Annotated in this window: 53 protein-coding genes (1 of these 53 running past the window's edge); 21 read left to right on the plus strand and 32 right to left on the minus strand. The window is 55.2% G+C overall.

Features of this window, described 5'->3' with window-relative positions:
* The 7 genes from A6R74_RS07780 to A6R74_RS07810 all read right to left on the minus strand — a co-directional run.
* The coding region (locus A6R74_RS07780) for an aldehyde dehydrogenase family protein (RefSeq protein WP_121499367.1) at positions 1 to 183 on the minus strand (183 nt) is incomplete at its 3' end.
* 44 nt (positions 184 to 227) lie between these two features.
* Positions 228 to 1,058 carry a p-hydroxycinnamoyl CoA hydratase/lyase gene (locus tag A6R74_RS07785; RefSeq protein ID WP_064233966.1) on the minus strand — a complete coding sequence of 277 codons (831 nt, stop codon included), beginning with the start codon at positions 1,056 to 1,058 and terminating at the stop codon, positions 228 to 230.
* Positions 1,059 to 1,155: 97 nt separating this feature from the next.
* Positions 1,156 to 2,223: a TRAP transporter substrate-binding protein gene (locus tag A6R74_RS07790; protein WP_064233967.1), complete on the minus strand. Its 1,068-nt coding sequence runs from the start codon at positions 2,221 to 2,223 to the stop codon at positions 1,156 to 1,158.
* A 66-nt stretch (positions 2,224 to 2,289) separates the two neighbouring features.
* The gene (locus A6R74_RS07795; RefSeq protein ID WP_064233968.1) at positions 2,290 to 2,766 is read right to left on the minus strand and encodes a DUF3237 domain-containing protein; all 477 of its coding nucleotides are present in this window, start codon (positions 2,764 to 2,766) and stop codon (positions 2,290 to 2,292) included.
* 15 nt (positions 2,767 to 2,781) lie between these two features.
* Positions 2,782 to 4,101, minus strand: a complete 1,320-nt coding sequence (locus tag A6R74_RS07800) for a TRAP transporter large permease (RefSeq protein WP_064233969.1) — start codon at positions 4,099 to 4,101, stop codon at positions 2,782 to 2,784.
* Positions 4,101 to 4,712, minus strand: coding sequence for a TRAP transporter small permease (locus A6R74_RS07805; RefSeq protein WP_082906620.1), 612 nt, complete (start codon positions 4,710 to 4,712; stop codon positions 4,101 to 4,103). The genes A6R74_RS07800 and A6R74_RS07805 overlap by 1 nt, the downstream gene beginning before the upstream one ends.
* 153 nt (positions 4,713 to 4,865) lie before the next feature.
* Positions 4,866 to 5,369, minus strand: a complete 504-nt coding sequence (locus A6R74_RS07810; protein WP_064233970.1) for a MarR family winged helix-turn-helix transcriptional regulator — start codon at positions 5,367 to 5,369, stop codon at positions 4,866 to 4,868.
* Between the two features lie 143 nt (positions 5,370 to 5,512).
* Here A6R74_RS07810 and A6R74_RS07815 point away from each other — a divergent pair, with 143 nt between their 5' ends.
* A complete protein-coding gene (locus A6R74_RS07815; protein WP_064233971.1) occupies positions 5,513 to 7,312 on the plus strand; it encodes a feruloyl-CoA synthase in 1,800 nt (599 codons plus the stop codon).
* Between the two features lie 183 nt (positions 7,313 to 7,495).
* On the opposite strand, the gene A6R74_RS07820 is transcribed toward A6R74_RS07815, so the two are convergent.
* Positions 7,496 to 8,689, minus strand: coding sequence for a DcaP family trimeric outer membrane transporter (locus A6R74_RS07820; protein WP_064233972.1), 1,194 nt, complete (start codon positions 8,687 to 8,689; stop codon positions 7,496 to 7,498).
* Between the two features lie 216 nt (positions 8,690 to 8,905).
* On the minus strand, positions 8,906 to 9,583 hold the full coding sequence (locus A6R74_RS07825) for a GntR family transcriptional regulator (RefSeq protein WP_064233973.1): 678 nt from the start codon (positions 9,581 to 9,583) through the stop codon (positions 8,906 to 8,908).
* Between the two features lie 149 nt (positions 9,584 to 9,732).
* Here A6R74_RS07825 and A6R74_RS07830 point away from each other — a divergent pair, with 149 nt between their 5' ends.
* The 3 genes from A6R74_RS07830 to A6R74_RS07840 all read left to right on the plus strand — a co-directional run bounded on the left by A6R74_RS07830 (position 9,733) and on the right by A6R74_RS07840 (position 12,883).
* Positions 9,733 to 10,800: an aromatic ring-hydroxylating dioxygenase subunit alpha gene (locus A6R74_RS07830; protein ID WP_064233974.1), complete on the plus strand. Its 1,068-nt coding sequence runs from the start codon at positions 9,733 to 9,735 to the stop codon at positions 10,798 to 10,800.
* Positions 10,797 to 11,765, plus strand: coding sequence for a PDR/VanB family oxidoreductase (locus A6R74_RS07835; protein ID WP_064233975.1), 969 nt, complete (start codon positions 10,797 to 10,799; stop codon positions 11,763 to 11,765). The genes A6R74_RS07830 and A6R74_RS07835 overlap by 4 nt, the downstream gene beginning before the upstream one ends.
* A gap of 95 nt (positions 11,766 to 11,860) precedes the next feature.
* Entirely contained in the window at positions 11,861 to 12,883 is a 1,023-nt protein-coding gene (locus tag A6R74_RS07840; protein ID WP_082906622.1) for a TRAP transporter substrate-binding protein, read from the plus strand.
* Between the two features lie 270 nt (positions 12,884 to 13,153).
* On the opposite strand, the gene A6R74_RS07845 is transcribed toward A6R74_RS07840, so the two are convergent.
* From A6R74_RS07845 to A6R74_RS07915, 15 genes are all read right to left on the minus strand, one after another.
* The gene (locus A6R74_RS07845; protein ID WP_064233976.1) at positions 13,154 to 13,969 is read right to left on the minus strand and encodes a hypothetical protein; all 816 of its coding nucleotides are present in this window, start codon (positions 13,967 to 13,969) and stop codon (positions 13,154 to 13,156) included.
* Between the two features lie 186 nt (positions 13,970 to 14,155).
* A complete protein-coding gene (locus A6R74_RS07850) occupies positions 14,156 to 14,665 on the minus strand; it encodes a DUF3592 domain-containing protein (protein WP_064233977.1) in 510 nt (169 codons plus the stop codon).
* A 131-nt stretch (positions 14,666 to 14,796) separates the two neighbouring features.
* Positions 14,797 to 15,060 carry a PAAR domain-containing protein gene (locus A6R74_RS07855; RefSeq protein WP_064233978.1) on the minus strand — a complete coding sequence of 88 codons (264 nt, stop codon included), beginning with the start codon at positions 15,058 to 15,060 and terminating at the stop codon, positions 14,797 to 14,799.
* A complete protein-coding gene (locus A6R74_RS07860; RefSeq protein ID WP_064233979.1) occupies positions 15,057 to 15,905 on the minus strand; it encodes a hypothetical protein in 849 nt (282 codons plus the stop codon). The genes A6R74_RS07855 and A6R74_RS07860 overlap by 4 nt, the downstream gene beginning before the upstream one ends.
* A gap of 66 nt (positions 15,906 to 15,971) precedes the next feature.
* The gene (locus A6R74_RS07865; protein WP_064233980.1) at positions 15,972 to 17,945 is read right to left on the minus strand and encodes a hypothetical protein; all 1,974 of its coding nucleotides are present in this window, start codon (positions 17,943 to 17,945) and stop codon (positions 15,972 to 15,974) included.
* Positions 17,942 to 19,300, minus strand: coding sequence for a DUF4123 domain-containing protein (locus tag A6R74_RS07870; protein ID WP_064233981.1), 1,359 nt, complete (start codon positions 19,298 to 19,300; stop codon positions 17,942 to 17,944). Before A6R74_RS07870 ends, A6R74_RS07865 begins: the two co-directional genes overlap by 4 nt.
* 3 nt (positions 19,301 to 19,303) lie before the next feature.
* Entirely contained in the window at positions 19,304 to 21,268 is a 1,965-nt protein-coding gene (gene tssI / locus A6R74_RS07875) for a type VI secretion system Vgr family protein (RefSeq protein WP_064233982.1), read from the minus strand.
* 413 nt (positions 21,269 to 21,681) lie between these two features.
* Complete coding sequence (pcaG, locus tag A6R74_RS07880) at positions 21,682 to 22,314, minus strand: protocatechuate 3,4-dioxygenase subunit alpha (protein ID WP_205634164.1); 633 nt, start codon at positions 22,312 to 22,314, stop codon at positions 21,682 to 21,684.
* Between the two features lie 29 nt (positions 22,315 to 22,343).
* Complete coding sequence (gene pcaH / locus A6R74_RS07885; protein ID WP_064233983.1) at positions 22,344 to 23,075, minus strand: protocatechuate 3,4-dioxygenase subunit beta; 732 nt, start codon at positions 23,073 to 23,075, stop codon at positions 22,344 to 22,346.
* Positions 23,076 to 23,107: 32 nt separating this feature from the next.
* A complete protein-coding gene (locus tag A6R74_RS07890) occupies positions 23,108 to 24,277 on the minus strand; it encodes an alpha/beta fold hydrolase (RefSeq protein ID WP_064233984.1) in 1,170 nt (389 codons plus the stop codon).
* 11 nt (positions 24,278 to 24,288) lie between these two features.
* Positions 24,289 to 25,491, minus strand: coding sequence for a 3-oxoadipyl-CoA thiolase (pcaF, locus tag A6R74_RS07895; protein WP_064233985.1), 1,203 nt, complete (start codon positions 25,489 to 25,491; stop codon positions 24,289 to 24,291).
* A 10-nt stretch (positions 25,492 to 25,501) separates the two neighbouring features.
* Positions 25,502 to 26,275: a CoA-transferase subunit beta gene (locus A6R74_RS07900; RefSeq protein WP_064233986.1), complete on the minus strand. Its 774-nt coding sequence runs from the start codon at positions 26,273 to 26,275 to the stop codon at positions 25,502 to 25,504.
* Entirely contained in the window at positions 26,275 to 27,093 is an 819-nt protein-coding gene (locus A6R74_RS07905; protein ID WP_064233987.1) for a CoA transferase subunit A, read from the minus strand. The genes A6R74_RS07900 and A6R74_RS07905 overlap by 1 nt, the downstream gene beginning before the upstream one ends.
* 200 nt (positions 27,094 to 27,293) lie before the next feature.
* Positions 27,294 to 28,622, minus strand: coding sequence for a class-II fumarase/aspartase family protein (locus tag A6R74_RS07910; RefSeq protein WP_064233988.1), 1,329 nt, complete (start codon positions 28,620 to 28,622; stop codon positions 27,294 to 27,296).
* A 119-nt stretch (positions 28,623 to 28,741) separates the two neighbouring features.
* On the minus strand, positions 28,742 to 29,425 hold the full coding sequence (locus A6R74_RS07915) for a TetR/AcrR family transcriptional regulator (RefSeq protein ID WP_064233989.1): 684 nt from the start codon (positions 29,423 to 29,425) through the stop codon (positions 28,742 to 28,744).
* A gap of 168 nt (positions 29,426 to 29,593) precedes the next feature.
* Here A6R74_RS07915 and A6R74_RS07920 point away from each other — a divergent pair, with 168 nt between their 5' ends.
* The 7 genes from A6R74_RS07920 to A6R74_RS07950 all read left to right on the plus strand — a co-directional run bounded on the left by A6R74_RS07920 (position 29,594) and on the right by A6R74_RS07950 (position 37,180).
* A complete protein-coding gene (locus A6R74_RS07920; protein ID WP_064233990.1) occupies positions 29,594 to 30,640 on the plus strand; it encodes a DctP family TRAP transporter solute-binding subunit in 1,047 nt (348 codons plus the stop codon).
* A gap of 88 nt (positions 30,641 to 30,728) precedes the next feature.
* Entirely contained in the window at positions 30,729 to 31,226 is a 498-nt protein-coding gene (locus A6R74_RS07925) for a TRAP transporter small permease (protein ID WP_064233991.1), read from the plus strand.
* Positions 31,223 to 32,488, plus strand: a complete 1,266-nt coding sequence (locus A6R74_RS07930) for a TRAP transporter large permease (RefSeq protein ID WP_064233992.1) — start codon at positions 31,223 to 31,225, stop codon at positions 32,486 to 32,488. Before A6R74_RS07925 ends, A6R74_RS07930 begins: the two co-directional genes overlap by 4 nt.
* 28 nt (positions 32,489 to 32,516) lie before the next feature.
* On the plus strand, positions 32,517 to 34,403 hold the full coding sequence (locus A6R74_RS07935) for a bifunctional sugar phosphate isomerase/epimerase/4-hydroxyphenylpyruvate dioxygenase family protein (protein ID WP_064233993.1): 1,887 nt from the start codon (positions 32,517 to 32,519) through the stop codon (positions 34,401 to 34,403).
* A complete protein-coding gene (locus A6R74_RS07940) occupies positions 34,400 to 35,278 on the plus strand; it encodes a shikimate dehydrogenase family protein (RefSeq protein ID WP_082906624.1) in 879 nt (292 codons plus the stop codon). The genes A6R74_RS07935 and A6R74_RS07940 overlap by 4 nt, the downstream gene beginning before the upstream one ends.
* Positions 35,279 to 35,434: 156 nt before the next feature.
* Entirely contained in the window at positions 35,435 to 36,385 is a 951-nt protein-coding gene (locus A6R74_RS07945; RefSeq protein ID WP_064233994.1) for an AEC family transporter, read from the plus strand.
* Between the two features lie 51 nt (positions 36,386 to 36,436).
* Positions 36,437 to 37,180, plus strand: coding sequence for an SDR family NAD(P)-dependent oxidoreductase (locus tag A6R74_RS07950; RefSeq protein WP_064233995.1), 744 nt, complete (start codon positions 36,437 to 36,439; stop codon positions 37,178 to 37,180).
* Between the two features lie 10 nt (positions 37,181 to 37,190).
* Here A6R74_RS07950 and A6R74_RS07955 read toward each other — a convergent pair whose 3' ends face one another.
* The 5 genes from A6R74_RS07955 to A6R74_RS07975 all read right to left on the minus strand — a co-directional run bounded on the left by A6R74_RS07955 (position 37,191) and on the right by A6R74_RS07975 (position 43,019).
* Positions 37,191 to 38,696, minus strand: coding sequence for a tripartite tricarboxylate transporter permease (locus A6R74_RS07955; RefSeq protein WP_064233996.1), 1,506 nt, complete (start codon positions 38,694 to 38,696; stop codon positions 37,191 to 37,193).
* A 27-nt stretch (positions 38,697 to 38,723) separates the two neighbouring features.
* On the minus strand, positions 38,724 to 39,230 hold the full coding sequence (locus A6R74_RS07960; RefSeq protein ID WP_064233997.1) for a tripartite tricarboxylate transporter TctB family protein: 507 nt from the start codon (positions 39,228 to 39,230) through the stop codon (positions 38,724 to 38,726).
* A gap of 76 nt (positions 39,231 to 39,306) precedes the next feature.
* Complete coding sequence (locus A6R74_RS07965; RefSeq protein ID WP_064233998.1) at positions 39,307 to 40,293, minus strand: Bug family tripartite tricarboxylate transporter substrate binding protein; 987 nt, start codon at positions 40,291 to 40,293, stop codon at positions 39,307 to 39,309.
* A 276-nt stretch (positions 40,294 to 40,569) separates the two neighbouring features.
* On the minus strand, positions 40,570 to 41,028 hold the full coding sequence (gene aroQ, locus A6R74_RS07970) for a type II 3-dehydroquinate dehydratase (protein WP_064233999.1): 459 nt from the start codon (positions 41,026 to 41,028) through the stop codon (positions 40,570 to 40,572).
* A gap of 146 nt (positions 41,029 to 41,174) precedes the next feature.
* Positions 41,175 to 43,019, minus strand: a complete 1,845-nt coding sequence (locus A6R74_RS07975; protein WP_064234000.1) for a bifunctional sugar phosphate isomerase/epimerase/4-hydroxyphenylpyruvate dioxygenase family protein — start codon at positions 43,017 to 43,019, stop codon at positions 41,175 to 41,177.
* Positions 43,020 to 43,495: 476 nt separating this feature from the next.
* Here A6R74_RS07975 and A6R74_RS07980 point away from each other — a divergent pair, with 476 nt between their 5' ends.
* From A6R74_RS07980 to A6R74_RS08000, 5 genes are all read left to right on the plus strand, one after another.
* Positions 43,496 to 44,497 (plus strand): tripartite tricarboxylate transporter substrate binding protein, encoded by a 1,002-nt coding sequence (locus A6R74_RS07980; RefSeq protein ID WP_064234001.1) that lies wholly within the window; start codon positions 43,496 to 43,498, stop codon positions 44,495 to 44,497.
* Between the two features lie 58 nt (positions 44,498 to 44,555).
* Complete coding sequence (locus A6R74_RS07985; protein ID WP_064234002.1) at positions 44,556 to 45,032, plus strand: tripartite tricarboxylate transporter TctB family protein; 477 nt, start codon at positions 44,556 to 44,558, stop codon at positions 45,030 to 45,032.
* A 21-nt stretch (positions 45,033 to 45,053) separates the two neighbouring features.
* Entirely contained in the window at positions 45,054 to 46,556 is a 1,503-nt protein-coding gene (locus A6R74_RS07990; protein WP_064234003.1) for a tripartite tricarboxylate transporter permease, read from the plus strand.
* Between the two features lie 73 nt (positions 46,557 to 46,629).
* Positions 46,630 to 47,292, plus strand: a complete 663-nt coding sequence (locus A6R74_RS07995; RefSeq protein ID WP_064234004.1) for an HAD family hydrolase — start codon at positions 46,630 to 46,632, stop codon at positions 47,290 to 47,292.
* 84 nt (positions 47,293 to 47,376) lie between these two features.
* Positions 47,377 to 48,171, plus strand: a complete 795-nt coding sequence (locus A6R74_RS08000; protein ID WP_064234005.1) for an IclR family transcriptional regulator domain-containing protein — start codon at positions 47,377 to 47,379, stop codon at positions 48,169 to 48,171.
* On the opposite strand, the gene hglS is transcribed toward A6R74_RS08000, so the two are convergent.
* Positions 48,168 to 49,529, minus strand: coding sequence for a 2-oxoadipate dioxygenase/decarboxylase HglS (hglS, locus tag A6R74_RS08005; protein ID WP_064234006.1), 1,362 nt, complete (start codon positions 49,527 to 49,529; stop codon positions 48,168 to 48,170). The genes A6R74_RS08000 and hglS overlap by 4 nt on opposite strands.
* Before the next feature lie 203 nt (positions 49,530 to 49,732).
* Between hglS and A6R74_RS08010 the strand changes: the two genes are divergently transcribed.
* On the plus strand, positions 49,733 to 50,587 hold the full coding sequence (locus A6R74_RS08010; RefSeq protein ID WP_064234007.1) for a DUF72 domain-containing protein: 855 nt from the start codon (positions 49,733 to 49,735) through the stop codon (positions 50,585 to 50,587).
* A gap of 154 nt (positions 50,588 to 50,741) precedes the next feature.
* A complete protein-coding gene (locus A6R74_RS08015; protein ID WP_064234008.1) occupies positions 50,742 to 52,085 on the plus strand; it encodes a sodium-dependent transporter in 1,344 nt (447 codons plus the stop codon).
* 111 nt (positions 52,086 to 52,196) lie between these two features.
* On the opposite strand, the gene A6R74_RS08020 is transcribed toward A6R74_RS08015, so the two are convergent.
* The gene (locus tag A6R74_RS08020) at positions 52,197 to 52,412 is read right to left on the minus strand and encodes a PA3496 family putative envelope integrity protein (protein WP_022521120.1); all 216 of its coding nucleotides are present in this window, start codon (positions 52,410 to 52,412) and stop codon (positions 52,197 to 52,199) included.
* 251 nt (positions 52,413 to 52,663) lie between these two features.
* On the opposite strand from A6R74_RS08020, the gene hexR reads away from it, so the two are divergent.
* From hexR to A6R74_RS08035, 3 genes are all read left to right on the plus strand, one after another.
* Entirely contained in the window at positions 52,664 to 53,518 is an 855-nt protein-coding gene (gene hexR / locus A6R74_RS08025) for a transcriptional regulator HexR (protein ID WP_022521119.1), read from the plus strand.
* Between the two features lie 251 nt (positions 53,519 to 53,769).
* On the plus strand, positions 53,770 to 55,968 hold the full coding sequence (uvrD, locus tag A6R74_RS08030) for a DNA helicase II (protein WP_064234009.1): 2,199 nt from the start codon (positions 53,770 to 53,772) through the stop codon (positions 55,966 to 55,968).
* Between the two features lie 130 nt (positions 55,969 to 56,098).
* Complete coding sequence (locus A6R74_RS08035; RefSeq protein ID WP_064234010.1) at positions 56,099 to 57,193, plus strand: TRAP transporter substrate-binding protein; 1,095 nt, start codon at positions 56,099 to 56,101, stop codon at positions 57,191 to 57,193.
* Between the two features lie 82 nt (positions 57,194 to 57,275).
* Here the strand turns inward: A6R74_RS08035 and A6R74_RS08040 are convergent, their stop codons facing one another.
* Positions 57,276 to 57,671 carry the 3' portion of an acyl-CoA thioesterase gene (locus tag A6R74_RS08040; protein WP_064234011.1) on the minus strand. It continues 21 nt past the right edge of the window, so only the last 396 of its 417 coding nucleotides appear in the window; its start codon lies off the right edge, out of view — the gene reads right to left on this strand; it ends in the stop codon at positions 57,276 to 57,278.

A 57,671-nucleotide genomic window follows, 5' to 3' on the forward strand; every position in this document is an offset into this window, starting at 1 on the left:
GGGGCCAGTTGCAGACCAAGCTGGGAAAGCCTTTGCAGCCGCCTCGACTGCCCGAGCAGCATCACTAGCGGATGCCGCCGCTGCCTGGGTGACGACGTCACCGGTAAGCGGGTTATGGCGAGTAATGGTCGCGTCTTGATGAGCGGCACAGCGCTCCCTGCCAATTAACAGATTAATATCCATGACTGCCTCTCGTTCAAAGGGTGGCAATTATTGTTATGCAGCACTTATCGCTGGTAGCTCTCCAGCCCTGGCTTGATGCTCTTGTCGTCGAGGAACTGTTTGAGCCCCTGGGCACGGCCCTGCTCGGGGTCAAGCTGCTGCGCCTGATCGAGCTTGGCGTAGAGGTACTCTTCGTTCTGCTCCCAGGTCAGTTCGCGGCACATTTTGAAGCCGATCTTGGCAGCACGCAGCACAACAGGGTTCTTGTCGCGCAGCGTAGCGGCCAGCTCGAGAGTGGCTTCGCGTAGCTCGGTCAGCGGTACACTTTTGTTAACCAGCCCCATCTTGGCTGCCTGGGGGCCAGTAAATGTTTCCCCGGTCATGATGTAGTAGAGCGCTTCCCGGTGGCCCACGGTATCGGCCATGGCTTTGCTGACCAGGTTGCCGGGGGGAATACCCCAGTTGATTTCGGAGAGGCCGAAAACCGACTCGTCGGCGGCAATCGCCAAATCGCAGGCCACCAGCGGCGAGAAAGCCCCGCCAAAGCACCAGCCATTGACCATGGCGATGGTAGGCTTGGCGTAGTGGCGCAGTAGCTTCCACTGCCAAGTAGAGGCGTCGCGGCGTACCTTGACCTGAACGATCTCGGGGCTGGCGTCGATCTCGCGGAAGTACTCTTTAAGATCCATACCGGCGGAAAAGGATTCGCCCTCGCCGGTCAAGACCAGTACGTGGGCCTCCTGATCCAGCTCGATAGTTTCCAGCACATCGATCATTTCACGGTTGAGCGTCGGGCTCATGGCGTTGCGCTTTTCAGGGCGATTCAGAGTCACCCAGGCGATGCCCTCTTCAACGTTAACCTTTACGGTTTGCCAGCGATCTTGGTATTTGCTCATCTCTTACTCCTTGGGTTTTATCAAACGACTTATAAAGCTATTTATTCAAAAGCTATTTATTAAAAAACTACTGATTGGAAAGCGGCTGCTTAGCAACTTACTCAGCGGTGAACTTGTCGATTAACTGTCTGGCATCGTTATATAGCGCTTCGCCATCGAGTCCTTTCTCTTCGGCATCGGCGATCCACTCGTCAGCCACTTCCTGGCCCACGGCTTGCCACCGGGCAGTCTCCTCACTATCAAGCTGGGTAATGGTGCCGGGCTGCTCGCCATTTTGGATGGCCTGGATCTGTACCTGGTCGGCGTCATCCATGATCTGACCTATTTTGCGGGCCTCCTGGATGCCGGAGTGAGCGTCGATAATCGCTTGCAGATCGGCGGGCAGCTCGTCGTATTTACGCTGATTCATCGCCACGATCATCATCGTGGTATAGAGCGCATTATCACCGCTGAAGACGGTATGTTCGGTAGTAATATCGGCTAATCCCATGGCGGTAATCGCTTCAAAGGGGATCACCGTTCCATCGAGAACACCCCGTGATAATGCTTCCAGCGCCTGAGCGACCGGCATACCAATGGGCTCAGCGCCCAGCTTGGCAAGGTAACGGTTCACCAGCCGGCTGGGGCCACGCATTTTTAGCCCCTCTATATCGTCGAGTGATTCAATCCGCGTCTCTTTGGTGTGCAGTGCACCAGGGCTGTGAGTATGGACAGCAATCGGGTATACGCCCGCTAACTCATCCTGCATGTAAGTCATTGCATACTCATGAGCTGCCTGGCTGGTCGCAGCGCCTGTGGTCGGTATAAACGGTAAGTCGAAGACCTCTGCCCTAGGGAAGCGACCGGCGTTATAGCCCAATACAGTCCAGATAATATCCACCTGGCCGTCTTTCGCCTGGTCATAGAGCGAGGGAGGCGTGCCGCCCAGCTGCATTGAAGGGTAGAGTTCAACCTCCAAACGCCCGTTGGACTCTTCCTCGATGGCCTCTTTCCAGGGAATAAAGTACTCCTGGTGAACGGGTGCCGAAGACGGGAAGAAATGATGCAGCCTAAGCGTGTACTCGGCCTCCTGGGCGCTGGCCTGCCCAACGCTCAAGACAAGAGGCATGGAGATGGCAAGTGCGAGTAAACGCCGGTGTAGCCTTGGGGTTGCCTGCTGTGTCATAAAAAGTACCTCGTTGTGTTTGTTATGTTGGCTGTGGTCAATGGTTAAGCGACTGAGCACGGCGCTTTAATTCACCGCGAATAAATCAATCAAAACGTTCTCCCGGGTACGCTCGGCAGCGCCGATAAAGATCGTGCGTGTTAGCCAGGCGTAGTCCGAGCTGGAGGTATAAAAGCGCGGCGTGGTCTGAAAGTAATACTCCTCTGGGGCAACGGGCTCCCCGCGCTGAAGGCGCTGCATGACTTCAGTCGAGCCGTGCCGAAACCCGATGTTTTCGACTTCGATGCGCTCGCCACTATCGGTTTCTAGAAAGTAGCGGGCATGCAGTTCGGCCACCCCATCGGTACGCAGGGTCTGCCAGTCCCCGCCACCAGGCAGAACCACGCCGTTCAACCGCTCACCACGCACCTGACCGCCAGTGATCGCAATGAAGCGACGCTTGCCCTGAGGGTTTTCACCGAGCTCCAGCGGGGTAGCGACGTCGACCGTTAAGCGCGCGATAAAAGTTGCTGTCGGTATTCGCTGGGATGCATCACGAGACATGTCGAACTCCCTTGGTCAATTGATTAAGTAGACGAAGCCAAGCGAGATGGCGGGGAAGAGCACCAGCAAAATAATGCGAATAAGGTCGGCCGCTAAAAAAGGCAGAATGCCTTTAAAGGTCTCCGTTAAGGGAATACGCGGGGCCATGGAGTGGATAATGAAGATGTTCAGCCCCACTGGCGGCGTGATCATGCCGACCTCAACGACCACCAGCGCTAAAATGCCGAACCATATCGCCACATCGGTTGCGGGCATACCGAAGTCCATCCCGGTGACGATGGGCAGAAAAATAGGCACGGTGAGCAGGATCATCGAGAGGCTGTCCATAAAGCAGCCAAGTACCAAATAGCAGAACAGAATGCCCGCCAGTACCACCCAGGGACTGATCTCGAGCCCCACAATCCAGCCTGCAGTGATTTGCGGCAGTTGAGTCAGGGCAAGGAAGCTATTAAAGATACTGGCACCGAGCACGATGAAGAAGATCATCGCCGAGGTCACCGCGGTTTCAAGAACGCAGTCCCGCAGGCCGCTCCAACGCAGGCCGCCTCGTGTTATTGCCAAGGCACCGGTGGCGACCGCACCCACGGCGGCAGCCTCGGTCGGCGTAAAGACGCCGGTATAGATGCCCCCAATCACTACGATAAAGATCGCTGCTCCTGGCCACACCTCCAGCAGTGAGCGCCAACGCTCGCCGCGAGAAGCTTTTGCCTTACTCGGCGCACTGTCAGGAAAAAATCGCACGTACAGCGAGATGGCGAGCATATAACTGAACACCGCTAACAACCCCGGCACCAACGCAGCGGCAAACATTTCGTTAATGTTCTGTTCGGCCAGGATCGCGTAGATAACCAGCACCACCGAGGGAGGGATCAGAATCCCCAGGGTACCGCCAGCTGCCAATGCGCCGGTCGCCAAGCTACCGCGATAGCCCTGGCGTTCCATCTCGGGAAGTGCCACCTGGGTCATGGTGGCGGCGGTCGCCAGCGAAGAGCCGCAAATGGCTCCAAACGCACCACAGGCGCCAATCGTGGACATCGCCAGTCCACCACGACGGTGGCCCAGCCAGTCATTGGCCGCCTGGAACATGGCCCGGGAAAGGCCGGCTCTCGCCGCAAACTGCCCCATAAGCAGGAACAGTGGAATGATGGATAGCGTATGACTGGAAAAGTGTTCGTAGGGAAGTGACTTTAAGCCATTTAAAATGCCCATCGGGCCGGTGATCAGCATCATGCCTACGGCACCGACCACCAGCATGGCCAGGCCGATAGGAATACGCGTAGCCATCATCAATAGCAGGACTACAAAACCGCTGGCGCCCAAAGTGAGAGGTGTCATCACAGGTCTCCTTGGGCGGAGTTTTCTTTAACTTGAGCTTGAGTCGAACCGGGCTGTTGCGGGCTGTAAGTAAACGCATCGCAGGTGCGATACAGGCAGACCAGCGTCAACAGCGCGAAACCCACCAGTCCGCCGATATACCCCCACCAGAGCGGTATATCCAGCAGCATGCTGGTTTCCATATAGCGGCGTTTATCGAGCAAGCCGTGATAGAGGCGCCAGGTCATTAACCCAGCTACTACCAAAAAGAGCGTTTCGGCGACAATAGCGAGCAAGCGCTGAAACATGGGCGGCGCATGCATGACCAAGAGATCCACCGTGACATGCCCGCCGCGAAGGTGGCAGTAAGGTAAAAACAGAAAAACGGCAATGGCAGTGCCCATTTCCACCAGCTCGTAATCGCCAGCGATGGGCCCCACCCACGCCAGCATGGTTATATCGCTTAACACTGGTGCACTGGCTACCCACCGGCCAAGAATGCTAACGACGGTGATGATAGCGAGTGCTGTGATTAATAATCCGCCGCTTATCGCGGCAACCCTACAGGGTATCTCAAGGCTACGGCGCATCAATGCAGTGCCGATTGTCGGTACCGTCGCTAAGCTGCTCATCGTTTCGTCTCTTGTTTTTGGAATTCGCTGTATGGTTGAAACCCACCTTGCGCGATACACCGCGAGACCGTCACAACCAAACTAGTTACTTAATATAAGTAATTGTCTTTGAGAGAGCATGCAAGCATTGCCGACAAAAATACGCCTAAAGTTTTATTCTTCGTCCGTATCCGAGGTATATATTTTCACTAACAGTGCCAGCAACTGACGCCTTTCAATTTCACTAAGTGATTGAGTTGCATTGATATCGCTCTGTTCAGCCAGCTCTTTTAGCTGTCCGGTCAAGGCTTCGCCTTTTTTGCTAAGAAAAATCCCGTGGGAGCGCTTATCTCGCTTACAGCGCACCCGCAAAGCCAGCCCTCTTTCCTCCAGGTTGTTAATAAGGCTAACGATTCTGGGAGGATCAATGTCTAGCACCTTGGCTAAATTGGTTTGGGTAATGCCGGGATACCCTTCAATCACCACAAGCGAAGAGAACTGGGCAGGACGTATTTCATGCTCCTGCATGGCCTCATTAAAATGTTTAAAAACAGCAAGCTGGGCCCTTCTCAAGGCGTAACCAAGGCGATTTTCAAGCACTAGACCGACGACAGAAGTGGGCTCTTTTTCGTCGGGCTCAACTTGTTGAATAGAAGCGCTCTTTTTAGTTATGGCCATGCGTTAATTCCTATCTCATTTAAATAATTACAACTATGGTCTTAAATCAGCATCCTAGCTAATCATCTAGTTAACAACTATAACTATATTCGCCAAGATGACAGCACACAACAAATCCAAGATTTTTCGCTATGGAGCTATTCATGTCACTCCCCCCTCCGCTGACTAACACCTTACAAGAGTTCCGACTACACGGAGGCGATGTTCCCTCTTACCCACACAGCATGACCCAGCGGCTTGCCCATTGGGCAAACAAAACACCCCTGAATACCTTTTTGGCAGAGCGCGAAGAGGGTCGGCACACGTGGCGAACGCTAACCTTCGATGAAGCAATGCCACAAGTGATCCGCCTGGCACAAGCACTGATTGATCATGGCCTGTCGACGGAGCGACCGCTAATGGTGCTATCGGGAAATAGCATCGAACACGCTCTGCTTGCCTGTGCTGCCATGCACGTGGGCATTCCCTACGTGCCGGTGTCGCCCTCTTACGCGCTGCTATCCGAAGATTTCGTTAAGCTGCGGCATGTGGTGGAACTGGTGACCCCGGGGATGCTATTTGTCGATGAGGAGGCGCGCTTTAGCCGGGCACTGGCGGCCGTTTGCGATAGTGGCGTCACCTGTGTGGCCAAGGTGCCTGCTCAGCGAGCCCTGGCTTTTGATTCACTCGCCGCAACGCCAGCGACTGTCGCGGTGGAGAGTGCCCATGCCCGCGTAACGCCTGACACTATCGCCAAACTACTGTTTACCTCAGGGTCGACGGGCATGCCCAAAGCGGTGATCAATACCCATCGTATGCTATGTAGCAATCAAGCCATGCTAGCGAAACGGCTGAGCTTTCTAGAGCAGCACACCCCGGTATTAGTAGACTGGCTACCCTGGCACCACACCTTCGGCGGCAATACGATTTTGGGGATGGCGATCCACAATGGGGGCTCTTTATATATTGATGATGGCAACCCCACTCCTCAGGGGGTTCAGCGCACCATCGAGAACCTCCGCGAGGTGTCGCCGACATTTTACTGCAATGTCCCCAAGGGGTTCGAAGCGCTGGTCGAGCATTTGCGCAACGACGACTCCCTGCGTGAGGCCTTTTTCCGCGATCTGGAAATGCTACACTTCGGGGGCGCCGTGCTACCCGCCCATGTGCGCGCCGCTCTGGAAGCGTTAGGCAAACAGACTCGCGGAGCTCCCGTTCCCATGTTGACAGGGCTCGGCTCCACCGAAGCATGTCTGGCCTTTTGCACCGAAGAGCCCAGCGATACACCAGGGTTGATCGGGAAGCCTGTACCGGGCATGGCGCTTAAACTAGTGGCAACGGACGATAAGTGGGAGGCGCGCCTTAAGGGCCTCAACATTACCCCAGGTTACTGGCGCGATTCGCAGCGAACCAGCGAAGCGTTTGACCACGAAGGTTACTACTGCACCGGGGATGCCATGCGCCTCATTGACCCCGACCACCCCGAGCGCGGGCTAATCTTTGACGGCCGGCTAAGCGAGAACTTCAAACTGGTGACCGGCACCTGGGTCAATGTGGGCACCCTGCGCCTACACCTTGTGGAACACTTTGCCCCTCTGGTACAGGACATCGTGGTGGTCGGCGAAGGGCGCGACTACCTGACGGGCATCGTCGTATTGAACCTTCCTGCCTGTGAGCATCAGCTTGGCAAAGTGGGCACTCCTCTTGACGCTCTGGCCACAAACGCCAACCTGCATCAGTGGTTCGCCCAGCGCCTGGCAACCCACTGCCACGGCCAGTCAAGCTCTATGCGGCTGGAGCGCCTGCTACTGCTCAACCAACCGCTCTCCGTTGACCGTGGCGAACTGACCGATAAAGGCTCGGTGAACCAACGGCTAGTGCGCGAGCGCTACTCGGATCTCGTGGCATGCCTCTACGCTGAGCCACCCCAGGATCCACGCATTATCCTGCCAGCACCTTCATAAGCCTGAATCAATGCCAGGATGGCTAAGTGACACCTCTAAGAACCTGCTTTACAGACAGGCATCCTAGAAGAGCCTTTATTAAACGATTCCGCTATACCCGCATCAAAAAGGCTGGCGAAATGCCAGCCTAAAGCTTGGTCGAAACAGTCGTCAGTCACCTACATCACCAATACCGCTATCTCGCTAGAATTGGAAGGTAGCACTTGCCTGAAGGCGACTCGCATCATTGGAGACCCCATTCCCCTGCTCGATATCAGCATGCTGGTACTCAAGACCTACTGACATGCGGTCGGTAACATCCCAAATCACATTGGCAAACCCGTAGTCGAGCGTTTCGAAATGATTGCCATAGGCTGCGGGTAAATCTTGTTCAAGCCGCGAAACACCCACAGAGCTGAACCAGCTATCCGTCCAGTAATGGTTAAGAGAGAGACCAAACGCCCGGGTTTCAATCGTTTCTAGGTTGTTACCCTGCACATAGACGTCAGGTGCGTTGCGGTGCCCTACATTGCCAGGGTTGCCCATATAGTTACCAATCCCCTCACCGTAGGTGGCACTGCCGCGCAAGCTGGTTGACGCATTAAAGGGCAAATTGAACTGCGCCTGCACCCCGTAGCCAGTGACTTCATCATCAATGGTATTGGTGATGTTATTGGTCGAAAGTTGACGCGCTATCCCGGAGAGCGCAAATAAACGCTTATATTCATAGCGCAGCGTCAAATCGGGAAGCTGGCTCTCCCCATCGGCCACTGAAGCATCATTGCGGGCAATGACCGTGGTGGGATTCTCCAAGGCAACAGAGAAACTGCCTTCCCCGACAGGCTGGGTATAGCGCAGCTGTGCCTGCCGCTCAAAGGCGTAGCCCTTAGGATCCCCGAGAGCCAAGGTGCGTGTCCCGCCCACGAAACTCATGAAATTTGACCATGTTTGCCCGGCGAGAAAACCGTTCAGCTCACCATACGCATGGCGCAACCCAAATTTACCATCGGGCACAAAATGCCCTTCGAAGTAAGTGGTTAAACGCCCATAGTCAGTCGCGGTGTGGGTACGGAAATTCAGGCGGGACTCATAGGCCGTAAAGCTGGTTCGACCATCGGTTCGATTGCCAGGGTTCATAACGGCGTAAGGATCCGTTGATGTGCCCAGGTCGTAGTCGAAGTCGTAAAACGCATCGAGCTTAACGTACCCCCCAAAGGCGATATCGGTTTTGGTGCCTGGAATATTAATCGTTGATCGATGATTCCAGGGTGGGCCTACACGGCTTGGCTCACCGGTCACGATAGGCTGTCCGGCTTCTACCACATCAAACGCATGGGCCTGGACAGCAAGCGCACAGGGAGCGAGAAGGGCGCATGCAACAAAGTGGTTAATTTTCATTGTCTGTCTCTGCTTTTGGTCGTAATGGTTAGTTGTAATTATTCTCAATGCGAACGCTGATCCGCATTACGTACCAAAGCTGCGAAAAAAACCTCCATCTGTCAATTAAAATGGAGGCTATGCATCTTAAAATTTATATAAGATATTGAATATAAATAATTTTGTATTATTAATACTTTGGTTTAATTATATAGTGTAACTAAATAAGTCGCCTTTTTATTCAGAATCGGCCAGTAGCTCAGGGTAACGCAGCCCGATCAGCGCATGCTCGCGCATTAGCATTTCTGCCCTAGCCCCCTCTCCCCGCTTAAGTGACTGAAATATAAGCTCATGATGAAACTGTGCTAACTGCAGCTTTTTAAACTCTCGCTCCAGGTCATCGCTATCAATGATGATCGAGTCGGCCGCAGCGAAAGGTAAGTGATTATTTCGTGCAATGGCATCTGCCACGACACCGCTACCGATAGAGTGAATGATAATGCCGTGGAAATGAGCATTAAGCTCACTCCATTGATTGATATCGGATTCTACAAGGTATCCTTTGGCGATTAGCTTTTTTCCTTTTTGGATCCAAAAACTCAACTCTTTATCGACGTCAGGTGGCAGCCCCTGCTCAGCCAAATGCCGAGCGGCCAGGCCCTCCAGCACCCCGCGAACTTCAACGGCACAGTGCACATCGGCTTGGGTAAACTCGCGCACCATAAACCCGCGCTTGCCCGCCTGCTGGAGCAACCCCTCTTGCTCTAATGTGCGAAAAGCCAGACGAACAGGGGTTCTTGAGACCCCAAGCTGCTCCGCTACAGCGACTTCACCCAGGCGATCCCCCGGAGAATAGCGCCCCTCACCGATTAGTTTTCGAAGTCGACCGACGACATTTTTATCGTTGTTACTCATTTAATTTTCTCTCATATCAACAATAATTTTGCTATTAGCTAGCATGCTCTACAAAAGTATAGGTTGACTGCAAAAACCTTCCCGGCATTTAATTTGGATCCAATAAAGCAATACGGCACTAAATAAACAATACTAAAAAGGAGCTTCCCGTGACGCAACAAACCTCGTTTCCTTTAAATACCTGGTACGTCGCCTGCACCCCAGAAGAGCTTACAGAGAAACCGCTTGGTCGTACTATTTGCAATAAACAACTAGTTTTCTTCCGCGGTGACGAGAATCGCGTGGCCGCCGTAGAGGACTTTTGCCCCCACCGTGGCGCGCCGCTCTCCTTGGGCTTCGTGCGTGATGGCAAGCTGGTGTGCGGCTACCACGGCCTTGAAATGAACTGCAGCGGCAAATGCGACAGCATGCCCGGCCAGCGGGTTCGAGGCTTTCCAAGCAATCGCGCCTACCCCGTTGAAGAGCGCCACGGCTTCATCTGGATTTGGCCGGGGGATCCGGATAAGGCCGACGCCGCTTTGATCCCCGAGCTGCACTGGGCCAACAACCCCGACTGGGCGTATGGCGGCGGCCTCTACCATATTCAGTGTGAATATCGCCTGATGATCGACAATCTTATGGATCTTACCCATGAGACCTATGTGCACGCTTCCAGCATCGGCCAGCCGGAGATAGAGGAAGCCGCCCCAGAAACGACGGTTAACGGCAGCGAAGTGATCACCAGCCGCGAGATGAAGAATATCCCCGCGCCGCCTTTCTGGCAGGCCGCTCTGCGTGGCAACGGACTTGCTGATGACGTCCCCGTAGACCGCTGGCAAATTTGCCGCTTTACGCCTCCCAGCCACGTATTAATCGAAGTCGGCGTGGCCCACGCGGGCAATGGCGGCGCTAAAGCACCGGCAGATGTGAGAGCGTCCAGTATCGTGGTCGACTTTATCACTCCTGAGAGCGATACCTCTATCTGGTACTTCTGGGGCATGGCCCGCAACTTCAAGCCGGAAGATCAAGAACTCACCGACAAGATCCGCGAGGGCCAGGGCAAGATCTTCGAAGAAGATCTTGAGATGCTCGAAGCCCAACAGCGCAACCTGCTGCGCTACCCCGAGCGCCAACTGCTGAAACTCAATATTGACGGCGGGGGCGTACAGGCGCGCCGCATTATTGATCGAATCTTAAAAGAGGAGCAGGCCGAGCAACCCCAGGAGGCAACGGCATGAGCCACCCCTCTCTATCGCTTATTGTTGAGGTAAAAGCTCGCCATGAGGAGGCGCTAGGCATTGCCACCTTTGAGCTTGCCGACCCGCACGGCCGACCGCTCCCCCCCTTCAGCGCAGGCGCCCATATTGACGTGCAGGTGAAAGAGGGGGTGATCCGGCAATACTCGCTGTGCAATCACTCTGAGGAGAGGGATCGCTACTTGATCGGCGTATTGCGAGATGAAGCCTCCAGAGGAGGCTCCATCGCCATGCACGATGAGATTAAAGTGGGCAGCCTGCTACTCATCAGCGCCCCTAAAAATCACTTCCCGCTTAAGCCAGCTAAACGCACTTATCTGCTGGCGGGCGGGATCGGCATCACGCCATTGCTGTGTATGGCAGAGCGTTTAGCGCGCACCGATGCAGATTTCGAACTGCACTACTGCGCCCGCTCCGCCGAGCGCATGGCCTTCCGCGAACGAATCAAAACGTCAAGCTTCGCCGATAGAGCATACTTCTACCTGGACGATGACACCGCGTCCTCAACCCTAGACCTGGAAAAGCTGCTGAGTGAGCCGGAGGCTGATGCCCAGGTCTACGTCTGCGGCCCTAGCGGATTTATTAACGCCGTCCTATCAACAGGTAAACAGTGCGGCTGGCCAGCCGACCAACTGCACACCGAGTACTTTGCCGGTGCTGATACAGTCACCGAAGACGATGGCAGCTTCGAGGTACGCATCGCCAGCAGCGGCGCGGCCTTTACCGTGCCTGCCGATAAAACCGTCTACCAAGTGCTGGCTGAAAATGGCATCGACATCATGGTCTCCTGCGAGCAGGGAGTATGCGGCACCTGCCTCACCCGGGTGCTCGAAGGCGAACCCGACCACCGGGATTTATACCTGGATGACGATGAGCACGCGGCCAACGATCAATTCACGCCCTGCTGCTCCAGAGCCAAGAGCAAAACCCTTGTATTGGATCTTTAAACCGTCTCAAACAAAGTTTCAAAAACAGCTTCAAAAACAGTTTCAAAAACAATCATAAAAACGTGCCCCATCGACTAGCAATCAGGATAACGACAATGAAAAAACTACCCACCCACCTAGCCAAGGCAACCCTGTTTGGCGTGTTCGCCGTTTCATTCGTGGCCCCCGCCGTGGAAGCCAGTACCACACTTCGCGTGGCGCACGTCTGGCCGGGCGGCTCCATGATAGACCGTGAGTTGTTTCAGGCCTGGGCTGAAAGCGTCGAAGAGGCGTCGAATGGGGAGCTGAAAGTAGAAGTATTCCCCAGCCAAACGCTGGCGAAATCGGCTCAAACCTACGAAAGCGCAGTGATGGGCATCGCCGACATAGGCGCTTCTGCCCAGGGCTATACCGCCGGCCGCTTTCCGCTCACACAAGTCGTCGAACTGCCGGGCGTGTCATCAAGCGCCCGTCAAGGGGCCTGCATTCTCCAGTCGCTTTACGATCAGGGGCATTTTGAACAGGAGTACGCCGACACACGCCCGCTGTTCTTGTTTACCACCGGCCCAGGTTACCTCCACACCAAAGATCAGCTTATTGAAACACCCGCTGATCTCGAGGGGCTTCGCCTGCGCCGCCCTACGCCAGTGGTGGGTGATATGTTCGAGCGACTCGGTGCCCAGGCGGTGGGCATGCCAGCACCGGATGTGTTTACCTCCATGCAGCGCGGCGTCGTCGACGGCCTAAGTTTTAACTGGGAAGGCATGAAGACTTTCCGGCTGAACGAACTGGCGCAGTACCACACCGAAGTGCCCCTGTATGACCTTTCCCTGTTCGCCACCATGAGTCAGCGCAGTTACGACAGCCTGCCAGCTGATTTGCAGCAAGTAATTGATGACCATAGCGGCTTAGAGTGGTCGCTTCGTGCGGCGGAGGTTTACGACGAGATGATACGCCAAGGCCGTGAAGAGGCCGTTGAAGCGGGGCATGAGTTTGTCGTCATCGAAGACGCCCTCGAAGATCCTGAATGGGGCCCAGTGTTACAGCAGACCATTGATGATTACTTGAAGGAAATTGGCGGCGCTGCCAATGAAATCTACGAAGCCGCGATGGATTTACAGCAAAGCTGCCCGGCCTAGGTTTGAAGCTATAATAAAAGGGCAGCCAGCGCAGGCTGCCCATTGTTCTTACACCCAGAATTTTTACCTACTCAATTGATAAGCACCACATTCCCCAAATGATGCGCCTATTACTAACTGCCCAACGGCCCCTTTCAAGACATCTCTCCTGGTATATCCATCGTTTCGAATAAGCGCTACGGCTGCACCTTGGTTCTACTCGAGGCGCTAAGAATCACGCTGCTGTGATCCGTTTTCTCAAACAAAATCACGGTCTTTACTTGATGATAATCACTCACTCAATAACTGATTAACTTCCTGAACTTTACTTTCAAGATCTTCTTTCTGAGCATCCAGGTACTCTGCGTCAGCCATACCAAAATATGGAATTGATGGCCCAAACATCCCGCTACCAGGCTCTAAAGTTGCAAGACGCTCGCTCACATTTTCAATCTGCGAACTTACTCGTTGTGTAAAGTTATTCTTACAAACACTGGGAGTAGTCCACCTCAAATGGCTAGGCACCGTAATATCCTGGTCGAATGCCGACTGACGCGATTCCATAAACTCAGCGCATAATTGTGCAAACTCCTCCAGGCGATCATCCAGCGAGGATTGAAGAGTCGCTATTTTCTCTTGTGCCTCATCAATTTTAGCCTGTTGCTCTGCTTCTCTCACTTCGGCATCAGCTTTCTGCTTAGCTTCTCTTGCCTCATTTCTAGCCTGCTGAGCTGCATCGCGGGATGGTTGTGCAAGTTCGCTGACTCTCTCTCCCAGTTCCCTGTTTTCAAAGTGTGAAAGCTCTATGCCCATTGGGTTTAGCTCGCTGTCTTGAAGCCTGTCACGTAGATCCGTGCGACAGTCAGCTTTGATCCTTCCAAGATACTCATCCGGGATATCTTGGACGATTTCATCTTCCAGCCCTGCAAGCAGGCGCACGCAATCTTCTGTATTGCTCAAAATGCGGGGAGGCAACGGCTGCCCATAGGCCTCGTCATGCTCGCCCAGCAATGAAACCAGCTGTTCATCAGTTGCTTCAGGAACACTATCACCACATGCAGCAAGTAACAGGACAGACGAGAAAGCAAGACAGCGTGATATATTCAAAATTCACTCCTTCGAATCAAGTAAAAGAAAAGCAGCAGTAACGCGACTTTTCCTGCAACAACAATTCTCACGATACTAACCGACAAAAGCTAATTATACCTTTTAAAAATCGCCATGACCATATTAATTAGGCATTTATTGACAACCGCTCCACTGGCAATATTATTAACAAACAAAAAGCTATATTTAATTAGCCTTCAATAAAGACATGCGCACTAACACTAGACCCACAAAAGCGAACACTACGCCCATCAATGTGCCTAAAAACGTAGTGCCCTTCCAAATACTCCTCACAAGATAGGACTCGCTTGGGTTTGAAGGATTAACCCAAGCAACGAATGTATTCACACCTTGCCTAGAATGCTCAAGTTCGCGATCAAGCCAGTTGGGATCTTTAGCTAAAACATTGTCATAGTTACTGACATTATTACTAACATACCGACTTCCTTCATATGTATACGTATAGCTGACTTCAGGCATATAACTCGGAGATGAATACCGTCTTCCCCCTGACACTTTCACCATATCCTTTTCTAAAATAACAGTGGGCACTTTATCCCAGAACATACTGCGCCCGTAATCATAAAAAGGAATCATCACCAAACCAAAAAATAAGAATAGACCGATGAAAAAACCACAGGTACCAAATATAAAGAAAAGGCCGTATCCTTTCTTAACATTTAAAAGGCTAACCATTAACTGCCCCTGCTTTGAATATTGATATTAAAATGGCAAGACGAACAGCGCCCTGTTTTCCAAATAAAGTGCCTGCCACTAATCGGCCAATGACTCCTTTCAAAACTTCTCTCCTCGTATTCCCAATAAAACTAGGACTGCACCTTGGCACTGCTCGACGCAGTAATAATCTCGCCACCATGATCGGTTTTGCAGCCCAAATAGGCGGTGGGCTTACCATCGTGGTTGGAGTGGCTGGAACCTTCAATAATAGTAGCGCCGCAGCCGGTTTTATCACCCACCCGCGCCACGGGCTGACCCTCTACCTGAGAGGGCGAACCGGAGACTATTTCCGTTGTGCCGTGGCCGGGAATCGGGCAGCGGTGTAGGTCGCCTTTGCGGGCAACGGGTTTCATCGGCAGATTTCCCACTGGCCATCACGGCGGATGAAGTAGAGGCTGACATAACTTAAACGCCCCTCTTGTAAAACATTATTAAAACGGATGGGCTCACTTACTCCTTTTGTGGTCAGCCATGCCACGCGATTATCTGCACCCAAGTTTAACGTCATGGGCTCTTCTGGGAAGTCGTCTAACTGGTAGAGATCCGGGTTATCGAAGTACAGATTGTAGCTAAACCTATCCCGCACGTAGTCTTCTGGGGTGCTTGAGGCCAGAGCAAGCTCTTGTGTCCTTGTCGATGCGGCCGCTAACAGGGCATCGTTATCGCCTGCGGCAAACAACGCATGCAGTCGGCGGTATTCACGAGTCAGGCTATCCCGGGTGGCATCATTGTCGTTTAGTACATCGCCTTCTTCCCAGCACCAAGTAGGCATCGGTTGGCGGTTGTTGAAGTTAACTTCTAGCGTATCGTTGTCTTCATCACGACTAAAGCGAATGTCATTTTGTAGTGGCTGCAAAGGAGCATCAGAGTCTGTTGACACTATCTCGGGCTTGGCGTCTTCCACGCCAGGCATCATAACGACTTCAAAGGCGGTGCTGGCTTCAGTGTTAGGATTTTGACCGGGCTCCCAATACAGCAGTGATACGCGCAGCTCATGATCAGCCTCATACTCAAGCGGCCATGTATATAACTTGACGGTATTCTTGCCATTCTTTATGTATTGGGAGATAGGCAACCGTGTATCGAGATTGCTCGGTGTACCAGAAAAATTAAGCATGATGTCTTGTACGTCAATCGAAGATGCTAACCCATTAACGCTCCAGCGAACGCCAAACTGATACTCGGTTTCCTGTGCCATTGCCTGAGTCTCCATACTGAGTAATGCCGATAGAATAAGTGCGATAAGTGGTTTCATTTGACGATGTTAATCTCCGTTGTTGAATGCATGAAAAGCTCCCGTCCAACTGTCTGCCAGGCGGTAGGCGCGAGTGGTACCATCCGCTACCCAGCGGGTGCCATCCTCGGTCTCGACCGTCTTGGCACTGCTGTGCTGGGTTTGTCGGCTTCGACCACCATCAGAAGATTGGCTATCGCGCTCAGTTACATCCCCTTTTTTATAGCCCTGCACACGTACCACCGCACCGGTGTGGGAAAGCTGGTAGCCCCATTGGTCGTTTTCGATGGCAATCGTGATACTGCCGCTGGTCGACACCTCGGCCCCGTAATTGAAGACGGTTCTCTCGGTCCATAAGTGGTCGTAGTAGCCCATCATTCCTCCGGCAATGACGGCTTTCAGGGTGATACTAATTTGCCCATCTGGATTTTCAAGCCGGCCTTTCTTGTAGTTAAAGTCAGCGCGGAGCATATGATTGCCGAGCGTTTCCTCCGTGGGCTGAGGGCCAACTCCTAAGCCAACCTCCATATACAAATAGGGCGCAAACTGATAGCTGAGAGCCCAAGTCTCTCTGCCTTTTTCGGCATCGTTTAGGAAAGCAAGTAGGGAACGAGCGGCTATCCCCGTAGGAGTAACCCAGCCCCGCCAAGAACCTCCCACAACCTCTATTGCTTTTTTGAGAGCTTGATAGATATCAATGTTGATACCGCACTCGTAGGCGATTGAAAGTCCGGGAGTGATTTTCCAGGTTGCCCCAGGGGCTCCCTCCTCCTCGGCCTGCTCAGTAGTGGCGCCTAACATCAATTCAGGCCCACGGGTGTAGAAACTGAACAACTGACTGCCATTACTCTCTGTGCCACTGAGACTGCTGGCGATACGTTGCGACGCATTGGTAAGAGTACCGATAAAGCGCTCAACTGTGTTTTGCTGTTGGCGCTGGTTCTCTGCCCGTCGCATCGAGGGGCCAGTGTCGTAGGTTACGGTGTCACTTGGGCTAGTACCCACTGTTATTGTGTCGTTGTGACTGCCACAGACAAAGGTTAAGTCAGCGTGAAAGCCCCAGCCTTGGCGTTCTGTGATTTTCCTTACGCGCGGCCCCATGTTCTGTTGAGCGGCCACCTCTTGCCCTTCTTTTTTTTCTACCGAGCGCGTGTCAACACTGGGTGGTGCCACCGTTATCAAGCCATCGAACTTCAGTTGCGGCAGCGTCACCGCCGTAAAGGTAAAGTCATTAGTGCCATCATAGGTGATACGGAAGGTCTGCTCATTTACCATGGCCGCGCGGTTCATCATCATATTCAGCAGCATGACGGCCACTTTAAGCGCAAGCTCAGCATCCGTCGGCACAAGGCCAATGAGCACACTGGGTATTGTAATAGGCGACACTGGCCGGGTCATCGCCGTAAAGTCGAGGGTCGTGGTCGCTCCTGGGGGAAGCTCAGTGCCGTTAAGTTCGTCGATCCAATATAGCGTGTGCTGCCCGTGCGAGCAGTCATCGGCCAGCGTTATCGCTACATTCCCTTCATCTTTAAGCTGTGTGCCCTCAAAAAAGTCTTCAAGGGTTCCTTCCCCCGTTACGAACTTATCAGCGACAAAATAAATTTTGCACTCGGTATCAACTAACTCGTTTTCACCTTGCAGAATCACACGCTGATTCCTCTTGGCGTGGGTGTGACATACCACCTCAACTTTCTCGATACAGGGGGTTTGTGATGCACATACGGTACAGGGTGCACCGAATTCAGGATCTTGAGCTTGGGGTCTCCCTTCAAGCACGGGTAAAGGCATAGGGGGAATTGGGCTTTCTGTGAGTGCTTCCCCACCATTTGCCAAGAAGTTGTTGTAGTGGTTTTGGGCCGTCATCGCCTCCAGTGTTTCACGCTGAACGTCGTCTGCCTGCATAGCGTTCTGGATCGATCTTAGCGTGGTCGCGGGGCTGGAGAAGCGCTCCGGTTGGTTTTGCGCTAAATACGCAATGTCTTCAATACTGGGTTGATAGCTCATGGGCGTTCCTCGTCAGCGATGGGCCGATAGTTGTCTTCATGCTCACCCGCTTGTTGATAGGGGGCCAATAGCGCATGCCGTATACACCCTCGGGGTAGCCACTCTTCCAGTAACTGGCACTTCCGCCAGCCAGCTAGCTTTGCGTTGCCGAGTATCCGCTGAGCATCGGGGTGGCGCTGGGCAAAATCAGTGCCCACCTCCAGCACACAGATGACCAGGGTTTGGATCTGCTTTTTAGAGGCAAGCCCATACCGCTTCCCTAGCTGTGTGGCGTCGATAACCGCACGCATCCGCTCACCTTCGGATACCTGGGAGTAGCGTTCTTTGAGTGACCGCGCGAGAGCTTGGCTCGCCCGTGACTGTGCAAGCGCACCAAAGTGCTGGTACTCCGCCTGCCCTATCACAAACTGCCGCCCCTGGCCGTTGGCGGCGCGGGCATCGTCACTAAGGGCGATGCGCACTAGGCGCCCGTTCACCTCACTGGCATTGGCGTCAAGCTCAATCTCGGGGATTAATGTCAGCTCAGGGGGGAACACCATTAAAGGCGAGGCAGGCACTATCACCGTTTCGAGTGGCGCCATAAAAGCCGCCAGCTTCCAGGGCTCCAGGGCTTGGCTCATATCCAGCGCTACCCGGGGGTCGTAAAAGCGGAAGTACACCGGGGCCTGGTCGTTGGCGGGCGTCCATAGCATGGTGAACTTGCGCAGGTGGCTGCGCAGTTGCTTGAGGGTGGCGTTGGATTGCAGCAGAATCCCCCAGTGCTGATCCTGGGGCAGGTTTTCCAGCCATTGGCGTACGTCGCTGTCGGCTTCCAGGCGTACCAGCCAGGGGGCATTGGCCTGGGTGGCGCTATCCGTTGAGGCATACAGGCAGGCGCTTTGTGCCTCGGCCTGTCTAAGGCGGGCCATGGCGTCTCGGCAGTTAACCCCATCGATGACCGCCCATAGCGGTGGCTGATGAGGGGCAAACAGCGCTTGCCAAGTGGTCTCTTGGTAGTTCACCGGTGGCAGGATCGCCGCCGGTGGGGGCTCCGGCACTTTCTCTGGTAAGAGGGGCAGCATCTCGCCATACGCCACCGGGTGTTGCGACGAGGTGGTGTGGGCTAGCTCCACCAACCCGTGGGCGATACCTTCGCGGCGGCAGCGCTGAAGCAGGGTTTCAATGGCATCAAGGCGGATTAGTCCTAGGCCGTCATCGTGACACTGCTGCTGCAACAGCGCTCTTACCTGAGCTTCGTCTTCGGCCAGCACCGCCGCAACGGTGACGGCTTCGTCGGCCTCTTCCTCCCAGCGCCGGGCACTGGGGGAATAGGCCATCACATGGCAGCGGGCCAACCAGTAGTCGGGCGTTGCCATGGGTTACTCCTCTTCGAGCGGGCAGTGGGATACAAACGGGCTGCCCTCCCCGGCGGCGGCTTCCAACACAGCGGGGATGCTGGGCAGTGCCGCCGCGCTGGGCGATGCCGAGCCAACATTGAGTACCGGGGTAACATCCACACTGCCGCCGCCGACCACTAGCGCGGCACCACCGGCAACCAAGGTGATTTTGCTGGCATCAAGGATAAGCTCGCCATCGGCTTTAAAGGTGATATCGCCATTGGCGTGGGTCTGGTAGCTGCCGCCTACCGTTAGCCCCCTATCACCGTCCACCTGTTCGGTGTGGTGAGTGTGCACGGTGATATCACGATTGCCGTCGATGGTTTCAACGCGATCCTTGGCGACCGCCAGGTGGGAGTTATTGCCGATGGTGGCGGTGTCGTCGAACTCGACCCGCTTCTGGCGGGAGTTGAGGACATGCAGCTCCAGATTTTTCTGGGCGTGCATATAGATGAACTCTTCCCCGGCCTTGTCTTCAAAGCACAGCTCGTTAAAGCCTTCGCCTTGGTGGGTCTGGGTTTTGATGGTGGTGCGGGTTTTGTGCTCGGGGAGTTGATACGGCGCTGTATTAGCGGCATGGTAAGTGCGCCCAGTGATCAACGGCTGGTCCGGATCGCCTTCAAGGAAAGAAATCGTGACCTCATGCCCGATCCGCGGTATGGCGATACTGCCGTAACCCGCCCCCGCCCAGCCTTGCGACACCCGTACCCAGCAGCTGGCCTTTTCATTAGGCTCCGCGTAGCGATCCCAAGGAAACTGCACCTTGACCCGGCCATACTCGTCACAGTGAATTTCTTCCCCTGGCGGCCCCACCACAAACGCCACCTGCGGGCCATCCACGCGTGGCTTGGGGTTGGGTGTTGCCCGCCAGGCTGTGTCGCCAGGCCCCAGCACCAAGGTGTTGTGGTAGCGGGTCATCCCGCCCGTATCGCTACTGGAAATACTATCTTCTTCCAGCGCTTGAGGTTGTTCGCCGTAGTGGGTGACCTCGATAAGCTGCCAGTCGCGGTTAAGGGCGTCGGCGTCGTGATCGGTGAGGGTAAAGCGCGCCCCTGGGGCGAGCTCGGGTAGGTCACTCTCGGCGTGAGCGGTGATTGCCTCTCGGCGCAGGTATTCAAGCCGCGTGCGGGTAAACGGCTTGCCGGAAGCGTCCCGCTTATAACGTCCTGGGTAGTCGTAGTGTTCATAGTCGGCACGTTGGCCGTGCTGCTCAACGTCGCGGCCCTGGTGCTCATGCAACTGTGCATAGCCAGGGTTCTTGAAGGTGTAGTCCTTCAGTGTGGCAGAGGAACTGGCCACCCGCGCTGTCTGGCGCAATTTACGCACATGGCGGGTGGGGGACGTTCCCCCGGCACGGCTGTGGTAGGTGCGTTCACCGAGAGTGCTGAGCATTTTAGGATCGTCGCTAAAGATCAGCCGGTGGGCGCCTGCCTCGAAGGTATGGTAGTAGAACAGCCCTTCTTCAGCGGCAAGGCGCTCGATAAAGGCAAGGTCGCTCTCGCGGTACTGCACACAGTACTCACGCTCGGCCAGTTCACGGGTCACGTCAAAGGTGACATCGCCAATGCCGCGCTCTTGGCAGAGGGTGGTGATAATCGTGATGGGCGTGACTTTCTGGAAAATACGCGAGTTGTGCCGCAGCGACAGCCGCCAAAGGGCGGGGCGTAGCACAAGTGAGTAGAAAGTGCGGCGATGACCGCGATCGCCTTGGGAAAATTCGCTAACAATGCCATGGATGTGGCGCAGCGCTTCTCCGCTGTGCCAAACGGTGAGCGTGGCGTCACGATCCAATAGTTCAGCGGCATTGAGTTGGCCATTGCGGCTAGCAAAGTTGAGCGTAAGCTCAAAGGGATTGGACAAGACCTCACGGTGAGTAAAATCCACCACGGCGACATCGTCTACGCCGGGCAGTGTGAGCGTAAAAGACAGACCGGTGCCGTTTGCCATCGCCTCCCTCCTTGGATCGTCCATTGCTAATAAGAGGCGCTTAGCGTAGCGAGATACTGTGAAGGTGCAACCGTTTGCAAATATGAAACGTAGATGACCTAAAGACTGCCCAGCGGTTTTAGAAGATAAAAACCAGCAATAAGCTAATAAAAACAGCCTATTGAAAAAACAAGCTTATTACCATTTCCATATTTGTAAGATATATCTTACAAAATTTTCCGAAATGGCTTACAAACGCTCTCCTGTAAACACCTCTGAATCATCAGGCTGCTGCTAAAAAATCCTAGCAAGCACAACTACAGTCAACCCCACAAAAGTAGAACTTACCTAGCTGGTAGATCATCGCGTCGGGCATATAAAAAAAGCGCCATGACAGCATCACAGCGCTTTTTTGCAGTGGCGAAAATAACGACTTAAAAATCAAAAAACACCGTCTCTCCCTTGCCCTGCAGGCGGATATCCAAGCGGTAACGCACCTTGCCGTCCACTTCTTCGCGCTTGGCGATTAGCGTTTGGCGGCGCGCCGGTGATTCGATGCGGGATAGTACCGGGCACTGGGCGTTCGCTTCAGCCTCGTCGTCAAAATAGAGCCGCGTTTGCAGGTGGATGTTCACACCCCGGGCAAACAGCGTGAGGTTAATATGCGGCGCCATTAGTTGGCCGCTGGGGTGCTTCACCGCGCCGGGTTTGATGGTGGTTAATGACCACTCGCTGCCGTGATCGAAGGTGGTAGCGGTGCGGCCAAAGCTATTAAATGGCTTTTTCAGGTCGTAATCGGCCTGATAATCGCCGTTAGCGTCGGCCTGCCACGCTTCAACAAAAGCATCGCGCACCAGATCGCCGTTGCCATCGATAACGGTACCCACCACTTCGATATGCTCGCCCTCGGCGTCGGGCTTGGCCATCTGGTTCCAGATCTCTTCGTCCCGCACCGGATTGCCCGCTGCCGCAAGGGCAAGGCCAATATGTACGTAGGGGCCAGCGGTTTGCGAGGCGGTTTCACGCAGCATCAATTCGCTGGTCGGTTGGCTGTTAGGCTGATTCATGAGGTATCCCCGCCCTTATTGGTTTTCGGCTATTGATTTTCAAAGAAGGTCTGCAGCTCACCGCGCACCACCACATCAAAGCGGTAAGCCAGGCAGTCCATCGGTTTGCTATGGGCCATATCCAGCCGCCCGATCATCGTCTCAACGGCGAGCGGGTCTTTCAGCGTGTGCACGATGGGGCAGAGGGGGATCAGCGGGTCGCCTTCAAAGTACATCTGGGTAATCAGCCGGGTAGAGATCGAAGGGCCGGTGACTGAGACGTGAATATGCGCAGGCCGCCAGCTGTTCATATCGTTGGGCCACGGATAAGGGCCGGGCTTGATAGTGCGAAAACGGTACATGCCCTGCTCATCGGTCAAACAGCGCCCCACACCGCCGAAGTTGGGATCCAGCGGCGCCAGGTACTTATCGTTTTTATGCCGGTAGCGGCCGCCCGCGTTGGCCTGCCACATCTCCACTAGGGTATGCGGTATCGGCTTGCCGAACTGATCGACCACTCGGCCAAACATGATAATTCGCTCACCCTGGGGCAGCCCGCCCTGGCTCGCATCCTGACGAAAATTCAGCAGCAGATCATTATCGTGGGGGCCCATACGCAGGTGGCTAAAATCCGGGCCGGTCAGTTCAGACACGGTCGGTTGCTGCATACTCACCAGCGCCTGCTGGGGGGAGCGGGCCACCGAGGTCTTATAACCAGGCGCGTAGGCAGGCGGGTGCCAGTTACGGTCACGGGCCACAAAGCGTTTGTTATCGTGGGTCATCACCCTTACCTCTCATTAATTATTTTGACTCGCTACTCGCCCCAGCCCAGCTCTTTAGCGAGGGCGAAGGCGTGATTGGCTGCCGGAACTCCGCCGTAAATCGCCACATGCATCAGCACTTGGCGCAGTTCGGCCTGAGTTAGCCCAATTCGCTTGGCGGTTTTTAAGTGCAGCGTTAGCTCTTCGCGACCAAGCGCGGCGAGAATCCCGGTGGTGATCAGGCTGCGTTCGCGACGAGTAAGATCGTCGTTGCTCCACAGCTCGCCCCAGGCTAAGCGGGTAATCATCTGCTGGAAGGGCGCATCCAGGCTGTTGGCGTTGGCGGTGGAGCGCGCCACGTGCTCTTCGCCCAATACCTGTTTGCGGGTCTCCAAGCCGGTGGCGTAGGCCACGCCTTGGTTGGCCACGTCACCTAAATCAGTCGCCAAAACCGCGAGCAATTTCTCGGCGAATAGCGCTGGGGCTTCAACAGAGGGCACATGGCCAACGCCGTTAAATACCTCTAGCGGTGCGCCATCGAGTTCCGCTGCCAGGGCTTCCAGCGTAGCAGGCGGTGTGGCCATATCTTCGCTGCCGCCAAACAGCTGCACTTTCGTGTTCTTACCTGCGAGCTTGCCAGTAAAGGTATCGCGACCAAGCATTTCACACAGCTGGGCGTAGGACTCATCGTCACCACGGCCCATCTGGGTGCACCAACCCGCTTTCAGCGCCGGGCTTGCCTCAAAGGCCTGTGGTGCAAACCAGCGCGGCACGATCTCTTCAGACATCGCCGCCTGGCCCTCCTGACGCACGCGACCTGCGCGGGTATTCCACAGATCCGGACTGCCGATGACCGCACCGGTGTTGGTTAGCGTGGCGGAGAGCAGGCGCTCGCTATGCTCGGCTATCAGCTGTTGGCCAACAACGCCGCCAATGGAGGTGCCAGCAAAGTGAAAGCGCGTCGCGCCCGCCAGTTCCACCAGTGCGAGTGCCTCTACCGCTAAGTCGGCGGGGGTGATTTGCTCGCCGTTGACTGCTTGGCTAGCACCGTGGCCGGGCAGATCCCAGGCCAGCACCCGGTAGCGGGGCAGCAGCGCAGGAATCACGTCATCCCATACCGCTTGGCTCATGCCCAAAGGGTGCGCCAGCACGACCAGCGGGTTTACTTGTGCACCGAGCAGCCGATACGCCACGCTGCGACCGTTGATGGTATGAAATGCCATGATTACCTCCGTTAAACCCGTTCAATCAGCGTGGCGATACCTTGGCCAACGCCCACACACATGGTGCACAGCGCATAACGTTTGCCGCTGTTTTGCAACTCATGGGCAGCGGTCATTAACAGGCGCGCACCGGACATGCCTAACGGATGGCCGAGAGCAATCGCGCCGCCGTTGGGATTCACCCGGGGGTCGTCGTCTTTAAGGCCAAGATCGCGCATGCAGGCCAGCGCCTGGGCGGCGAACGCCTCGTTAAACTCAAACACATCGATATCGTCCATCGAGATACCGGTGCGCTTGAGCAGTTTTTGTACGGCCGGTACCGGGCCATAGCCCATAATGCGCGGCTCTACGCCTGCGGTGGCCATGCCGATGATTTTCGCCATCGGCGTTAGGCCATGCTGCTTAACCGCCGCTTCGCTGGCCACCAGCATCGCGGCGGCACCGTCGTTAACGCCGGAGGCGTTGCCTGCAGTAACGCTTCCACCGTCTCGAAAAGGCGTGGGCAGTCCAGCGAGCTTATCGAGAGTGGTCTCCCGCAGGTGTTCATCCTGATCAAAGATCAGCGGTTCCTGCTTGCGACGGGGAATCTCAATGGCGGTAATTTCTTGGGCAAAACGCCCGACCTTTTGGGCGGCAGCGGCTTTCTGCTGGGAGCGTAGCGCAAAGGCGTCCTGATCTTCACGGGAGATGTTGAACTGCTCGGCGACGTTCTCTGCCGTTTCCGGCATGGAGTCAATGCCATAAGCTTTCTTCATCAGCGGGTTGACCAAGCGCCAACCGATGGTAGTGTCTTCGATTTTTTGAGTACGAGCGAAGGCGCTATCGGCCTTGCCCATCACGTAGGGCGCCCGGGACATGGACTCCACGCCACCCGCCAGCGCCAGCTCCATCTCACCGGCTTTAATGGCGCGAAACGCCGTGCCGACGGCGTCCATACCCGAGCCACACAGGCGGTTCATGGTCGTGCCGGGTACCGAGGTAGGAATGCCCGCCAGCAGCGACGACATGCGCGCCACGTTGCGGTTATCTTCACCGGCCTGGTTGGCGCAGCCCATAAACACTTCTTCGATGGCGGCAGGGTCAAGATTCGGCGCTTCCGCTAGCACGGCTTTGAAGATAGTCGCCGCGAAATCATCCGGGCGCACGCTGGCAAGCGTACCGCCAAAACGGCCAACAGCGCTGCGGCGGGGATGGCATAAATAAACGTCACTCATAGCAAACTCCTTATTCGCCCGCGTGGGCCCGCTCGGTACGTGCCTTTAGCTCACGTAAAATCGTCAGCTCGTTTTCGCTGGGCTCGGGGGTACTCTCAAGCTGTTCGGCGAAGCGGATATCCCAACCGGTGGCTTCAATCACGTCCTCGCGACTAACGCCAGGGTGCAGCGATACCACCACCAGCTCTTTGGTCTCCGGGTCTGGCTTCATCACGCACAGGTCGGTGATTACCCGGGTGGGGCCTTTGCCGATATTAGGCACGTTATCGCGGCCTTTTCCGTCACGGCCAAAGCCCAGCGTGGTGACGAAATCAACGTCTTTTACAAACGCCCGCTTGGAGTGCTTTAAGGTGATAAATACTTCGCCGGCGTTGGTAGCAATTTCCGGCGCACCGCCGCCGCCAGGCAGGCGTACCTTTGGCGCTTTGTAATCGCCGATAAGCGTGGTGTTAAGGTTAGCAAAGCGGTCGATTTGCGCGGTGCCTAAAAAGCCCACGCTCACTTTGCCGCCTTGCAGCCAGTAGCGGAACATTTCTGGCACTGCCACGGTGGTCAGCGCTGATTCACACAGTTCGCCATCACCGATGGAGAGCGGCAGCGTATCGGGCTTGGTTTGCAGCGTGCCGGACTCATAAATCAGCACCACATCCGGGGCGTGAGTCAACCGTGCCAAGTTGGCGGCTTCCGAGGGCAGCCCGATGCCTACAAAGCAGGTCATGCCATTTTCCAGCGCCCGCGCAGCGGTGACCGACATCATTTCAGAAGAGGTATATTCCAGACTCATCAGGCTTGGCCTCCTGCATTAAAGACGTTGTCATCGAGCCACTGGGTGAAGATATCGCGGTCGCGAGCAATCGCATCCCACTCTTTATAAAAGCGATTGCTGCGGCCGTAGTAGCCGTGGGTGTAGGAAGGCAGCGCGCCTTTCTCCGCTACCGCAACGGCGCTGATGGCCCAGCTGGGAATCACGCAGGCGTTGGGGGTAGCCCCCAGGTCATCAACAATCTCTTCCACCGTGACAATACTGTGCTTGGCGGCGAGTACGGCTTCCTTCTGTACGCCAACGATGCCTTCTACCAGCACGTTGCCTTGGCGATCCGCACGCTGGGCGTGAATGATCGAGACATCCGGGCGCACCGATGGCACGGCGGCCAAGCGTTCACCGGTAAACGGGCACTCGATGAATTTAATTTGATCGTTAACGCTGGGCAGTTCGCTACCGATGTAGCCGCGAAAAACTGCCAGCGGCAGACCGGCAGCGCCCGCTTCAAAAGCGCAGGCCATGGCCGCGTGGCTATGCTCAAGAATCTCGATTTTGCACGGCCAGCCTTTCTCCACCGCGTCGCGCAAGCGATGCAACGAGCCTACGCCAGGATTACCGCCCCAAGAAAAGATGACTTTTTTTGCGCAGCCCGCGCCAATCATTTGATCGTAGATGATATCCGGGGTCATGCGGATCAGCGTCAGGTCACGCTTTTTCTGGCGGATCACTTCGTGCCCGGCGGCAAATGGAATCAGGTGGGTAAAGCCTTCCATGGCCACGGTAGCGCCGTCTTGGACGTAGCGCGCTACCGCGTCATGCAAGCTGAGAAACTCGGCCATGATGGGTGCCTCTTAGCGGGTCGTTGGCGTATTTGTTAGTGAGCTGCTGCAAGTTGTTCGTTTGGCGAACATAGATCCTCTATACGAACAATCTACTGCTGAACGCTAATGGGGTCAAACCCAACGGCGACCGTCTAATGACCCTGCCGTACCCGACTTTCACTCCAGAGCTAAACGTAACGCTTTGTTTTTAAATGTTCTTATTGCGCTTCTAACCATTTTTTGGCGCGTATGACTTGGGCTGCGCTGCTACCAAGGTATAAAGCAGGGTCGCAGGCATTGCGCAACGCTTCATCATCTACGCCCCCTTTCACATCAGGGTGGTCGGCAAGCACGGCTGAGTAAGAGCGTGATTCACGACGCGCAACTTCTGCCGCTTCCGCGCTAACCGCTTTGGCTTTCTCCACGCCTAGCGTAGGCGCCAGCAAACGTGCGACGGGCTCGGCCATAATGCCGCCGCCGGTAGCTGCCAGATTTCGCCACATGTTGTCGGGGTAGACCTCTAGCCCTTCCAAAAGCACGGCCACTTGCTCTAGCGCCCCCTCTACCAGCAGAGCGCTCTCCATTAACGGCGCCCACTCCGCGTGCCATTCACCCAACCCGCGTTCAAGGGGCTGGGCAGCAGCGTTGATCAACACACTGGTATGACCATGCACTTGCCGCGCCGCGCCACGAATCAGCGCGCTGCGTACCGGGTTACGCTTATGCGGCATGGAGGAGGACTCGCCCATCCCCGGCGCCGAAGGTTCCGCCACTTCGCCGACTTCGGTTTGTGTTAGCAGCGACACATCCAGGGCGATTTTTTCAGTGGCCCCGGCTACCGCATCTAATGCCGTGCCAAGGGCATGGATCGGGTAGCGGTCGGTATGCCAGGGCAGCACCGGCACCGCCAAGCCGAGTCGCTCGGCCAAAGCGTCCATCCACTCAAGCCCCTGCGTGTCCCAGCCCGAGTGCACGCCCACCGCGCCACCAAACTGAACGGGCAGTTCCACCTCAACCAAGTGGCGGCGGCTCTGCTCCAAGCCGATTGCCCAGTGGGCCACCTTAACCCCAAAGGTGATCGGCAGCGCCTGCTGCATCAGCGTACGCCCCACCATCGGCGTGTCGATATGGGCATCCATAAGCGCTAACGCCGCCGTTCGGCAGCGCATCAGCAATTTATCTAACGCCGCTAAGCGTGGTTTCAGCAGCAGCATCAGCGCGGAGTCGACCACGTCCTGGCTGGTTGCCCCCTGGTGCCAGTAACGCTTGATGTAATCGGCGAGCACCGCGCGGCTCTGCTTTACAAACGGAATCGCCACATTGCCACCGCTGGCAATACCCGCCGCGATCTCTTCGCTATTGAATTCCGCATTCTCCAACTGTTCGCGCATTTGCTGGCTAACGCCATCAGGCACCGCGCCGCTGGCTTCCTGAACTTCAGCCAAGGCCAACTCAAAGGCCAGCATGGCACGCACCATGGCGTCATCGTCACACTCGGCGATGGCGCGCTGGCTCATAAAGGGGTGTTTTAAAAATGCGGCGGGCATGGGCGTTACGCCTCCTATTAACGTTGTTCAGAACCAGCTCAACAGTTCACAAAGGTACGATTAAGAACAGAAGTGTACAGTTGTTCGCCATTCGAACCATACGCTAAATAGGTCGGTACTTACGACTGCGAGAGCGTGGCGTCGGTGCCCACGTAGCGCAGTACCATCTCGGTAACATGATCTTCCAGTTTGCGCTGGTTCTCAGGTGCGGCTTGCTGCCAATCAAAAATCCGCGAAAAGGTGTGCTGGTTTGAGACATTGAAAAATGACAGCGCGCTAATCAGCCAGTGCAACTCCCGTGGATCTAAGCCTTCACGAAAACAGCCGGCCTCTAGACCACGGGCATAGACATTGGTTAGCGCATCAATCACCCCCGCATTGAGCGATTGAATTAACTCTGACTGCGCCAAAAAGCGGCCATGATGAATATTTTCGATCATTACCAAGCGAATAAAGTCAGGGTTTTTGGCGTGATGGCAGAAGGTAAACCGCACTAGTCGGCTAAGCGCTTCAAGCGGGGCCAGATGGTCAAGATCCAGCTCGGCCTCCTGAAGGCGCACTTTCTGGTAGGCGGCTTCCAGGGTGTGTAGGTAGAGCGTCTCTTTATCATTAAAGTAGTAGTAAATCATACGCTTGGAGGCGCGGGTTTTCTCGGCGATCTCATCGATCCGGGCCCCAGAGAGGCCTTTTTCGGAGAATTCGCGGGTGGCCACCGCAAGAATATCAGCGCGCACGGATTCGGGGTCATTTTTACGCCGTCGCGGCGCGGCAGGGGGGCTGGCCTTAGTCGAAGAGAGTGTCATAGAGCATGCCTTTTATTGTCGTGGTCGTCTTTGGTCTAGTATGCCACAGCTTGACTGAACGTACCATTTCGTACATTGTTGATTATGACAGGATGGAACGGCTAAACACGCCACTGATTTAGGCTTTTCCAAACCTTATAACAACGACCCAACAAGAGGACAACAACAATGTCTTTGACCCCTGTGTTTACAAAATCTGTGTCTATAAAGAAACGCGCCCTAACGGCGGCCCTTGCTACGGTTACGCTGGTTGCCGCTGCTAGTGCCTCCGCCCAAACGCTGCGCTTTGCCCACGTTGATCCTGATGACTGGACCACCTCGAAAAAAGGTGCGGCCGGTCAAGTGTTCAAAAACCTGGTGGAAGCCGAAACGGATCTTACCGTGGAGCTCTACCCTGCTGGCGCGCTAGGCGGTGAAACCGAGCTGATTGAAGGCGCCCAGGATGGCACCATCAGCATTGCGATGGTCTCCGGTGCCTATGCCAACTTCTGCCCGGCGGTCGCCGTGACGGATATCCCTTACACCTTCCCGTCAGCTCCCGTTGCTTGGCAAGTAATGGACGGCGAATTCGGCACTGCATTGGCTGAACACTGCTTGCAGGAAACCGGCCTACGCACACTGGCCTACGGCGAAACCGGCTTTCGCCACTTCACCAACTCTGTGCGCCCGATTCACTCGCCGGAGGATATGCAAGGGCTGAAGTTCCGCGTACAGACCATTCCGCTCTACCTGGAAATGGTCAGCGCTTTGGGTGGCGAACCCCAGGGTATCGCCTGGGGTGAAGTGCCCACGGCGCTTGCTACTGGCGTTGTCGATGGCCAAGAGAACCCTATCTCGGTGATCTACGGCAATAATTTCTATGAGTTTCAGGATTATTTGACCCTGGATCGCCACGTTTACGGCGTCGATCACCTGCTGATTAACGACGAGATCTTTCAGTCGCTAAGCGAGGAGGAGCAAGCCGCGGTGAAACGTGCCGCTGTGGTCGCTGGCACCACTGGCCGTGCCATCCAGCAGTTCAACTCAGCCGAGGGGATCACCAAACTGGCAGCCGAGGGCATGGAGATCACCCAGCCTACCGCTGAACAGATGGAAGCCTTCCGCGAAGCGGCCCAGCCGCCGGTTCAGGCGTACCTGACCGAAGAACTTGGCGATGACGCGGAGTGGATCGAGCGTCTCTCTTCCGCCGTGGAAGAAGCATCCGCACGCTTCTAAACCCCGCCTGATCAAAGCGCTTTGCGAGTGGGCCTTGGGTGGCTCACTCGCGACCCTGCGTGCCTGACTATCGATTGAAGGTGCTCTTATGTCTCATCTTCTCGCCCGGCTACACCGCGGCCTGATCCTGTTCAATGGCAGCTTGGCAGGGCTTGCCATGGTGCTGATTTTCCTGCTGGTCGCGGGCAATGCCTTTGCCCGCTACACCTACGGCGGCTCCATTACCTGGGGAGAAGACACCGCCATCTATTTAATGATTTACGGCCTGATGTTCGGCATGTCTTGGGCGTACCTGCAGGACAAGCACATCGGCTTTGACCTTATTCGACGCCTGCTGCCGCCGCGCTGGGTGCGCTGGCAGGCCGTTGCTGTCGATTTGATGGTACTGGTGATCGGCATCGGCTTAATACTGTCGGCGGTTGAGTTTATCGCCGCGCGTGGTGGGCGCACCTCATCAAGCACGGGAATGCCGATGTGGCTGTTTCAAGCCTCCATGCTGATTGGCGGCGGGTTGCTCAGCCTCTCTGCACTGGTGATGGCGGGCCTGCGCCTGAGCACCCAGCAGGGTGAGGAGACATCAGCATGATTTTTATACTGCTTATCGCCCTTATTCTGCTTGGGGTGCCGTTTGCCTTTGCCATTCTCGGTTCGCTGACAGTGCTGATGAGCACTGGCGATTTGCCCTACCACATCCGTATAGTCTCGCAGCAGTTTTTTGGCGGCATGGAATCCTTCCCGTTGCTGGCCATACCGCTGTTTATTTTGGCGGGCGAGCTGATGAACGAAGCGGGTATTACTCACCGAATTATTAACTTGGCCACCGCCATTGTCGGCCGCCTGAAAGCCGGGCTGGCGCACGTGAATATCTGGGCGTCGGTGATTTTTGCCGGCCTCTCTGGTTCGGCGATTGCCGACACCTCTGCGCTTGGACGGGTGTTTATACCGTCAATGGAAAAAGAGGGCTACCCACGCGACTTTGCCGCTGCGCTCACCGCGGCCTCATCGGTGATTGGGCCGATTATTCCGCCAAGTATTCCGGTGATTATCTACGCGCTCACCGTGTCTGGCGTATCGGTACCGGGGCTATTTTTGGCCGGTATCGTGCCGGGTTTTTTGCTGGCGCTGGGGCTTTCCATCTACGTCTACTTTTTCGCCGGAGACCTGGGCGCTACCCAGTCAAGGCAGCAGTCGCGCCGCCATGCGCTCCTCCACGGCCTGCTGCCCGCGCTGATGCCGGTGTTTGTGGTCGGCGCGATTCTCGCCGGTATCGTCACGCCCACCGAGGCGGCGGCTTTTGCCGTGGTCTACGCGCTGATTCTGGGCGTGGTGCTCTACCGCAATATCAAACTGGTGAACCTGCCCGGCATCTTCGCCCGCGCCATGCGCGATAGCGCAGTGATTATGGTCATCATGGGCGCTGTCTCCGCCGCCAACTGGGTGCTGACGTTCGAGCGCGTGCCCAACATGCTCACCGAGTGGGCACTGATGAGTATCGATACCCAGTGGACCTTCCTGATCGCCGTGATTCTGCTACTGCTGGTGGTGGGGCTGTTCCTGGAAGGCATCGCGGCCATTTTGGTGCTGGTGCCGATTCTTCACCCCATTGCCATGGCGCTGGGTATCGACCCGCTGCACTTCGGTATCGTGGTGATTTTCAACCTGATGATGGGGCTAATCACACCGCCCATGGGGCTCTGCCTGTTTGTCGCCGACTCCGTCTCCGGGGTGGGAATGGGGCCGATTATCCGCCGCATTTTACCGATGCTGGGCGTGCAGTTTTTGATCCTGCTGCTGATTACCTTCGTACCGGCGCTGGTCACCTTCCTGCCGCGCCTGGCGGGTTACTGATATTACTCAAAGTAAGGAGCGTGATGCCATGTACTCATCCATTGCCACGGTTTGCCTAAGCGGCTCGCTGGAAGAGAAGGTAAACGCCATCGCCCAAGCGGGTTTTGAAGGGCTTGAGCTGTTTGAAAACGACTTAACCGCGTTCACCGGCACGCCGCGGGAAGCGGGCGAGCTGATTCGCGCCCGCGGACTTAAGCTGGTCACGCTCCAGCCGTTTCGCGATTTCGAAGGCCTGCAGGGGCGCGCCCGGGAACGGGCGTTCGACCGCGCCGAGCACAAGTTTGACCTCATGGAGGAGCTCGGCACGGACTTGCTCATGGCCTGCAGCACCGTTCACCCCGACTCACTGCCGGGTTTAAGCCGCGCCGCCGATGACTTCTATGAGCTAGGTGAGCGTGCCGCACGACGCAATCTGCGCGTGGCCTATGAGGCGCTGGCCTGGGGCCGCCATATTCACGACTATCGGGACAGCTGGGAAGTGGTGCGCCGCGCTGCCCATCCCAATGTCGGCCTGGTGCTGGATACCTTCCATATCTTCTCCCGCCAGACGGAGCTAGGCACCATTGGCCGCATTCCGGGGGATCGCATCTTTCTGGTACAGACCGCCGATGCGCCGCGCCTCTCTATGGATCACCTGTCGTGGAGCCGCCATTACCGCTGTTTCCCTGGCCAGGGCGAGCTGCAGATGGATAAATTCATGGCCATGTTGGACGAGACCCGTTACGACGGCCCGCTCTCCCACGAGATCTTTAACGATGTGTTCCGCATGGGCCACAGCGACCAGACTGCTCGCGACGGGCTGCGTTCCTACCACTTGCTGTGCAGCATGCAGGGCGACAGCGGCATTCCCTCGCCCCAGCCGATCGAGTCGGTCGCCTTTCTGGAGATTGCCGTTGAGCCCGACGATTTAGCACCGCTGCGCGAGTTGCTAAGCGCACTCGGCATGGCCTGCGTGGGGCGCCACCATACGCTTAACGCCGAACGTTGGGCGGCGGGCGACGTTAACCTGGTGCTCAACACCGAGGCGCACTTCACTGGCCGAGTACCGGGCCGCGATGCCACGGCCATCACCGCCATTGGCCTGCGTGTGGGCAACGCCTATGAAGCGTTCAAGCGCGCAGATAAGCTGGGCTACGACATTGTCGAGCCCGAAGAGGTGGGCGCCAGCCACCGCATGAGCGCACTGCGCAATGTGGACGGCAGCCTCTCCTATATCATTGACGACTCGCAACTTAGCCGTACCTGGGATCGTGAGTTCACTGTGGATGTTCAGCCCGTTCCCCAGAGCGCGCTGGTGGATATCGACCATATCAGCGTGGCGCTCTCCTACCACGACTACCTCTCGCTGATGCTGCAGTACCGCGCTATTTTTCAGTTGGAGCCAACGCCTTCCTTCGATGTCACCGACCCCCGCGGGCTGATCCAGAGCCAGGTGCTACAAAACTACAACGGTCGCTTCCGCCTGGCGCTTAACGCCAGCGCCTCGCCGGATACCGCCAGCAACCGCTTTGTGCGCCAATACGGCGGCTCGGGAGTTCACCATGTCGCCCTGCGCACCAACGCCATGCGCGACACCAGCGCAGCGCTGCAGCAGGCGGGCACGCCGGTACTGCCGATTCCCGGCAACTACTACCGCGACCTGGCCGCACGCGTTGACCTACCTGCACAAACCCAAGCGTGGATGCAGGCGCACCACATCCTCTTTGACCAAGACAGCCATGGGGACTTCTATCAGCTGTATACCCAGCCCGGCCGCCAGGCGTTCTTCTTTGAGCTGGTGCAGCGTGATGGCTACCAAGGGCTAGGCGCGCCGAATGCCTTTGTGCGCGTCACCGCGCAGCAGCGCCTGGAGGCAGAAATTGATGGCATGGATCAAAAAACGTCAAAGCACCCCACAGGAGGAAGCCAAGCATGATTAAACTCGGTCTGGTAGGAGAAGGCATTGCCAAGTCGCAATCACCGGATTTACACGAACGCCTGGGCGCTTCGTTGGGCGAGCCGGTACGCTACGATTTAGTCGACAGCCTGGGCGTGTCAGATTTTGACTTTCCCAACGCCATACAAAAGCTGCGTAGCGAGGGCTACCGGGGAACCAACGTTACGTTCCCTTTCAAAGAAAAAGCCGCCCAGCTGGCTGATATTCGTGGCGAAGGCGTGCGACGGGTAGGCACCGCCAATACGCTGCTGTTTGACGCTGACGGCCTGCGTGCGGAAAACACCGATTACACCGGTTTTATCAGCGCCTACCGCCACTCCTTCGGTAGCCAGCCTGCGGGGGAGGTGCTATTGATTGGCGCCGGTGGCGTGGGCCGCGCAGTGGCATGTGCACTGGGTGAACTCAATGTCAGTTGCCTGCATATTCTTGAACGTGACGCCACGCGGGCAGAAAACCTTAGCCGGGATCTTAACGCCATGGGTATTAGCGCGGCGTGCGTCACCCCGGAACAGGCGCAAAGAGAGCTTCCCAAGTGGCAGGGCGTGGTCAACTGCTCACCCATCGGCCACATCAATCACCCCGGTTGCCCAATTGATACTACCGGGCTTAGCGATCAGCACTGGGTCTTTGATGCGGTCTATATCCCCGCTCACACCGAGCTGTTAAACGCCGCTCAACGGGCGGGCGCCAAAACGCTTTCGGGGGTTGATCTGTTTGTGTTTCAGGGCGTGGATGCGTTTCGCTTTTTCAGCGCGGATCGTATCGCCCCTGAGCAGATCGACCCGCATGTGATACCGCTGCGTACCCACTACATAGAACAGCTCGTCGCGCCGTCTGCTCACTCCGAACCATAAAGTTCGGGCCATAAAGCTGGTCATGAAGTTCTGGTCAAGAGGTTCTGGCCAAGAAGCTCGAGCGATGCAGCGCGGGTAGTGAAGCGCTGAACAAATAACGTACAATTATTCGTTATTCGAACACTACTATTTCCTTTGGGCGCTAAAGAGGCCGATATGCTTGCCATTCTTGCCATTACCACGCCTATATTTCTGCTGATTGGCGCGGGTTATCTCGCAAGATGGAGCGGCATTATCCAGCGCGAGCAGGTGCAGGGGGTGGGGGTATTCGTGCTCTACTGTGCGCTGCCCGCGCTAGTGATTCGTGCGTTAACCCAGCAGCCTCTGGAAGAAATTCTCAAGCTCAACTACCTGGTAGCTTACGGCCTGGGCTCTATCGTCGTGTTCAGTGGGGGGTTACTGCTGTGCTTAAAACGACAGCGCCAGCCCCTTAACGCCAGTGCCATGCAGGCACTCGGTATGGCTGCGGCCAACAGCGGCTTTGTCGGCTACCCAGTGGCAGCCATGGTCATTGGCTCCCCTGCGGCGGTGCTCTTGGCGCTGAATATGGTGATTGAAAACCTGCTTATTATTCCCGCCGCACTGATTTTAGCTGAGCTGGGCAGCCATCAAGGTTCCAGCGTATGGAAGACGGTCAAACACACAGCGCTTAGCCTAATCAAAAATCCCGTGCTGATTGGCTTACTGGTCGGCATTAGCCTGGCGATATCCCATATACAAATACCTGGCCCGCTGTTTAAAGCCATTGATATGCTGGCCGATGCAGCAGGGCCAGCGGCACTGTTCGTGATTGGCGGGACGCTGTTTGGCCTGCAGGTAAAAGGCATGGCCAGGGACGTTGGTCAAATAGTGGTCGGCAAACTCCTCATTCACCCGTTGGCTATTTTCATCGCCTTTTATTTTGTCCCCGGTATCGATCCCCTTTATATGGCCGGTGCGCTGCTGTTTGCTGCCGCACCGTTGATCAGCATTTACCCTCTGCTCGGCCAACGCTATGGCTTAGACGGGGTGAGCGCGGCCGCCCTGCTGGTGGCGACAATCGCTTCGTTCTTTACGCTTAGCCTGATAATTTGGTTGATGACGCTATCAGGACTCATAACGTTCTAACGTTTGAGATTATACAAAAACAACGATTGATTGCCGCCAAGGACAACAAAAATGCCTCAACACCCTGGACAAAACAAAACGTCTCAGCAGCACTGCGCCGTGGTGACCGGTGGCGCCAGAAACATCGGCCAAGCCATTGCCCTGCGTCTCCAGCACGAGGGTTACCACGTTATCGTGGTGGATATCGTTGAGCCGGAGGCAGAGTCTTTGCGAGCAGACGCCGTTCTGGTCGACCTGGCCGATGCCGATGCCACTCGCCGGGTGATGGCGGAAATCGCTGCGCGCCATAGGGTGACCCGGCTGATCAATAACGTGGGCATTGTCGCCCCGGCGCTGCTTGAAGAAACGCAGATTGAAGACTTCGATAGATTAATGCACCTGAACGTACGTTCGGCGCTGATATGCACGCAGGCACTGCTGCCTTCAATGAAAGCAGCCGGCATGGGGCGCATCGTCATCAATGCCAGTCGCGTAGTACTCGGCAAAGAGGCGCGCACCATTTACAGCGCCACAAAAGGCGCGCTGCAATCCATGGCTCGCACCTGGGCATTAGAGCTGGCGGAACATGGCATTACGGTGAACTGCGTTGCCCCAGGGCCCATCGCTACCAGTGCCTTCTGGGAGAATAATCCCCCCGATTCTGAGCGCGCCCGCCGCATCATCGATAATATTCCGTTAAAGCGCATGGGCCAGCCCGAAGACGTGGCCCAGGCTGTCAGTTTTTTCTGCGACGAACGTAGCAGTTTCATTACTGGCCAGACGTTGTTTGTCTGCGGAGGAGTGACGGTCGGTTAGGCCGGGCAACTCACGTTTGGTGTGATTCGTCAGTACTATTACGCGTGCCACGTCGGGACGCGGCAAAGCGATAGATTGCCAGACCGATGGAGCCCACCGTCAGCACGATGAAGACCCAGGTGATAGGCCCACGCACGAAGATCGACAAGTCGTTGGAGCCGATGAGCAGAGAACGACGCAGGTTGTCTTCGAACATCGGCCCCAGAATGAAACCGATCAGAAACGGCGCTGCGGGTATGGCGGTACGATTGAAGATGTATCCCAAAACCCCAAAAGCCAACATCAGCCCCACGTCGAAAGTGGCGTTATTGACTGCATAAGCGCCGTAGACACAGAACATCAAGACAATGGGAAAGAGGATTGACTTGGGGATATCAGCAATTAACGAGAAGTACTTGATGGCAACGTTACCCACCACCAACAGGATGACCGAACTGCACATAATACCCAGGAACAGTGCATAGATCAGCGACAGATTTTCCTGGAACATAAGCGGGCCAGGGGTTAAGCCATGCACCATAAAAGCACCCAGGATAATGGCGGTGATGACATCCCCAGGAATCCCTAGCGATAACAGCGGAATTAATGTCGCCCCGGCAACGCCATTGTTACCGGCCTCCGCCGCGGCCACCCCTTCTACCTCGCCCTTGCCGAAATTGGCTTTGTTGGGAGAGCGCCTGCGTGCATCGCTGTAGGAAATGAACGCTGCCGCCGTCGCTCCAGTGCCAGGAATAGCGCCAATAATGACGCCAATTAAGCTGCCCCGCACAATGCTTTTCATGCAACGTTTTAGCTCAGAGAAGGCCAAACCAGCACCACTCGCCTTAGCCTTAATATGAGGAATGGCTTTCTTACGATAAAACTCGATAATCTCTGGAATAGCAAAAAGCCCAATCAACAGGGGAATAAAGGAGATGCTGTCCATTAAGTTGTAGTTGCCGAAGGTAAGCCGCTGTGAACCGAAGACCTCATCCAGCCCTACCATGGATAACAAAATACCTAGCAGCGCTGCCATCAAGCCCTTGATCATAGAGCCGCTGGCCAGAGAGATGATAATGGTGAGAGAAAAACAGATCAGCCAGAAAAATTCTGGCGCACCGAAGTTCAGCGCAATTTTGGCCAAGTAGGCGGCAAAAAAGATCAGCGCAATGTTGGAGATAAAATCGGCAATGACCGACGAGTAAAGCGCAGCCTTTAGTGCTTTTTTGGCATGCCCCTGCTGGGCCATTGGATAGCCGTCTAGCAAAGTACAGGCCGAAGCGGGTGAGCCCGGGGTTCTGATTAGAATCGCGGTAATCGAGCCGCCGTACATCCCCCCTTTATAGATACCTACTAGCAGCAGGATAGCCGCCACCGGCTGCATAGAGAAAGTGAAGGGGAGTGCCAATGCCACCGCCATGGTGGCGGTTAAACCGGGGATGGAACCAACCACCACGCCGATAACCACGCCTACGGCTATGGCCAGAAAGTTGTCCAGACTAAAGAATATGCCAACGACTTCCGAAAAGTTTTCCATAGGGCACCCAGAAAAATAAGTAGCGAATCAGAAACCGAGCGGCATTATCGGTAGTGGCACGTTCATTACTTCTACGAATAAGAGCGCCACGATAATAGGAAACAGAAATGCCAGGCTATATACCCACCAAGTGCGTACCGGGTGCGCTACGAAAAGAACTAATGTTGCCAAAATGCCGCAGAACACGGCGCCCATCGCCTCAAACAAGGCAACATATATCACCAGCGACAGCACCATTAGCACGAAACGCCGCGTGGAGCCTTTCTCAATCGCTCTCTCATCCTCCTCGGTTTTCCCTTCCAAAATGAAGGCCTGAAGAATGAGCAGAATCGAAAACAGCAGGATCAGCCAGCCGATGATCGCTGGCAGCCAGCGCGGCGACATCATTGGGTTTTGTAGGATCGGCGGTTCGTTTATATAGTTAGGCACCAGATAAAAGACCAACACGATGGCAAACCCCAGCAAGACGATGCCGGTGATGAGGTCGCTAGTATCTTTTACTTTTACTCTGCGCTTGGAACCCGAAGGTGTCATCGCGGCCTTCTCCTGGGAAACAAGAGAGGCGAGGGTAGCAGCCCTCGCCTCAGTGTTAGGACGGAAGACTACTTAGTTACTGGCTAATGCCAGCCTGCTGTGCAACGCCTTCCCAACGCTCGACTTCATCGGCAATGAACTGCTTGAACTCTTCGCCAGACACCTGACCCGGTTCCGCGCCCAGTTGATCAGCAAAGTCCAAAAACTCCTCACGTTCCATCACTTTAGCAAGGGCGTCCTGCATAACGCTTTGCGCTTCTTCAGGGAAAGAGCTGTGTGCCACCAGGCCAAACCATGCCGTCGTGACGAACTGGTCAAGGTTATACTCGCCCACTTCCGACAGTGTGGGCACATCCGGCAGGTACTCTGACCGCTCAGCGGAGGTAACCGCCAGAGCGCGCAAATCACCCGAGCGAATATGAGAAAGGACGGTCGGCATGTTCTCGAAAGAGACATCGACATCGCCGCCTAATAGCGCAGGAAGAGCCGCACCGCTGCCGGCAAAAGGCACTGCCGTCATGTTGGTTTCAGTCAGCGTCTTAAATAACTCACCGGACATATGGATGGAGCTGCCCACGCCACTGTGGCTGAACGTCATGTTCTCTTCTTTTGCCGCTTCAACAAACTCAATCACACTTTCATAAGGGCTATCGGCGGGAACCACCATGACATTGGGGATATCGATCATGTTTTGCAGGAAGACAAAATCCTCAACCGGATCATAGCCCAGGTCAGGATAGATGGCAGCGCCAATGGTGTGCCCTGGAGACGCCATCAAAATAGTGTGATCGACACCGCGGCCACCTCGAGCGAGACGACCGGTGCCCACAGTAGAACCCGCCCCCGGGCGGTTCTCCACAACCACGTTAGCATCAAGCTCTTGCTGAAGAAGATCCGCGACGCGGCGGGACAAAACATCCGTGGTGCCACCTGGGGCATAGGGGACGACAAGACGAATATCGTCAGTAGGCCACTCATTGGCACTGGCAGAGGAGACGGTAAGACCAAGCGCTAGGGCACTTCCGCAGGCAGCCAGACATGTTGCGCTAAGGAGTTTATTCATTGTTATCTTCCTGTGTATTGCATTATTTTTATGTTCGCATTTCGTACATCTATTCGTATTACATACAGCGAGGTTACTCTTTTACTTTAGTCACAAAAAACACGACTTTAGTATAAATTATTGAAACTAAAGTGTATTTAACTTAGTAAGATAATTAGCAAACTCTGCTTCATAAATCAGAATTAGCAAATATTCATAGAGGGCGCAGCAAAATTCTCACCGCTAACCAGCTTCCAGCTACGCCATAACAACTTTCCCCGCTATTGAAATCTCACCTTATGCAGTACTCGCCGAAAGCATGGATAACATAATTGCGTCCAAAGCCGCCTGATAGCCTTGAGTTCCCAGTCCGGCAATAACGCCATCGGCACGCAGCGACACATAGGAGTGATGGCGGAAGCTTTCCCGCTTGTGCACATTGGAAATGTGCACTTCGATGACCTTACCTTCAAAGGCATTCAGCGCATCCAGAATGGCCACCGAGGTGTGGGTATAGGCAGCGGGATTGATAATAATCGCCTGGGTGCCATCCAGCCGCGCCGCATGAATGGCGTCAATCAGCGCGCCTTCGTGGTTGCTCTGCAGGCAGTTTAGCTCCCAGTCAGCCATCACGGCTTTTTCCCGCAGCGCGTTATTGACGTCTTCCAGGGTCTCGTAGCCATAAATCTCCGGCTGCCGAGTGCCGAGCAGATTCAAATTAGGGCCATGCAGCACTAACACTTTACCTTGGCTCATATAGCATTTTCCTTGAGCAGTTCACGATGGTCGAGGGCAAAATAGCGTGGCTGGCTGCTGTTCAGCCGCCTCGCGCTTGGCTTTATCTTTACAGAACCGCTTGCGGGCGTCGACGCCTTGAGGCACAAATAGGCTAACACCGCGAATTAGCGCTGCGCGGCCTGAGCGGCCAAGCGAATGCCCGCGTTTGCGGCGCCAAACTGCTGATAGGCGCCACGCCGCTCAACGATTTCGAAGAAAAATCGGCCCGAGAAAGTTTCCGTATAGGCGTGAAAGAAGTCGCCTTCGTCGTTGCGGTCAAACAGAATATTGCGTTTACGCATTGCCTCTAACAGCTCCTCTTCCAGCCCGTAGCGCGCTTCAAGATCGTCGTAGTAATTCTGCGGAATCTTCAGCAGCGGCAACCCCCGCGCTTGGAGTTCATCCACCGTGGCGAAGATATCGTGGCTCTCAAAGGCGATCTGCTGCACGCCACCGCGAAACTCGCTCAGAAAACGCCCTGGCTGGGTATCCTGGGCCTGTGAAACCGTCAGCGGGATGCGAATAGTCTGCTCAGGGCTAATCACTGCTTGGCTGATCATCATGCCTCTTGGGTCGATAATCTCGTTCTCCGCAGCCGCATTGAAACCAAATACGGTGCGATGAAACAGTTGCCAGCTGAGTAGCTGTGTCGCAGGGAGTACGTAAGAGAGGTGATCTACCCGGGTAAGGCCTGCCTCATTGCGGCTCTCTTGGTCAAACAGCTCAAAATCGGTTCGCCACTGCAAGTCTTCAGCGGCCTGGTCATCCACTAGGTACACAAGGCTGCCTTCGATACCCCGCAGCGCTGAGATTTCCATCTCGTCTTCGCCCACCTGGCCACGGAATGTCTGTGCCTTAAAGGCTTTTGCACGGGCCAGCCCGCGCTCAACGTCATCAACACGGAAACCTACCGCACACACCGAGGTACCGTGAAGCAGCCGGAAAGTATGGGCAAAGCTATCCGTTTCAAAATTGAGCACCAGGTGAATTTCGCCCTGCTTCCAGAGTTCGACATTTTTGGAGCGATGGCGGCCCACATGGCGAAAGCCCAGTGCATCGATAAACTCGCCCAGCGGCGCGGCGCTCTCTTCTTCAAGGGTAAACTCAATAAAATGAATGCCGTTATAGCTGGGTGCCGGGGGAATAGGGCTTGCCCAGGGGCCATCCTCAATGAGGTTTTCGAGCAGAATGAGCGAGCGAAGACCATCCATAGCGGTAATTTCAGTTGGCGCAGCGCGGAAGGCGTCGCTAAAAATTTCCAGCGACAGCGGGCCGTCGTAACCGGTTTTGGCGAGTTCAGCCATAAAGGCTTTCAGCGCAAGGCGCCCCTGGCCGGGGAAGCAGCGGAAATGGCGACTCCACTGCAGTACATCCATATCAAGTAGCGGCGCATCGGCCACCTGGACGAAGAAGATTTTTTGTTTAGGGATTTTGCCGATGGCAGAGAGGTCATGACCGCGGGAGAGAATATGAAAGCTATCGAGCACTATGCCCAAATTAGCGTGATCGACTCGGCGCACGGCTTCCCAGGCATCGCGGTAGTCTGAGATATGCCGCCCCCAGGCCAAGGCTTCAAACCCCACCCTAATATTACGCTTTGCTGCCAGTTCGGCAAGCTCGCGCAAATCGGCCACTACGCGATCCATATCGTCGACGGCCTGGGGGGATACATTGCTACACACCAGAAAAAAATCCGTGCCTAGCTGCTCCATCAGTTCGAACTTACGCTCGGCACGCTTTAGATTGCGGCTGCGCTGAGGTTCCGGCATTGCTTCAAAATCGCGAAACGGTTGAAAGGCAACAATCGTTAGCCCAAGTCGCTCACACAGAGCACGCACTTCCTGGGGTGAGCCATCGAAGGAGAGTAGGTCATTTTCAAAGATTTCTACGCCATCAAATCCGGCACGGGCGATGGCTTCCAGCTTAGTCCGCAGGTCTCCGCTTAGACAAACAGTGGCAATGGCGCGCATAGCCTCCTCCCAGGTAGTGCATTCAAGCGAATGTGCTTTAGCACTACGACGCTATTATGTGTCGCTATGGCTGAGCCAATGGCTTCCCGTACAAACGACCATTGTTCGCATAACGTTCGTTAGTTCGCATTATGCCCGATAGGGTGGGGTGTCTGGCAACCAGTACCCAACTGCCAACATTGGATTAGTCATAAACTTTTACTATACGTAATAGAAATTTATTGTTAATAGAAATATTGTGAATAGAAACAACGCTTAATACATTCACAATTCTATTGCTACCGGCTAAACAAGCATGTTTCACATTAAGCTGAATAGGCCATCGCAATATTAAACCTTGGTCTTATACGAAGGTTTGTTGATTGACAGCCGCCATGCCGGCCTCTAGTGTTCGCCTTAAGTACTTAAGTTCGTAAGGCGAACGAATATCGCCATTAAGCAGCACTAATATAATAATTCGTTGGAGGATAAGCATAATGACTAAGCCACTTTTCACCCAGTTGGCTATCGCCATCGGCTCCTTGGCCGTCGCGGGTAGCGCCCTCGCCGATTACCCTGAGCGTAATATCCAAGGCACCATCCAGTGGGGAGCCGGGGGCGCTACCGATAACGTGGTACGCAGCCTAACCCCCCACGTGGAAGAGGTTCTGGATACCACGATTGTTCTCACCAACCGCCCTGGCGGTACCGGCGTTATTGGCATGAACCATGTCATGCGCCAGCGCCCTGACGGCTATAACCTGCTATTTGGTGCAGAGAACCCTCAGCTATACCCACTGATGGGCTTAGCCGATTTCACCTACGATGATATGTACCCTATCAATATTATCGGCCAGGGTCGGGTTGTTATCGCGACCCATCCTAATAGCCCCTTCGATACTTTTGCGGAGCTGCTTGAGTACGCCCACGAAAACCCCGACGAGCTCAAAATGGGCGGAACGGGTGCCGGTGGCTTGCCCAGTACGATTCACGCAATGATCAACTCTGTCGACGATCTTAATGTGCGTACAGTGACCTTCGGCGGCGATGGCCCAGGCGTTACAGCCCTGCTGGGTGAACATATCGACTTTATGCCGCTAAGTCTTTCCGCGGTGGCCGAACAGATCCGTGCTGGCCGCCTGAAGGGCCTGGCCGTGCTGGGTAGCGAAGAGCTGGAAGACCTGCCGGACGTTCCACCGATTACCGATGCGCTTCCCGGACTCGATTCATTCTTGCCCTGGGGGCCGTTCTGGGGTGTCTTTGTGCATGAAGATACACCCGATGACGTTAAAGCCACCTTGGAAGATGCTTACGAGCAGGCCGTTGCCAGCGATGGTTTCCAAGAATTCCTGACTAATTTTGGTGGCGAATCGCTCAACCTAAACGGCGAAGAAGCGCAGCAATACCTGGATAACTGGCAATCCGTCACAGCGTGGTCAATGTTCGAAGCGGATGCGGTCGAGAAATCCCCTGAAGAGCTGGGTATTCCACGCCCCTAACGCTATCTTCCTATGACTTAGGGGGCAGGCTAATCACCTGTCCCCTTGGAGTCTCTGTATGACTAAAAAAATCGAGCGCGTTCGTGCGGGTGAAAAAGTATTCGACTGGCTGCTGTTGCTGTTTAGTGCCGGCGTTCTCTACGAGGCTTATCGTATCGATAATGGAGTGCAGCTAAATTCAGCTGGCTCTTTTCCTGTCGGTCTAGCCTTGATAATGCTGGTCTCCTCAATAGCGATTCTTTTCAGCCATCGACGCAAGCAGCGAGATCCCCAAATTCGCAGCGCTAGCCAAGAGTTTAAAGTGTTTTTACATGAACATTTTAAAACGCATATTGTGGTGTTCTCGATAGTATCGATGCTCTATTTAGTCGCTATCGTATGGACAAGCTTCTATATAAGTACCTTTATCTTTTTAGCCGCTATGTTCATTTATTATCGTCAAGGAAAAATCATTAGCTCTTTAGTGATTGCCTCTCTCGCCATTGCGATAATTTATATGCTTTTCACGATAGTGTTTCGTGTCTATCTTCCTTGATTATGAACCCCGAGGCATCCAATGAGTGATACCTTCTCCTATCTGCTCATGGCTTGGCTTGATCCAGGTCTATTGGGCTTGACTGCCCTTGGCGTTATTGCCGGTATTTACATCGGCGCTATTCCCGGCCTCTCGGTTACGATGGCCGTCTCCATTCTGATTTCCTTTACGTTTTCCTGGGAGATTAATAACGCGCTAGCGCTGATGGTGGGCATTTACGTTGGTGGCGTTTACGGCGGTTCGCGCACCGCTATCTTACTCAATATTCCTGGTGCCCCATCAGCGGTCACTACCGCCTTTGACGGCTACCCGTTAGCCCAAAAAGGGGAAGCGGGTAAAGCAATTGGTCTAAGTACCGTAATGTCAGTAATCGGTGGTTTGATCGGTGTTGTTGTACTCGCTGCTACGGCACCACACCTTGCCGACCTTGCACTTAAGTTTGCACCCCGCGACTACTTTTTAATCGCTGCCATGGGCTTGCTATTGGTCAGCTCGCTGTCGGGTAAATCACTGGCACGCGGTATTTTCTCTGTCGCCCTGGGTGCCACCATTGGCTTGGTCGGCATGGACATGGTCACCGCCCAGCCACGCCTCACCATGGGCAGTATGGAGCTGCTGGGCGGGATTCATTACGTCGTCGTCATGATCGGCCTGTTTGGGGTCGCGGAAGCATTTTACCAGCTGCACAATATGGCCAAAGTGCCCGTTAAACAGAACGTTGACAAGATCGTTCCGCCTCTTAATATGGTGCTCAAGTTTTTACCGCTCTCTTTACGCACCTCTATTATCGGCGTCGTGGTTGGCGCACTGCCGGGCACCGGCGGCGATATTGCGTCACTGTTTGCCTATGATCACGCCAAGCGCACCGTTAAAAACCCTGAAGTGCCTTTTGGCGAAGGTGCGTATGAAGGGCTTGTGGCACCTGAAACCGCCAATAACGCCGCGGTGGGTGGCGCTTACGTGCCTATGCTTACCCTGGGCATGCCAGGCGACGCGGTCACCGCCGTTATTATCGGTGCCCTGGTTATTCATGGCCTGAACCCAGGCCCGATGCTGATGATCGAGACGCCGTATATCTTTTGGTTTACGGTCGGCAACTTGGCATTGGCCAATATTTTTCTGCTCATCTTTGGACTAACCGGTATTAAGCTTTTCTCAAAAATTGTTGAAGTGCCAAAAGCGATTATGATCCCGCTGATATTGGTGCTGTGTGTGGTGGGTACCTACTCGCTTAACAGCAGCATGACAGAAGTTTATTGGATGCTAGGCTTTGGCATTTTGGGCTACTGGTTGAAGATGTTCGGTTTTCAGATGGGCCCGATTATTCTTGGTGTTATCCTTGGCCCGCTGCTGGATCAGTCATACCGTCAGGCCATGTCATCGGTCGGCGACAGCAGTGTCGACTTCCTGCTTGCGCTGGTAATCAACCCGCTGTCATTAGTGCTTACCTCGGTAATCGTGCTGGTTTTACTGGGCAACACTCCCCTCAAAGGTTGGTTATATTCACGCTTCAAACGTAGCTAACGTTCGTATAACGGCACTTACCGTCCAGGTATAGTGCCGTTTTTGCTTGGAACCTAGCCAGCGGAGCAGCTCCGTGAGTGATGACGATACGATCCCTTTATACGCATTGGTATTTGACTTCGATGGCGTTGTTCTCGACTCTGCAACCCTAAAGCGCCAGGCGTTTGCCGACGTATATCGTCAGGCGCCTGAAAGCCAGTATCGCGCCGTTGTGGCTTACCTCAGCCGCCGCGGTGGCCAGCCTAGAGAGGTCAAGTTTCGCCATATTGAAGAGCATATACTGGGCAAGCCAGCCAGTAACGCCCGTATCCAGGCGCTTTGTCAGCAATTTAAAGCCAGTGTCGAAGAGCGTTTACTAGCCGCACCGCCAATTCCTGGAGCGCTAGAATTTTTAAGTGGTTGGCACAACCAACGTCCGCAGTATCTGCTCTCTGCCACACCCGAACAGGAACTCAAGGCTATTGTGGCGCAGCGCCAATTGGCGCTTTACTTTAAAGAAGTGGTGGGCGCGCCCCCGGATAAAGCCACGGGTTTACGCAACTTACTCACCCGACACCAGCTGGCAGCGAAAGCCACCGTTATGATTGGCGATTCGTATAATGACTATCGCGCCGCACGCTCAAACGGAACGCTTTTTGTTGGTGTCACCGCGAATCCCGCTCAATCCCCTTTTCCAAACGATGTCGTCACGATTAAAGATCTATGCACATTGGTTCAAGCGCTCAACCTTCTATAGCGAGCAGCGCATATATGTTCGCTATTCGAACAATATGCTATATTGGTCTTTTAAATTTACGCCTATTCCGATGAGTGGACACCGATGGAAGAGCAGCTTCTGGATGAAATGTTAACCCCCGATGACCGCGACTTCGTAACAGCGCTGGCGAGCGGCCTGGAAGTGATTTTAGCCTTTGATGAAAGTCACCCACGCATGACGCTTAGCGAAGTGGCCGCGCGCACGGGCATGAACAGGGCCAAGGCCCGACGCTTTCTGCTCACCCTGCATGCGTTAGGCTATGTACGCAAACAGCAGCGTTACTTTGAGCTAGCGCCGCGGGTGCTTCAACTGGGCTACTCGTTTTTGTCCGCCAATAATTACCGCAGCGCTATTCAGCAGTATCTGGAGGAGATCACCAACGAGTGTGGCGAGTCATCCTCTTTAGGCGTGCTGGATGGCGATGAGGTTATCTATGTAGCCCGTTCAGCGGCGCGCCATAGACTAATGGCCATTACGCTATCCGTAGGGACTCGCTTGCCAGCAGCACATACTTCAATGGGACGCGTTCTGCTCGCTCAATTGTCAGAAGCGGAACTGGAAGCCTACTTGGAGCGGCTGACGTTAGAGCGCTATACCGATAAAACGTTTACCACCAAAAGTGAGCTTAAAAAGTGTATTCACAAGGCGCGCCAGCAAGGTTACGCCATCGCCGATCAAGAGCTGGATTCAGGCTTACGCTCGCTGGCAGTTCCGGCCTTTGATGCCAATGGCAAACTATTGGGCGCTATCAACATTAGCACTAATGCTGCACGTATCGATTTAGATACGCTACTGAAAGAGTACTTGCCGCTCCTACAGTCAAAAGCCCGCCTAATTCGCACCACTATTAGCTGCTAACCCGCCAGGTTCACCAGCGCCTGTTCAAGCGATGTTTGCTGGCGCTGGGTATATAGCTCGATTTCATCGATGACGGCTCTGCCCAGGGCCTGCTCAAACGCCTGCTGGCTTGCGCTGCTGGCATAGTTATCATGACTGCTTCCACCCAGGTTGGATTGAAAAATACCGGCCGCACTTACGGGCAAGAAATCTTCATAAATCATGGGGGTAACTCTGAGGGCGCCTTGTTCGATCAAGCTCTCCACCCGCTCAACTGAAACCGGCCCTTGCACAGAGGCTCCCGGAACTGCTTGGTAGTGGAAAAAAGCCAACCTCTCACGGCGCAGCGTAGCGTAATCATCGGGAAATGCTTTAAACACATCCGATAAATGCGCTTGATGAGCGTCATTATCCACTGCCATAGGTGCATTTTCCTTGGCGGAGGCTAGCAGACGATCATAAAGCTCACGCCCTTTAGCGGTTAACGCAATACCGCGCTGTTCAATTTCGCCAAAGCGGGCGGTGTGCTTACCCTCAACAGCGTCCGCGAATGCGATGGTCTCTTCCAGTGCTTTAAAACTGGTTTGGCGCAACAGTATCGGGCAATCGCGACGCGGCGGGCCTTCAATAGTCGCTTTAGGGTCAATGCCCACGCTCGGCATACGCCGCTGCACGTCATCAATATCCAGCGTTCTCGGCGTTAGGTGGTTAATGTGCGGGCCACGGAAGCAGACCACATCAGCGATTAAGCGGTGTTCGGCGTGCAAACGCTCATAGGTCGCCAAATCGACCGTGGCGTTGTCGTGCCAGCGAAACGTTTCCAACGCTTCCTGCACAAACTGCTCGGCATCCTCGGCACTTAGGCCGCCCTGTTGCTCAAAACGCTCAACCAGTGTTTTGACGTTGGCAGTGAAGATATCGCGGGCCTTTAAAATTTCACTCGCCTGCTCTCTGAGCTCCGCTTTTTCAATCAACTCAAGGCGTAGTAACGAGGTAAACACACGAAATGGATTACGCTTAAGCGCACTATCCTCCACCGGCCGAAACGCCGTGGAGTGAACCGGTACGCCCGCCGCAGCTAGATCATAGTAGCCTACCGGTTCCATACCCATTACGACGAACATGCGCCGCAGCATGGCTAATTCGTTTGGGCTACCCACTCGAATAGCGCCGTGGCGTTCAACGTTGATACGCGCCAGCTCATCGCTGGTTTGCAGTTCACTATTTAGCCTGGGGTTTGCGGCTAATACCGTTTGGTTAACCGCCTCAACCAGCGACAGCAAGGTGCCGTATTGGGGTACCTCTTGCTGATACATTGCCGACATCGCGCGGGAAAACTGGTCGCGAATTTCATCACTGCTAACGTAAGTTGAACTCATCGGGCTATCCTGTTTGTAAACGGCTATAGCGGCCCATATAAGGGTGGTACCTACATAGTAGCGCTATCGAGGCATTAACAATTTCACTTTTTCCGCGCCTTGCTACAAATAAAAGCCATTTAAAAGCCGCTCTCAGCGCTTAACAGCCAAGCTTCTTAGCCTGTTATATTAGCGCTTGATCTTGTTGACGTAGGCTGGCACTCATGACGCTTCCTCTTTATCTAGGCTTGCCCATGTGGGCCAATCAAGACTGGTTGGGCAACCTTTATCCACGCCACGCTAAAACTGAGCTGTTAACCGATTACGCCGCGGTGTTTTCCAGCGTTGAGGGCAATACTACCTTTTATAGCGGCACCCCAAAGCCAGAAACTATTGCTGCCTGGGCGCGCCAAGCACCACCCCACTTTCGCTTCTGTTTTAAATTACCTGCCAGCATCACCCACGATCAGCGGTTAACGCGCTTGGAAGACGCTTGGGCATTTTTAGCGGCGCTAGAACCGCTTCATGATCGCCTAGGGCCAACCATGGTGCAGTTGCCGCGTGATTTTGGCCCTCAAGAGCTTCCCCAACTTGAAGCGCTGCTTAAAGCTTGGCCTGCCCATTTGCCTTGCGCGGTCGAGGTTCGCCACCCTGAGTTTTTCCACAAAGGGGCTGCCGAAACGGCCCTCAACCGCCTGTTGATAACTTATTCAGCCAATCGCGTGATGCTTGACGTGCGCCCGCTCTTCTCGACTCCGGCAAATGACCATTTGGGCTTGGCCCACGCTCAGCAAGAAAAGCCGAAACTCCCGCTACACGTGCTTTCCACGGCAAATGTTCCTGTCATTCGTTTCATTGGCCATATTGACAAAACGATTAATAGCAGCTACTTCACCGCCTGGAAAGACCGCCTAAAGCTGTGGATAAATCAGGGGAAAACCCCTTTCTTATTTGTGCATACTGCGGATAACCGCGAGTCTCCCCACATGGCTCGCATCCTCTATAACGCGCTAGGAGAAGTGACGCCATTACCCCCACTTGCCCCCTTCGCCGGTGAAAAGCAAAGCCAGCTGTTTTAGACCGCTTTTTTAGGTGAGCTAACTGGCATGCTTCCTTTCGATCAGATAAATTGCGTTTACTTTCGGAAAAAGACGCCGACAATGACGCATTTTTCCGAAAAAACGGTGTATCGCACCGAAAAACTCATTACAACTGATTAAAAGAAGGTGTGTCATGGCAAAACTTGCACACGCACAATGGTCATCGCGCATGGCCTTTGTGCTGGCCGCCGCTGGTTCAGCGGTAGGCCTGGGGAATATTTGGCGGTTCTCTTATTTGGTTGGTGAAAGCGGTGGTGCCGCTTTCGTGCTGGTCTATCTTGCCTGCGTGGCATTGGTCGGCGTGCCCATTCTGCTTTCTGAGTGGATGATTGGCCGACGCGGCCAGAAAAACCCCATCGACAGCATGAAGGATCTCGCCCATCAAAGCGGTAAGTCTAAGGGGTGGGCACTGGTCGGTATCAGCGGCGTAGTCGCCGGCTTTCTGATCCTGTCTTTCTACAGTGTGATTGGCGGCTGGTCGCTTAACTATACGCTGAGCTCGGTCATTGGCACCTTCAGCGGCCAAAATGCCGAAAGTATTGGCGAGATCTTCAACGGAATGCTTGCAAGCCCCGGCACGCTGCTGCTCTGGCACAGCGCCTTTATGCTACTGGTTATCGGCATCGTTGCCCGCGGCGTGACCAAGGGACTTGAGAGCGCCGCGCGCTCGTTGATGCCTGCGTTGGTCATTTTGATGCTGATTTTGGTGGGTTACGGAATGACCACCGGCCACTTCGGTGAAACCTTAACGTTTATGTTCAGCCCTGACTGGGGCGCGCTGAATGGCGGCGTGGTGCTTGCGGCCATGGGCCAGGCGTTCTTCACGCTGTCACTCGGGATGGGCATCATGATGGCCTACGGCTCGTACCTTGGCGAAGACGTCAATCTGCTGAGCACAGCGCGCACGGTCATCATTATTGATACCGCCATTGCGCTGCTTGCCGGTTTGGCTATTTTCCCCATCGTCTTTGCTAATGGCTTGAGTGCCGGCGAAGGCCCGGGGCTGATCTTTGTCACCCTGCCTATCGCGTTTGGCAATATAACTGGCGGCGCCATCCTGGGACTGATGTTCTTCCTGCTGCTGACTTTTGCCGCGTTAACCTCAGCGATCTCATTGTTGGAACCCACCGTCGCGATGCTTGAAGAGCGCACTCCGCTGTCGCGCATTCCAGCAACCCTGGTTAGCGGTATTTGCGTGTGGCTATTGGGTGTTGCAGCGCTGCTGTCGTTCAACCTGTGGTCTGACGTCTTATTCTTCGGGCTGAATATCTTTGACTTGCTGGATACCTTCACGGCGAAAATTCTACTCCCGCTTACCGGACTGGGAGCCGTCGTATTTGTCGCGTGGTGCCTGGATCGCAAGAGCGTTGAGGAAGAACTGGCGCTGTCTGCAACAGGGCTCAGCGTGTGGAACATTGTGGCACGCTTTATCGCACCGATCGGCGTTATCGTGGTGTTCCTCGCCGGTATTCTTTAATACGGGTCTGCTCGGCTCTTTGGATTCTAGAGCCGAGCGCCTATTAGCATGCTTTAAAACGGCTAGATCTCATATCAGGCATTGCCACATGGCAATGTTCTCAGTGCCGTCTCAGTGCAACTCGCTCTCTTGCCGATCTTCATCGGGTAAGGGGGCGATATCCCGCGATAACTTCTGAAACTCTCGATGCAGCTCAATACCCCGCCGCGCCCTTAAGCTACGTTGGGCTGCGCTGCGCTGGCGCTGAGCGTGCTCATCCACTTCCATACTCATAAAGATATCGAGCAATTCGCTTTTAACCGAGGTGATTCGTTCGACGTTTCTCATAATCGACGTTCCTCCAGATGAATATGCCTTCGTCCACCTGCATCCGTGACGACTGTTATGATGCAGTGCGGCACTTCAATTATTACTATAACCTACTTGACAAAATGATGACTATTCCTAAAAAAGGGGGCTAACGGCCTTTAAACGCTATACCTAACGTCGTTATCAATGCCCATTTGCGCCACCAGTCAGGCATACTGTGACCAATGCCAACGAAGCCAAGTGTGCTAGAAAGCCAAGGAGCTGTGAACGTGAGTCGCGCCCTGTTCGATGAAATGAGACGCCGCATGGAGCACTTTCGACGCTCCGAGCAAAAAGTGGCGCGGTTTGTACTGCGCAACCCCGAAGAGGTTATCCACATGCGCATTGTGGATCTGGCCACCGAAGCCACCGTTAGCGAACCTACCGTGGTGCGCTTTTGCCGTGCGCTGGGTTGCAATGGCTTTCAGGACTTCAAGCTACAGCTAGCGCAAATGCTGGCCAGCGGCAGTCAGTTCGCGCAGTTCTCCATGAACGATAGCGACTCGGTCGCTGAGTTTTCCCACAGCATCTTCGACTCGACGGTGGGCACGCTGCTCTCGGTTCGCGACCGGCTGGATAACGATGCCCTGGGCCGTGCGGTAAATGCCCTGGCGATGGCCAATCGGGTTGAGTTCTATGGCTTTGGGGCTTCCGGCGCCGTGGCCTTTGATGCCCAGCACAAGTTTTTCCGCCTACAAATTTCCACCTCTGCCTACGCCGATCCGCATATGCAGAATATGTCCGCGGTGACGTTGAACGATGGCGATGTCGTGGTGGCCATTTCCCAAACTGGCCGCACCAAAGCGCTGGTTGCCAGCGTGCGTTTAGCCCGAGAAGCGGGCGCGACGGTGATTGGCCTGTGCCCCAGCGGCTCGCCGCTGGCCGAAGAAGTCAGCCTGCCGCTGTATATCGATGTCCATGAAGATACTGAGATCTATACCCCGCTTAGCTCACGCATTGCACACTTGGTGCTAATTGACGTGCTTGCCGTCGGCGTGGCCAAAACCCGCGGCCCGAAACTCGCCGAACAGCTTAAAGCGGTTAAAAAGAGCCTTAACACGCTGCGCTTTCCTGAAGAATCCTAGTCTTTGCCTATACCGAGGGCAGGTTGTAGCGAGGGTCTTTTGACAGGGCCGGAAAATGTTCCTGACAATTCCGGCATTTCCGCCATCCATGGCGGTCAGATGTCAAAAGTAGCGCCCACGGATGGGTTCACAGCGCCCTCGCGGAAACCTGCCCTCGCACAGAGGCGAGAAGATTGCCACACCTGTATACACAGCCAGTTTGCTGGCTGTGCTAGACTAGCCGCCTATTTTTTGATCCGGCAGCGGCTACTATGGACGACGTCACGGCGATTCTCGATCAGCTCAACTCCGCCCAGCGCGAAGCAGTGAGCGCCCCCCAAGGTAATCTGTTGGTGCTCGCAGGCGCTGGCTCCGGTAAAACCCGCGTGCTGGTGCATCGCATCGCCTGGCTGATGCAGGCGGAAGGGCTGTCACCCTACGCGCTGCTCGCCGTCACCTTTACCAATAAAGCCTCAAAAGAGATGCGCACGCGCCTTGAGGCGCTGCTGAGCCTCTCAATGCGCCATGTATGGGTGGGCACCTTCCACTCTATCGCCCACCGCCTGCTACGCACTCACTGGCAGGACGCCAAGCTGCCGCAACACTTTCAAATCATCGACTCCGACGATCAGCTACGCCTGGTCAAACGGCTGCTGAAAGATTACTCCATCGACGACGAGCGCTACCCGCCGCGCCAAGTGCAGCACTTTATCTCCGGCTGTAAGGAAGAGGGGCTGCGCCCGCACCAGGTCAATGTCGATGGCGATGCCTACATGGGCCAGATGGTGGAGCTGTATGAGCGCTACCAACTGACCTGTGAGCGCGGCGGCCTGGTCGATTTCGGCGAGCTGCTGCTGAGAAGCCTCGAGCTACTGCGCGATAACCCGACGCTTCTGAAGCACTACCAGGAGCGCTTTGGCCACGTACTGGTGGATGAGTTTCAGGATACCAATACGCTACAATACGCTTGGCTAAAACTGCTCACCGGAATGAAGACGCCGATGACCGCGGTGGGCGATGACGACCAGTCGATCTACGGCTGGCGCGGCGCCAAGGTGGAGAACATCAGCCGCTTTGAGCAGGAGTTCCCGCAAACCCACACCGTTCGGCTTGAGCAGAACTACCGCTCCACCAGCGCGATTCTGGAAGCTGCTAATACGCTGATCAGCCATAACAGCGAGCGGATGGGTAAAAACCTGTGGACTGACGGCATCGAAGGCGAGCCGATCTCGATTTACGCCGGGTTTAACGACCTGGAAGAAGCCCGCTATATCGTTGATACCATTAAAGAGAAGGTCGACGAAGGCTTCAACCGCCGCGATATCGCGATTCTTTACCGCTCCAACGCCCAGTCGCGGCTGCTCGAAGAAACCCTGATTCGCCAGGGCATGCCCTACCGGATTTACGGTGGCCACCGCTTTTACGAGCGCCTGGAAATCAAAAACGCCCTGGCCTATTTACGCCTGATGCTCAACCGCGATGACGACGCTTCGCTGGAGCGGGTGATCAATGTGCCCACCCGCGGCATCGGTACGCGCACGGTGGAGATTGTCCGTCTGCGCGCCCGTGAGCAGGGCATTCAGCTGTGGCAGGCGCTCCACGATTCAATTAACGACGGCACCTTGAAAGGCCGCGCCGCCAATGCGGTGCAAACCTTCGCCAATCTGATTGAGCAACTCGATAACGATGCTGCCGGCATGGCGCTGCACGAGATTATCGATCACGTCACCGTGCATACCGGTTTGATTGAGCATCACAAAAGCGAACGCGGCGAGAAAGGCCAGGCACGGGTGGAAAACCTGGAAGAGCTAGTCACCGCTGCCCGCGCCTTTACCCATGGCGATGTGTTTGAAGCGCCTGAGGCGGGCGAAGGCATGGCGGCACTGGAAGCGTTTCTTTCCGAAGCGGCCCTTAACGCTGGCGACCACGAAGCCGAAGAGTTTGAGGATAGCGTGCAGTTAATGACGCTGCACTCTGCCAAAGGGCTGGAGTTCCCGGTGGTGTTTATTGCCGGTGTCGAAGAGGGGCTGTTCCCGCATAAGATGTCGCTGGAAGAACCGGGCAGGCTCGAAGAGGAGCGGCGACTGTGTTACGTCGGCGTCACTCGCGCCATGCAGAAGCTCTACCTGACCCACGCCGAAACCCGCCGTTTGCACGGTAAAGAGGTGTTTCCGCGCCCCTCACGCTTTCTACGCGAGCTGCCCCCGCACCTGCTGGAAGAAGTCCGCCTGCGCGGGCATATTTCCCGCCCGGTCACCGCGTCACGCACCTCTTTTGCCCAGCAAAGCGTCGAGGGCAGCGACGACCTGCCTAGCCTGCACGTCGGCCAGGGGGTTGAACATCCGGTATTTGGCGAAGGGATTATTCTTAACGCGGAAGGCGAAGGCGCCCGCGCCCGGGTACAGGTCAGCTTTGAAGGCGAAGGCGTCAAATGGTTAGTCCTCGGCTTTGCCAAGTTGACGCCGCTCTAAGGCGCAAGCGCTTGGTGTTGAGGCCAATGGCTTGCCGATTAAAACCCGCTTAGCGCATACTGGCGGACGGACACTGCGCTTTTTTGCGCGCTGACAAAAAAATCCTATAATTTCCGGAGTTTTGCTCGCCATGCAACGCCGTAACTTCCTAAAAACCGTCGGCCTGGGTGCCGCCGGTGTCGCTGCTGCCCCTTTTGTAACCACCTCTAGCGCGCGCGCTCAAGAGACCTATACCTGGGACATGGTCACCTCGTGGCCAAAAAACTTTCCCGCCCTGGGCACCGGAGCGAATGACTTCGCCCGCCGGGTAGAGCAACTTTCCAATGGCCGCATGCAGATCCGCGTCCATGGTGCGGGTGAGCTGGTACCCGCCCTGGAAGTATTCGACGCCGTGGCTGCCGGAACCGCTGAAATGGGTCACTCCGCCTCTTACTACTGGCGCGGCAAAGTGGCTGCTTCGCAGTTCTTTACCGCCGTACCGTTCGGCATGACCACCACCGAAATGAACGCCTGGTTGTACCATGGCGGTGGCCAGGAGCTGTGGGATGAGATCTACGCCAATCACAACCTGAAGCCGTTTGCCGTGGGCAATACCGGCACGCAGATGGCGGGCTGGTTCAAGAAAGAGATCAACTCGCTAGACGATATGCAGGGGCTGAAACTGCGCCTGCCTGGCTTGGCAGGTGAGGCGATGAACGGCATCGGCGTGAGTACCGTCAATATGCCGGGCTCGGAAATCTTTACCTCGCTGCAAACCGGCGCACTGGATGCCGCCGACTGGGTTGGGCCGTATAACGATCTGGCGTTTGGTTTGCACCAGGTAGCTGACTACTACTACACCTCGGCGTGGAACGAGCCCTCTGCGGTACTCGAAGGCACGATCAACCTGGATGCCTGGAATTCGCTGCCGGAGGATCTGCAGGACGTGATCCGCGAGGCCGCACGCGCGTCTAACATGGCCATGATCAGCGAATTTGCCTTCCGCAACGCCCAGGCGCTGGAAGCGCTGGTCGATGAGCATGGCGTTCAACTGCGTACTTTCCCCGAGGATGTAATGGCGGCGCTTTATACCTCGTCGTTGGAAGCCATCCAGCGTCAGGTCGATAGCGACGAAGAGTCTCGCCGTGTTTACGAGTCTTATTCTGCTTTCCAGAAGCTGCTGCGTCCGTTCAGCGATGTGGGTGAGTACGCCTACCTCAAGAACCGCGATAACGTTGAGGGCTAAAGCGTTAGGCTAAACGACAAGCACGGCCAAAGGGCGCACTAAGCGCCCTTTTGCTATTTAGGGCGGGGTTTTGATGGTGGAACTAGTCGCTATGCACCGCGCGTATGCGGCCATTATCGTCCAATGCGACCATCACAAAGCGCGCTTCAGTGACTTTCTGACGCTCTTCTATACGCTGCCCATAGGGCGGACGCACCCAGACCTCTACGTCAATTTTGATCGAGCTATGGCCAATCTCTTGTACCTGGGTGTAAACGCTGACCATTGAGCCCACGCGCACCGGGCTTAGAAAGTCCATGGCCTCAATCGCCACAGTCGCCGTGCGGCCACCCGCTTCACGCCCAGCTGCCAGCTCGGCCGCTTGATCCATCTGGTTGACCAGCCAACCTCCGGGTATATCACCATAAAAATTGGTATCTTGGCGGGAAGCCAGTAATTTTAAAGTAAGCTGCCCTTGCGGGGCGGGAGCGTCGTCCAA

It is taken from the genome of Halomonas sp. ALS9, from assembly GCF_001651035.1.
Lineage (GTDB): Bacteria > Pseudomonadota > Gammaproteobacteria > Pseudomonadales > Halomonadaceae > Vreelandella.

Excerpts from the sequence above, each read along its gene's own strand:
- A6R74_RS07890 (WP_064233984.1), bottom strand. The coding sequence starts at position 24,277 with ATGGCATTTCATACCATCAACGGTCGCAGCGTGGCGTATCGGCTGCTC.
- pcaF (WP_064233985.1), bottom strand. The coding sequence starts at position 25,491 with ATGAGTGACGTTTATTTATGCCATCCCCGCCGCAGCGCTGTTGGCCGT.
- A6R74_RS07820 (WP_064233972.1), bottom strand. The coding sequence starts at position 8,689 with ATGAAAATTAACCACTTTGTTGCATGCGCCCTTCTCGCTCCCTGTGCG.
- A6R74_RS07960 (WP_064233997.1), bottom strand. The coding sequence starts at position 39,230 with ATGACACCTTCGGGTTCCAAGCGCAGAGTAAAAGTAAAAGATACTAGC.
- A6R74_RS07800 (WP_064233969.1), bottom strand. The coding sequence starts at position 4,101 with ATGACACCTCTCACTTTGGGCGCCAGCGGTTTTGTAGTCCTGCTATTG.
- A6R74_RS07860 (WP_064233979.1), bottom strand. The coding sequence starts at position 15,905 with ATGGCACAGGAAACCGAGTATCAGTTTGGCGTTCGCTGGAGCGTTAAT.
- A6R74_RS07905 (WP_064233987.1), bottom strand. The coding sequence starts at position 27,093 with ATGGCCGAGTTTCTCAGCTTGCATGACGCGGTAGCGCGCTACGTCCAA.
- A6R74_RS07835 (WP_064233975.1), top strand. The coding sequence starts at position 10,797 with ATGAGCCACCCCTCTCTATCGCTTATTGTTGAGGTAAAAGCTCGCCAT.
- A6R74_RS07930 (WP_064233992.1), top strand. The coding sequence starts at position 31,223 with ATGATTTTTATACTGCTTATCGCCCTTATTCTGCTTGGGGTGCCGTTT.
- A6R74_RS07975 (WP_064234000.1), bottom strand. The coding sequence starts at position 43,019 with ATGCGCGCCATTGCCACTGTTTGTCTAAGCGGAGACCTGCGGACTAAG.
- pcaH (WP_064233983.1), bottom strand. The coding sequence starts at position 23,075 with ATGACCCACGATAACAAACGCTTTGTGGCCCGTGACCGTAACTGGCAC.
- A6R74_RS07935 (WP_064233993.1), top strand. The coding sequence starts at position 32,517 with ATGTACTCATCCATTGCCACGGTTTGCCTAAGCGGCTCGCTGGAAGAG.
- A6R74_RS08010 (WP_064234007.1), top strand. The coding sequence starts at position 49,733 with ATGACGCTTCCTCTTTATCTAGGCTTGCCCATGTGGGCCAATCAAGAC.
- A6R74_RS07900 (WP_064233986.1), bottom strand. The coding sequence starts at position 26,275 with ATGAGTCTGGAATATACCTCTTCTGAAATGATGTCGGTCACCGCTGCG.
- hglS (WP_064234006.1), bottom strand. The coding sequence starts at position 49,529 with ATGAGTTCAACTTACGTTAGCAGTGATGAAATTCGCGACCAGTTTTCC.
- A6R74_RS07985 (WP_064234002.1), top strand. The coding sequence starts at position 44,556 with ATGACTAAAAAAATCGAGCGCGTTCGTGCGGGTGAAAAAGTATTCGAC.
- aroQ (WP_064233999.1), bottom strand. The coding sequence starts at position 41,028 with ATGAGCCAAGGTAAAGTGTTAGTGCTGCATGGCCCTAATTTGAATCTG.
- A6R74_RS07805 (WP_082906620.1), bottom strand. The coding sequence starts at position 4,712 with ATGAGCAGCTTAGCGACGGTACCGACAATCGGCACTGCATTGATGCGC.
- uvrD (WP_064234009.1), top strand. The coding sequence starts at position 53,770 with ATGGACGACGTCACGGCGATTCTCGATCAGCTCAACTCCGCCCAGCGC.
- A6R74_RS07795 (WP_064233968.1), bottom strand. The coding sequence starts at position 2,766 with ATGTCTCGTGATGCATCCCAGCGAATACCGACAGCAACTTTTATCGCG.
- A6R74_RS07810 (WP_064233970.1), bottom strand. The coding sequence starts at position 5,369 with ATGGCCATAACTAAAAAGAGCGCTTCTATTCAACAAGTTGAGCCCGAC.
- A6R74_RS07865 (WP_064233980.1), bottom strand. The coding sequence starts at position 17,945 with ATGAGCTATCAACCCAGTATTGAAGACATTGCGTATTTAGCGCAAAAC.
- A6R74_RS07855 (WP_064233978.1), bottom strand. The coding sequence starts at position 15,060 with ATGAAACCCGTTGCCCGCAAAGGCGACCTACACCGCTGCCCGATTCCC.
- A6R74_RS07850 (WP_064233977.1), bottom strand. The coding sequence starts at position 14,665 with ATGGTTAGCCTTTTAAATGTTAAGAAAGGATACGGCCTTTTCTTTATA.
- A6R74_RS07955 (WP_064233996.1), bottom strand. The coding sequence starts at position 38,696 with ATGGAAAACTTTTCGGAAGTCGTTGGCATATTCTTTAGTCTGGACAAC.
- A6R74_RS07990 (WP_064234003.1), top strand. The coding sequence starts at position 45,054 with ATGAGTGATACCTTCTCCTATCTGCTCATGGCTTGGCTTGATCCAGGT.
- A6R74_RS07825 (WP_064233973.1), bottom strand. The coding sequence starts at position 9,583 with ATGAGTAACAACGATAAAAATGTCGTCGGTCGACTTCGAAAACTAATC.
- A6R74_RS08015 (WP_064234008.1), top strand. The coding sequence starts at position 50,742 with ATGGCAAAACTTGCACACGCACAATGGTCATCGCGCATGGCCTTTGTG.
- A6R74_RS07980 (WP_064234001.1), top strand. The coding sequence starts at position 43,496 with ATGACTAAGCCACTTTTCACCCAGTTGGCTATCGCCATCGGCTCCTTG.
- A6R74_RS07785 (WP_064233966.1), bottom strand. The coding sequence starts at position 1,058 with ATGAGCAAATACCAAGATCGCTGGCAAACCGTAAAGGTTAACGTTGAA.
- A6R74_RS07815 (WP_064233971.1), top strand. The coding sequence starts at position 5,513 with ATGTCACTCCCCCCTCCGCTGACTAACACCTTACAAGAGTTCCGACTA.
- A6R74_RS07940 (WP_082906624.1), top strand. The coding sequence starts at position 34,400 with ATGATTAAACTCGGTCTGGTAGGAGAAGGCATTGCCAAGTCGCAATCA.
- A6R74_RS07965 (WP_064233998.1), bottom strand. The coding sequence starts at position 40,293 with ATGAATAAACTCCTTAGCGCAACATGTCTGGCTGCCTGCGGAAGTGCC.
- A6R74_RS08000 (WP_064234005.1), top strand. The coding sequence starts at position 47,377 with ATGGAAGAGCAGCTTCTGGATGAAATGTTAACCCCCGATGACCGCGAC.
- A6R74_RS07870 (WP_064233981.1), bottom strand. The coding sequence starts at position 19,300 with ATGGCAACGCCCGACTACTGGTTGGCCCGCTGCCATGTGATGGCCTAT.
- A6R74_RS07945 (WP_064233994.1), top strand. The coding sequence starts at position 35,435 with ATGCTTGCCATTCTTGCCATTACCACGCCTATATTTCTGCTGATTGGC.
- tssI (WP_064233982.1), bottom strand. The coding sequence starts at position 21,268 with ATGGCAAACGGCACCGGTCTGTCTTTTACGCTCACACTGCCCGGCGTA.
- A6R74_RS08035 (WP_064234010.1), top strand. The coding sequence starts at position 56,099 with ATGCAACGCCGTAACTTCCTAAAAACCGTCGGCCTGGGTGCCGCCGGT.
- A6R74_RS07790 (WP_064233967.1), bottom strand. The coding sequence starts at position 2,223 with ATGACACAGCAGGCAACCCCAAGGCTACACCGGCGTTTACTCGCACTT.
- A6R74_RS07920 (WP_064233990.1), top strand. The coding sequence starts at position 29,594 with ATGTCTTTGACCCCTGTGTTTACAAAATCTGTGTCTATAAAGAAACGC.
- A6R74_RS07910 (WP_064233988.1), bottom strand. The coding sequence starts at position 28,622 with ATGCCCGCCGCATTTTTAAAACACCCCTTTATGAGCCAGCGCGCCATC.
- A6R74_RS07840 (WP_082906622.1), top strand. The coding sequence starts at position 11,861 with ATGAAAAAACTACCCACCCACCTAGCCAAGGCAACCCTGTTTGGCGTG.
- pcaG (WP_205634164.1), bottom strand. The coding sequence starts at position 22,314 with ATGAATCAGCCTAACAGCCAACCGACCAGCGAATTGATGCTGCGTGAA.
- A6R74_RS08020 (WP_022521120.1), bottom strand. The coding sequence starts at position 52,412 with ATGAGAAACGTCGAACGAATCACCTCGGTTAAAAGCGAATTGCTCGAT.
- A6R74_RS07925 (WP_064233991.1), top strand. The coding sequence starts at position 30,729 with ATGTCTCATCTTCTCGCCCGGCTACACCGCGGCCTGATCCTGTTCAAT.
- A6R74_RS07950 (WP_064233995.1), top strand. The coding sequence starts at position 36,437 with ATGCCTCAACACCCTGGACAAAACAAAACGTCTCAGCAGCACTGCGCC.
- A6R74_RS07915 (WP_064233989.1), bottom strand. The coding sequence starts at position 29,425 with ATGACACTCTCTTCGACTAAGGCCAGCCCCCCTGCCGCGCCGCGACGG.